This is a genomic window from Tateyamaria sp. 7Alg 36 (assembly GCF_059882455.1).
This window is the reverse complement of record NZ_CM187613.1, coordinates 283,263-340,933: the sequence shown is the minus strand read 5'-3', so window position 1 is coordinate 340,933 and position 57,671 is coordinate 283,263. Positions and strand designations below refer to the sequence as shown.

Here is a 57,671-nt window from a genome sequence, read left to right as displayed (position 1 = left end):
CGGGAAAAATGCCCGCCACGGCATAAAGGATGACCGACCCCGCCCCACCGCGCAACCGCAGGTTAGGTCAGGAATTCCACCAGAACGGGGGGTTTGGGGGCGTAAATGCGGGGTTTTGATGTGTTAGTTTGTGTCAGGTGGGGAGGTTCGGGTGTTGGTCGGGGTGACGTTTGGGGGTGTGAGGTGGGCGTCTAGGGCGGAGAGCCGACGTTCGCTGCGAGTGCGAGCCAACAAAGTCTGCGCACAGAAAGCCGAAGTTCAAAAGAGGCTAAACTCAAAAAGTGGCTTGCAACACCGCAAGACGGCGACGTGACCACTTCGGACGATTCAAGTTCCTCGTAACCGCCAAGCGTTAGCTGTCATTAATGAGGTCAAAAAGACTTCTTACCGGAATTTGGGAAATGCACCCTGAAACGGATCCAAAAACTGATTTTACGCACCTATTACTCACTCTCATGAACGCAGCGCGAACACTTAGATAACCACTACTCATCAGACTCAGAGCGCGAAATCAAATTGGAAATTTCGGCGAGTCGATATTCTAGCATTTGTACGTGTTCAGTCGCCGCTATTAGGTCTTTCATTAATCTCTTTCTATTAGCGGCCGAGGATTTCCCAAGCTTTTCCCGAGCGTAATCTCGTGCCTCCAACGCCGCCGCCACCTCCATTCTCAGCTCACGAGCCTGTTCTAATAGAACGGCCGATCGGCGGCGCCCAACCTCATTGGTCCTTTCTGTAGAAATATCGTCTCCGTACCGACCAAACTTCTCAATGTCTGCCAACGATATCATATCGCTCCGATCACCATCGGCTATATGTTTGCCATGGCGTAAAGCGTTTCTGTGGTATCTCAGGGACCTTTCGCGTTCACGATGATACAGAAACCTATCGTGTTCACCCAGGTCCTCAAACTCATTTCGCCCGCGCAGACCGGCGGCGTAGCTTGCAAGAGCATTCTCGTGCTTAGCGGTCTCAGCTGCACGAACTTCGTCAATGGCTCCATCCGATATTTTCCCGCCGATGTAGCCGCTTGCAACCGCCACGAAACTGTCAGGAGTATAAAACTTCACATGCTTGCCGGTGAACCTGTTAAACTCCGCAATCAATTCGGGCCTGGGCGAGATGGTTTTTCCACTTTTCTCCAACCACCAATCTTCTTTTCGGTCATCCGTCACAAACACGACGTGCTTATCGTCGGCTTTCGCCATTTCCAAAGTCTGACGCCACAGAACGAAGTCTCCGTAAAGCCTCCGCTTATCGTCTGGAGTCTGTGGGTCTTTCACTTTAGCGGCGTCCATATAGCCGGGCGGAACTTTGCGATTGTATCGGTCTTCACCTTCCTCAAAGAGAGCCTTCATCGTGTCTTCATCGAATTCATCTCCCGACCGATCATCAAAAATCTCGGCTAATCGGTCCAGTACATCGTCTTGCGTCATACGCTGTTCGATTGTCTGACCACTTGCATCGAGCTCCTGCTCAATTTTCGTAATCGTTTCTTCTAGCTTGTTTGCGCTATCCGCTGAGATAAAAGGGTGCCCTCGCTCAGTCGAGAACTGACGCTTGATGGATGTCAGATCACGCTTCATGTCGTCGTAAGTTTTCTTCTGGTCCGCAATAACGGTTATCCGATTTCGAAAGAACTCGACACCAGCTTGATGAGGTAGCCAAACTCGGCCTTTGATCCTTTCGAATTGAGAGAACAGTGCATCTCGCGTTGTGTCCGAATACCTGTACATATTCAGAAGGGTATTTGCGTCGAAGACGAACACACCATTGGCCCAAATCTCTTTGACCTGTTCATCGTTCAGCTTAAAATAGCCCAAAAACTTTGACTTCACGCTTCACCTCATTTTCAGTGGCTATCTATCAAGCCACCGCGATCTAATCACCAGAGGCGGCTTCTTGGCAACCGTCACCGAGGCCATGTATCGACCCAGTGAATATCTGCTCATGCTACAAGGGTGTCCAATGCTCCGCCCCAGGACGGCCTTTGGCGGCGGATCGGCGACCCAGATGGCCACATCTGAGAGATTGCATGGAAGCCCGCCTGGCCGATCAATGGGCAGGGTCATGTCGTCTTGGGAATGCGATGCCGCGCGGTCTGGTCGGAATGACTTCTACAATTTAGGCCCGCTCCTGAACGCGTGAAAGGGAAGTCCGCCGTGGTGCCGGAGGTCAGATTCGTCACGCACTGCTGGTGATAACATGCCTGACGAAGCTGCCCGGGGTCGTAAATGACCGGTTTACGAAAGCTGCATCGTGGCGATAACTATCGTGGTAAATGTCCGGAGCGGGCCGAAAAGTGGTTGAACCTTTCCTCCGCCTAAATTCTTCATGCAGAAATACAAAACCACCCGAAGCGGTCCCGCCGCTTCGGGCCTCGACCCCATCCGTACCAGACCCCGCAAAGACCCTTCCCGCAGCGCGCCCCCTCAGGCGCGGTGGGTGTGCAGGTAGTTGACCAGCGCTTGGGTGGAGCCGTCTTTGCCGGTTGCGCTGGCGGTGCCTTCGATCACGGGTTGCAGGGCGGTGGCCAGTTCCTTGCCTAGTTCCACGCCCCATTGGTCATAGGAGTTGATGCCGAGGATCACGCCTTCGACAAAGACGCGGTGTTCATAGAGCGCGATGATCTGGCCCAGCGTGAACGGGTCCAGTTTGGGGTAGATCAGCGTGGTCGAGGGGCGGTTGCCCGCAAAGACGCGGTGGGCGGCCTGACGTTCCAGCTCGGGTCCTTCGAATTTGCCTGCGGCCTTGCTGCGCGCCTCGTCCAGATCGCGGCCCTTGAGCAGCGCCTCGGACTGGGCAAAGCAGTTGGCGACCAGCAGGTCGTGGTGGTGTTTCAGGTCGTCCTCGTGCCCGTTGGCGGCGACCATGAATTCGCAGGGAATGACCGAGGTGCCTTGGTGGATCAACTGGTAGAACGCGTGCTGCCCGTTGGTACCCGGCGCGCCCCAGACCACGGGGCCGCTGTCCACGGGCAAGGGGCTGCCGTCCATGCCGACCGATTTGCCGTTCGATTCCATTTCAAGCTGTTGCAGATAGGCGGGCAACTGGCCCAGCCGCTGGTCATAGGGCAGCACAGCGCGGGTGGCGTGGCCGATGACCTGACGGTGCCAGACGCCGACCAAGGCCAGCATCAGCGGCATGTTGTCGGCCCCTTCGGCAGCTTGGAAATGGCGATCCATGTCCTGCCCACCGCGCAGGAAGGCGCGAAAACCGTCCGGCCCGATGGCCAGCATGATCGACAGGCCGATCGGCCCCCAAAGCGAATAGCGCCCGCCGACCCAATCCTCGAACCCGAAAACGCGGGACGCGGGAATACCGAATTCGGCCGTCTTTTCCGCACTTGTGGACAAGGCGCAGAACTGTTCGGCAGGGTCGCCGCCATGGTCCAGCATCCACGCCCGCGCGGTGCGCGCATTGGTCATGGTTTCGATGGTGGTGAAGGTTTTGGAGGCGACAATCACCAGCGTCGTTTTGGCGTCCAGATCACGCAGGATGTCGGCAATATGCGCGCCATCGACGTTGGACACGAAGTGGCAACGCGGGCCGTCGCGATAGGGCGACAGCGCCTGTACCGCCATCGCGGGGCCAAGGTCGGAGCCGCCGATACCGATATTGACCACATCGGTGATGGCGCTGGCGCGCACCTCGTTGGCATAGTCTGACATGCGGTCCAGCGTTGCCAAAACCTCGGGCATCACATCCTGCCCGTCGACCATGATCGCGTCGCCATCAAGGTTGCGCAGCGCAGTGTGCAGCACGGCGCGGCCTTCGGTCTCGTTGATCTTCTCGCCGTTGAACATCGCGTCGCGGCGGGCGGTGACGCCTGCCTTGTCGGCCAGGTCCAGCAACATGGCGCGGGTTTCAGCGTCGATATTCGTCTTGGAATAGTCAAAGCGCATATGCTGCGTTTGTACCGCGAAATCATCCGCACGGGCGTCGTCAAACAGGTCGAGGATTTTGCGCTGCGCGACAGCGTCGGCTTTGGATTTTAGTGCGTCCCACATGTCTCTTACTCCGCCCAGTGCACTGTCATGCCGTCCATCACCGCACGGATCGGGGCGGTTTCAGGATCAAGGTTGCGCGCCGCCATCAGGGCCTCGCGCTTCTCGCTGCCATAGATCACAAGGTGCTTGGCCATCGCGTCATCCAGCGCCGGACCGGAGAAGGAAATCCGCGGCTCCTGCCCTTCGACCGAAACCGGCACGACCAACGGCGCGTCTTCGGCCAGCATGGCGGCCAGCCCCTCGGCCCCGGGGAACAGCGAGGCGGTGTGCATATCCGCGCCCATGCCCAGCAACAGCAGCGAGATCGGCATTTTATCGGCCAGCTTGTCCGACAGGTCGGGCGCTGCCTCGGCGGGGGTCAGCCCCTCGACATGGAACGGTACGAAGTGGGCTGCCGCCGCACGGTCCACGAACAGCCGCTCCTTAAGCAGTTTGGCGTTGGAGCGGTCGTGATCCTCTGGCACCCAGCGTTCGTCCGACAGCATTACATGCACCCGCGACCAGTCGAGGTCGGCGGCACACAGGCTGTCGAAAATCGGCCCCGGAGTCGTGCCACCCGGCACAACGAAGGACACGGTGTCATGGGACAAAAGCGCGTTCTTCAACTCGCCTGCCAGAACGTCCGCCAGCCCCATGGCCAGCATTTCGCGGTCAGCATATTCCTGAATGTTCATGGGGCCACCTTGCGCCAAACTCGGGTGTCACGGGCCAGAAGCTGGACCGCATCGACAGGGCCTTCGCTGCCGCTGTCATAGGTTTTGGGGACATCGCCACGGGCGTCCCAGCCGTTGATGATCGGATCGGTCCACGCCCATGCGGCTTCGACCTCGTCACCGCGCATGAACAGGGTCTGGTTGCCACGGATCACATCCATGATCAGCCGTTCATAAGCGTCGGTCTGGTCCGCGCCATCAGGGCCCAAAGCATCGGCAAAGGACATGTCCAGCGGCACGTCGATCAGGCGCATACCGCCCGGACCGGGTTCCTTGATCGTGACGCCAAGGGTCATCCCTTCGTTCGGTTGCAAGCGGATCGACAGCACATTGCGGTGGTCCTCCTGCTCGCCAAAGATGGAGTGGTTGAGCGCTTTGAACACCACGGTGATCTCGCTACTGCGCGCCTTGAGGCGTTTGCCCGTGCGCAGGTAGAACGGTGTGCCGGCCCACCGCCAGTTGCTGACGCCCAGCTTCATTGCGATGTAGCTTTCGGTGCGCGAACGCGGGTCGTTGACCTCTTCGCGGTAGCTGGGGCCTTCGGCACCGGCATCATACTGGCCGCGCACGATCTGGTGCGGCTCGACCGGATCAAGGGCGCGGATCACTTTCAGCTTTTCATCGCGCACCGCGTCGGGGTCAAACTTGCTAGGCGGTTCCATCGCGATCAGGCACAAAAGCTGCATCAGGTGGTTTTGCACCATATCGCGCATCGCACCGGACTTGTCGTAATATTCACCCCTGCCCCCGACACCGACGGTTTCCGCAACGGTGATCTGGATGTGGTCGACATACTGGCTGTTCCAGAGCGGTTCGAACAGCATGTTGCCAAAGCGCACCGCCATCAGGTTCTGCACGGTTTCCTTGCCCAGATAGTGGTCGATCCGGTAGATCTGGCTTTCGTCGAAATAGGCCGCCAGATCGCGGTTCAGCGCCTTGGCCGAAGCAAGGTCACGACCAAAGGGTTTTTCCACCACGATGCGGCTGTCGTCATCGGTCAGGCCATGCTGGTTCAGACGTTCGGCCAGATCGCCGAACAGGCTGGGCGCGACCGAGAAGTAAAAGGCATGCACCATGTCGGGGCGGATCAGCGCGGCCAGTTCGGGCCACCCGCTTTCCCCGCGCGCATCAATCGGCACATAGTGCAGACGATCGCGGAACGCGGCCAGCTGGTCCTTGTCCTCGACCTCTTCCCCGCCGAATTCGGCAATCGCCTCGGCCACAAAATCGCGATAGCCCTCGGCATCCATATCGCTGCGCGCAGCACCGATGATCTGCGCCTCGGGCGGCATTTGACCGGCACAAAAACGCCGGAACAGGCCAGGCAGAATCTTGCGGCGGGCCAGATCGCCTGTCCCCCCGAAGATCACCAGATCGAAGGGTTCGACCGGAATGACGCGCGACACCATAATCAGTGCTCCTTAAGATGTTTGCGCAAACATACCATATTCCCTGCTGACCTCAACGCATGAAACAGGGCGGCGCGCATGGTTCTGGTTGTGTGCCTATCACAAAGGCGTCAGCCCGTCATGGGGCGGGTTTTGTTATGGTGGATATCGGCTTAGCAATAGCTCAAGTTTCACGATAATTCGGATGTGCCGCGATGAAAGACCTAGCCAATATCGGAAAATTCCAAGACCCCGATGTGACGGCCAAGGGTGAAGCGCGGGCCAAAGTGGCGCTGAGCAAGCCCGAAACCCTGTGGTTCAACACCGGCACCCTGTGCAACATCACCTGCACCAACTGCTATATCGAAAGCTCGCCCACCAACGACGCGCTGGTCTATCTGACCGCGGACGAGGTGAGCGATTACCTTGACCAGCTGGAAGCGCGCACATGGAACGTGCGTGAAATCGCGTTCACGGGCGGCGAGCCGTTCATGAACCCCGCGTGCCTTGAGATGCTGGAACGCAGCCTTGCGCGCGGATATGACGTGCTGGTCCTGACCAACGCGATGGCCCCGATGATGCGGCCCAAGATCAAGGTCGGCATTGCCGATCTGGTCGCGCGCTATGGCGACAAGCTGACCTTCCGCGTAAGCCTGGACCACCACGCCGCCGCCGTGCACGACGCCGAGCGCGGCACCGGCGCATTCGAGAAGACCATGCGCGGGATGGCATTCCTTGCCTCGGTCGCGGCGCGGATGGCCGTGGCAGGACGAATCGAAATGGCCGAGAGCGAGGCCGAAGCGCGCGCGGGCTATGCCGCCCTGTTTGCGCGCCATGGCTGGGACATCGACGCGCAGGATCCGTCCATGACCGTGCTGTTTCCAGAGATGGACGAAAACGTAGAAGTTCCTGAAATTACAACGCAATGCTGGTCGATCCTCAACAAACATCCCGAGGCGGTAATGTGCGCCTCGTCGCGGATGGTGGTGAAGCGTAAGGGGGCCGAGGCCCCTGCGGTGCTGGCCTGCACCTTGCTGCCCTATGATCCGCAGTTCGAACTGGGCGGGACGCTGGCCGAGGCCGAGGCGGAAGTATCGTTGAACCACCCCCATTGCGCCAAGTTCTGTGTACTTGGCGGCGCGTCCTGTTCTGCGTGATTGGTGGTTGAGGGGGCTCTGCCCCCGGCTGCGCCTCCCCCGGGATTTTTTTGAACAGAGAAGGATGGACCGCGCGCGATCAGTGCAGGGTGAATTCGCCCGTCACATTGCGCCATTCCCCGGATGAGAGCATTTTGCGGTGCGAAAAGCGCACGGAATGCAGCGGGCCCTCAATCTCGGCCTTCCAGAAGTCGATAAATTCGAACAGCTTGGGGTGATCGGGGGCAAGGTCGTAATCCTGCCAGATAAACGTGTTCAACACATGGGTGTAATCGGGCATCCGGTAGAAGAATTCCGCCGTGGTCAGCCCGTAGCCTTTCAGCATCAGTTCGGTCTCGCTACGCTCCGTCATTTTGCGCCTCTTTTGCTGCTTTTTCCCTATCTGACCCCGACAAAGATTAATAATCAACAAAAACAATTAATTAGCACCGATCATCCGCGGCTGCTAACAGCGGGTGCGGTCAGGCGTTGCACCTTATCTGCGGTTTCTGATAGGGTTCATCGCAACATATAGACCGACGCAAAGAACGGGCAGATCAACGTGAACGACACGCCGCAACCACCTGAAAATGATGATGAAATGACGCCAGAGCGGCCCGCATATGACGGACCGTCGGTTTCCATCGAACATGAAATGCGCACGTCCTATCTGGATTATGCGATGTCCGTCATTGTCAGCCGCGCCATTCCCGATCTGCGCGACGGGCTGAAACCTGTGCACCGGCGCATCCTTTATGCGATGCACGAAACCGGCAACACGCATGACAAATCCTACCGTAAATCGGCCCGCCCTGTGGGCGACGTGATGGGTAAATACCACCCCCACGGTGACAGCGCGATCTATGACGCGCTGGTGCGGATGGCGCAGGATTTTTCGATGTCGCTGCCTTTGCTGGACGGTCAGGGCAACTTTGGCTCGATGGACGGCGATAACGCGGCGGCCATGCGTTATACAGAAGTGCGCATGGACAAGCCTGCGGCCTTTATGCTGGCCGATATCGACAAGGAAACCGTCGATTTTCAGGACAACTATGACGGCAAGGACCGTGAACCGACGGTTCTGCCTGCGCGCTTTCCCAACATGCTGGTCAATGGCGCGGGTGGTATTGCGGTCGGTATGGCCACCAACATCCCGCCACACAACCTTGGCGAAGTCGTCGATGCCTGCCTTGCGTTGATCGAGGATCCGGACCTGACGTCGGAGCAGTTGATCGAATATGTGCCGGGCCCCGACTTCCCCACAGGCGGCATTATGCTGGGCCGCACCGGCGCGCGCAAAGCCTACCTTGAGGGGCGCGGCAGCGTCATTATCCGCTCCAAGACCCGCGTCGAGGAGGTGAGGAAAGACCGTTATGCCATTGTTATTGATGAGATTCCCTATCAGGTAAACAAGGCCACGATGATTGAGCGTATTGCGGAAGCCGCACGCGACAAGAAGATCGAAGGCATCGCCCACGTGCAGGACGAATCCGACCGCAACGGTGTGCGCGTGGTGGTCGAGCTCAAGCGTGACGCCACTGCCGAGGTGGTGCTGAACCAGCTATTCCGCTTTACCCCGATGCAGGTCTATTTCGGCTGCAACATGCTGGCGCTGAACGGTGGCCGGCCCGAGCAGTTGACCCTGCGCCGGTTCCTTACTTCTTTCATCGACTTCCGTGAGGATGTCGTGGCACGCCGCACCGCGTTCGAGTTGCGCAAGGCGCGCGAACGCAGCCACATCCTGTGCGGTCTGGCCGTTGCTGTCACCAATATCGACGAGGTGGTTGCCACGATCCGTCAGTCCGCCGATGCCGCCGAGGCGCGGTTCAAGCTGATGGAGCGCCGCTGGCCCGCCCGCGACATTCTGCAATATATCGCGCTGATCGACGATCCGACCCATACGGCCAATGACGACGGCACCTATAACCTGTCCGAAACCCAAGCCCGCGCCATTCTGGAACTGCGCTTGCAGCGCCTGACCCAGATCGGGGTCAAGGAAGTCACGGACGAGTTGGAAGAACTGGCAGGCAAGATCAAGGAATACCTCGAAATCCTTGGCTCCCGCGAGCGGATCATGGGCATCATCGCCAGTGAACTCGCCGAAACCAAAGAGCTTTTCGCCGTGCCCCGTCGCACCGAGATCGTCGACTGGTCCGGCGACATGGAAGACGAGGACCTGATCGAGCGTGAGGACATGGTCGTGACCGTGACCTCCGGCGGCTATATCAAACGCACCCCGCTGGCCGATTTCCGCAGCCAGAAGCGCGGCGGCAAAGGCGTGTCCGGCATGGCCACCAAGGAAGAGGATGTGATCACCACCCTCTTCGTGGCCAACACCCACACGCAACTGCTGTTCTTCACCACCGATGGCATGGTCTACAAGCTCAAGACATGGCGACTGCCGCAAGGGGGCCGCACGTCCAAGGGCAAGGCGATTGTGAACATCCTGCCGATCCCGACCGGCGTGTCCGTGGCGGCAATCATGCCGGTCGACCGCGCCGAGGACGAATGGGACGATCTGCAAGTCGTTTTTGCCACCTCTGCCGGTACCGTGCGGCGCAACAAGCTGTCGGATTTCACCAACGTCATGCGCAACGGCAAGATCGCGATGAAGTTCGAGGACGACCACGCCGACACGACACTGATCAACGCGCGCATCGCCTCCAACGATGACGATGTGATGCTGGTCACCAATTCGGGCCGCGCGATCCGCTTCCCTGCCACCGATGTACGCGTGTTCAACTCGCGCAACTCTGTCGGGGTGCGCGGCATCAAGCTGTCGGGCTCGGACAAGGTCGTGTCCATGTCGATCATCCGCCACTTCGATGCGACCAGCGACGAACGCTCTGCCTATCTGAAAATGCGCCGTGCGGTTGCGGGCCTTGCAGATGATGTGGACGCCTCCGATGACGAGGAAGCGAACGCAAACGCCACCATCGATCAGGCACGCTATGCCGAAATGTCCGCGGCCGAGAACCTGATCCTCACGATCACGTCCAAAGGGTCGGGCAAACTGTCCTCCAGCCACGACTACCCCGTGCGCGGGCGTGGCGGCTTGGGCGTGACGGCGATGGACAAGGCCATGCGCGGCGGCGATATCGTGGCCTCCTTCCCTGTGGAAATGGACGACCAGATCATGCTCGCGACCTCCAAAGGCCAGTCAATCCGCGTCCCCGTGGACGGGATCAGCTTCCGCTCGCGCAGCGCTGGCGGGGTCAAGGTCTTTACCACCGGCAAGTCCGAGGAAGTCGTCAGCGTCGCATGGATCGCCGACCAGTCCGAGGCGGAGAGCGAAGAAGAATAAACCCTTCTTTTCGTCAAAAATACTCCCCCCGGAGGGTCCGACATTCCAACCGGCACTGGTGCCTGCCAACCAAGCAGCACCAGACCAACCCAAAACCAAAAAGCGCGCCCCGATCAGGGCGCGCTTTTTCACATCACAAACCGTCTTTTCAGGTCACAGCCTACAGATCGTAAATCGCCCCGAACTTGGCGCGCAGATAGGACAACAGCGGCGCAGGCCCCGCCTCTTGCCCGCTGGCACGTGCAATCACCTCGCGCGGTTCATAAAGCCCGCCATGCTGCTGCAGGTTCTCTTTCAACCAGCCCGTCGCTGCCGATGTGTCGCCCTGTGCAAGCTGGTCGTCCAGATCCGGCACGGCCGCACGCAACGCTTCGTACAGACATCCGGCATAGACGTTGCCCAGACTATAGGTCGGGAAATAGCCGAACAGCCCGACTGACCAATGCACATCCTGCAAGACCCCGTGCGACGGCTTGTCCACCGCATAGCCGAAATCGGCTGCAAACCGGTCGTTCCACGCTGCTTCAAGGTCCGCCACAGCCAGATCGCCCGACATCAGCGCACGTTCCAGATCAAAGCGCAGCAGCACATGCAGGTTATACTGCACCTCGTCCGCCTCGGTCCGGATATAGCCGTTCGAAACGCGGTTCACGGCGGCAAAGAACGCATCCTCATCCGCAATACCGAAATCCCCGAACGCATCGCGCATCTGTCCGAACAGCCAGCCGGTATAGGCGCGGCTACGGCCCAACTGGTTCTCGTAGATGCGGCTCTGGCTTTCATGCACGCCCATGGACACGCCGCGCCCCAGCGGCGTCAGCAGATAGGCGCGGTCGATATTCTGCTCGTAACAGGCATGGCCCACCTCGTGGATGGTCGAGTAAAAGCAGTTGAACGGATCAACGGGATTGGTCCGCGTGGTGATCCGCACATCAAGGCCAGAGCCCGACGAGAACGGGTGCACTGCCTTGTCGATCCGCCCATGCGCGGTGTCATAGCCAAAGCTGCGCGCAAGCGTCTCGCTCAGCTTCAACTGTGCCGCTTCGTCAAATGTGCCGGTCACGTCTGCGGGGCTTGGTTTGTCCAGAATGGCGGCGCGCAACTCTGTCAGCGCGGGGCGCAAGGCACCGAACATCGCCTCAAGATCCTGCGCAGTGGTGCCAGGTTCGTAATCGGCCAGCATCGCGTCATAGACATCGCCACCATCGGCCAGTGCCGCGCCCTCTTCGCGCTTCAGCGCAATGACCTCGGCCAGCACCGGCGCAAAAGCGGCATAGTCATCCGCCGCGCGCGCCTCGGCCCATTTGCCCTGCGCGCTGGAGGTCAGCCGCGCAATGGCCGTGGCCAGTTCGGCGGGCACTTTGCTCGCGCGTTCATAGCTGCGGGTGATCTCGCGGATATGCGCCTGCCCGACGTGGTCCAGCGCCTTTGCGTCCACCTCAGCCAGCCACGCGCCCACGCGCGGATCGGTCCGGCGGGCATGTAGCACCGCCTCCATCGCGGCCATTTCCTCGGCCCGCTGGTCGGCAGCGCCACGCGGCATCACCGTTTCCTGATCCCAGCCCAAGCGTCCCGCCACCTGCCCGAGGGCCTGTGTGTCATGCTCGAACGCCATCAATTCATCATAGGCTGCCATGCGCCATTATCCCCGTATTGAAGTTGCCAGCGGATAGCCCGCCAGAAAACGGGCGCGCAGGATCAAGGCCCACAGCACAACCGCCAAGAACTGGTGCAGGATCGCCACCTGCCATGGTGCCCCATACAGCACCGTCACGACGCCCAGCACGATCTGCAGCGCCATCGCGGCCATCACCGCGTTGAACGCGAACCGCGTGTTGGGATGCGCCGATTTGCGCCCGCGCAGCCAGACCACCACCGCGAATGCGGCCAGAAGATAGCCCGACACGCGGTGCACGAATTGCACTAGGCCCGGACTTTCGAACAGGTTGCGCCACCACGGCTCAAGCATAAAGGCCGAGGCCGGCAACACCTGCCCGCCCATCAGCGGCCAATCGGTATAGCTGCGCCCCGCATCAATCCCTGCCACCAGCGCGCCCAGAAGGATTTGCAGAAAGGCAAAATGCATCAGCCCCGTGGACATCGAAAACAGCTTAGCCTCGCGCGCACGCCGCGCCTGCATCAGATCCCGCGCATCGCGCCCCATGTGATAGATGAACCATGCAATGAACCCGAGGATGACAAAGGCCAGCCCCAGATGCGTCGCCAAGCGGTAGCTGGCCACATCCACCATGCCCTCGCCACTGGTCACGCCGCTGGACACCATCCACCAGCCGATCGCCCCCTGAAGGCCACCCAACGCGCCAATCCCCAGCAAGGGCAGCGTCCAGCCTGTCGGGATCTGGCGGCGCAGCAGGAACCAGAAAAAGCCGATCGCCCAGACAAGGCCGACCACGCGGCCCAACTGCCTGTGGCCCCATTCCCACCAGTAGATCACCTTGAAATCCGACAATTCCATCCAGCTGTTCTGGATGCGGAATTCGTCGATGGCCTGATATTTGGCAAACTCGGAGGCCCAGTCCGCTGCATTCAACGGCGGGATCGCCCCCGTAAAGGGCCGCCATTCGGTGATCGACAGGCCGCTGTCGGTCAAACGGGTCAACCCGCCCACCGCGATCATCGCTACGACCAGTACAAACAGCATCCACAACCAGACGCGGATCGCGCCCCGCGCGCCACCCCGTCCCTTGTCGATCACGCCTGTCTCGATCACCTGCTTCTCTGCGGTGCCGACCTCTTCGAAAATGCTGCGGTTTTTCGCCATTCCAGCCTCATCCTGTAAGTTCACTGCGCAAGGTAGGGGCGCGCCCCGCCCGCGTCCAGCGTCAGCCGCGTGTTGCCCAGCGGACCATCTGACGCAGCATGCCGTGCAGGGTCTGCACATCGGCGCGGGTCAGCGGCATCCGGCTCCACATATTGCGCAGGTTGATCTTCATGCTCGCCGCCTTGTGCTCGGGAAAAAAGAACCCCGCCGCATCCAGACGTTCTTCAAAATGGCGGGCCAGATGCTCCACCTCGTCGCCCGTGGCCCAGTCGGTGCCCGCCATCTCGGTGCTGCGTGCTGTCACATCACCGGCGGCGCGCATCCACTCATACCCCACCAGCAATACACATTGCGCAAGGTTCAGCGACGGAAACTCGGGGTTCACAGGGACCGAGATCAGCGCATTGGCCTGCGCGATATCCTCGTTTTCCAGCCCTGCACGTTCGGGGCCGAACATCACCGCCACATGCTGGCCCGCACCGATCCGCGCCGCCGCATCACGCATCGCCTCTTCGGGGCTCAGCACCTCCTTGGTCAGATCACGCTGGCGCGCGGTGGTCGCATAGACATAGGTACAGTCTCCCAAGGCCCCCGCCAGATCGTCGTGCACGCTGGCCCCGTCCAGCACACGCCCTGCCCCGCTGGCCATCGCCACAGCCGCCGGATTGGGCCAGCCGTCGCGCGGATGCACAATCCGCATCCGGTCCACGCCAAAATTCAGCATCGCACGGGCCGCAGCCCCGATATTCTCGCCCATCTGGGGGCGCGTCAGCACAAAAGTAGGTGTCATAGGCGCATCTACCCCGTCACGGGCAAAAACCACAATCCCCTCATTGTTCTTCAAATATGCGCGCCGCAGGCATAAAAGTTTTCAATCCCCCGCCAATCCGCTAGAGAACGGCCAAAGCAAAAGGACGACCATGATGAGCGAACCCGAGCAGCCGCAACTTTACCTCCTCACGCCGCCCGTGATCGAGATGTCGACATTCCCCGACCGTCTCGCACAGGTGCTGGATGCCCATGACATCGCCTGCATCCGTCTGGCGCTGGCCACCCATGACGAGGACCGCATCGCGCGTGCCGCCGATGCCTGCCGCGCCGTGGCCCATGCCCGCGACGTGGCCTTTGTGGTGGCTGACCACACGGCCCTTGCCGAACGTCTGGGACTGGACGGCGTGCACCTGTCCAGCGCCAAGGCCTCCGTGCGCGATGCGCGCAAGGCGCTCGGGGCGGATGCGATTGTCGGCAGTTTCTGCGGTACATCGCGCCACGATGGCCTGTCCGCGGGCGAAGCGGGCGCTGATTACATCGCCTTTGGCCCCGTCAAAGCGGTTGCGGATGCCGACGGCGCAGAGGACGACCTGTTCCAGTGGTGGTCGGACGTGGTCGAAGTCCCTGTCGTTGCCGAAGGCGGGCTGAGTGTCGAGGCCATCGAACGCCTTGCCCCCGTCACCGACTTCTTTGGCATCGGCGAAGAGATCTGGGATCACGACGACCCTGTCGCTGCCCTTGCCGCGCTGACAGCGCCCTTGCGCTGATCGCAAATCGCGTGCGCCGGTAGATCACGGGCGCACGCACTCAGACCAGCCTGCCCTTACAGCAATGTGCGTTCGATCACCCAGTAGACCGCGATTAGCGCGATGATCAGCGATCCGGTCATGGACCACGCGCGGAACATCACCGGATATTCCGCCACCATCTCCTCGACCCCGTTCAGCCGCGCCATGCGCGCAGCATAACACCCCAGCCACAGCAGCGCCGCCGCCATGGCGATCACCGCCAGTTGGCCCAGCTCGACACCGACGTTGAAACCGATCAGCGCGGGGATGAACTGCCCCTCGGGCAGACCGAATTCACCCAGCACCGATGCAAAGCCCAGCCCGTGCAACAGGCCAAAGCCGAACACTACCACGGGCCGCCAGCGCGTCAGCCCGCGGGCAAAGATGTTCTCGACCGCGACATAGACGATCGAGGCCGCGATCAACGGCTCCACAATCGCCGCAGGTACTGTCACCAGCCCAAGCGCGCCAAGCGACAGTGTCACCGTATGCGCCAGTGTAAAGGCCGAGACCTGCCACAAAAGCGGCCCCAGTTGTGTGGATAGAAAGAACAGGCCCAGCACGAACAAGATGTGATCCAGCCCTTTTGGCAGGATGTGATCAAAGCCGACCGGAATATAGGCCCCGAACGCCTGCCAACCGCCGACCGCATTGCCCCCTGTCAGCGCGATCTCGCCCGAGTTTTCGCCGCCCGCGATCAGGCCGGTGAACGGCTCCTCCACCCCTTGCTGGCGCAGGACAAAATCGCCCGCCCCATCGGGCCAAGCCAGTGTGATCGACTGCGCCCCGTCCGGCAGCGCGCCCGACAGCACCAGATCGGAAATGCGCGGCAATTCGCCATCCGCCACGTCCGGCACGGTCACGTCGTCCAGCGCCAGCGCAACCGGCGCCCCGTCGGCGCGCAGCAGGCCCGCCGCGTTCCACTGCGCCACCAGATCCTGCGCCCTTGCCGCGATCTCGTCATTGGACAAGGCACGCAGGCTGTCATAGTTCCCAGCGTTTTCAGCGGCATCCGTGTCTGCCACGGTATCAAGGTCGATCCCCGAAAGCTGCGCCTCGATGTTCACGCGCATCTCGATTAGGGCGGTATCGTCGCGCACCGTGAGGTCCGCAATCGTCGGCACAACCTCATGCGCGCTGGCCATTGTCGCACTCATCAACAGCCACAGGCTTGACATCACCAGCCAATGCCGCAGCTTCACACGTAACTCAAACAAGGTTCTGACCATGACATTTTCCCGCCTTCTGTTGACTGCTTGGTGCGTTATCTTTGCAAGTGTTGCAACTGCCCATGAATTCTGGATCGAAGCGGAGACATATCAAGTGCCCCCCAGCGGGCGCATCGTGGCGGACCTGAAGAACGGGCAGAATTTCGAAGGCACTTCGCTGGCCTTCTTTCCGCGAAACTTCACACGTTTCGACGTGATCCAAGGCGACACGCTGCGCCCTGTCGAGGGCCGCTTGGGCGATCGCCCCGCATTGGCCGTGCCTGCGCCGGTGGGCGGTCTGGTGGGGATCGTGCATGAAACCACGCCGTCCTTTGTTACCTATTCCGAATGGGAAAAATTCGTCGCCTTTGCCGAGCACAAGAATTTCCCCGACATTAAGGCCCGCCATGAGGCCAACGGCTTTCCCCCCGCCCCGTTCAAGGAACGCTATACCCGCCACGCCAAGGCGCTGGTTGCGGTGGGCGAAGGGCTGGGCGCGGATCGCGCTGTGGGCATGAAGACGGAATTTGTCGCCCTCACCAACCCCTATGATCCGGCCTTTGACGGCATGATGCGTGTGCAGGTGCTGCTGGATGGCGCGCCACGGGCCGACGCGCAGGTCGAGGTGTTCGAAGAGGTACGCGAAGGCGAGGTGGCCGTCACCCTGCACCGCACAGATGCCGATGGCATCGCGGAAATCCCCGTCAAAAACGGTCACCACTACCTGTTCGACGCAGTCACCTTGCAACCCATTGCCCAAGGCGACAGCGATACGGCGGTCTGGGATACGTTCTGGGCGGCGCTGACCTTTGCGGTTCCCCAACGCTAGGCCTTGCCTCTGGCGCGTGGCGTCGGCAAGAAGGCGCATATGAACAAAACGCCTGACATCTTGTGTATTGGTTCGGTCCTTTGGGACGTAATCGGTCGTGCTGCCCTTGCCATGCGGCAGGGCTCGGACGTGCCGGGACGGATCACCCGCCTGCCGGGCGGGGTGGCGATGAATATCGCCATGACCTGCGCCCGTTTCGGCCTGACCCCCGCCCTGTTGACCGCCATCGGGCGCGATTCCGAAGGGGACGAGCTGATCGCGGCCTGTATCGCGCGCGGTATGATCACCGACACGGTGTACCGCTCGGACGACCTACCCACCGACCAGTATATGGCGGTCGAGGGCGCAAACGGCTTGATCGCGGCCATTGCCGATGCGCATTCACTGGAAAGCGCGGGCGCAAAAATCCTGCGCCCTCTGAAGGATGGCACGCTCGCCACGCCCGACGCCCCCTATCAGGGGCAGGTGGCGCTGGACGGGAACCTGACCTTCGAACTGCTGGACGAAATCGCGTCCTCGCCTCTGCTGGCGCAGGCCGATCTGCGCGTCGCCCCCGCTTCTCCGGGCAAGGCGCGGCGCTTGGGGCCGTTCCTGACGCACGGGCGCGGCACGCTGTATGTGAACCTTGAAGAGGCCGGATTGCTGTGCGGTGCGCGGTACGAGGATTCGGCCACCGCTGCCGAGGCGCTGATCGCGCGCGGTGCGGCCCGTGTGCTGGTCACCGATGGCGGCGCAAAAGCCAGCGAAGCAACCCGCGACAGCACCATCAGTGCCACGCCCCCGCAGGTTCTTGTGACCCGCGTCACCGGTGCAGGCGATACTTTCATGGCGGCCCATATTGCCGCCGAACTGCGCGGCCTGCCCCGCGAAACGGCCCTTGCCGATGCATTGCAGGCTGCTGCCACCTACGTTTCAGGACAAGGCCCAGAATGACCCTTTATACCCTCTCTCCGGCGGTGGAAGCCGCACGTGCCGCTGGCAAACCGATTGTGGCTCTGGAAAGCACGATCATCACCCATGGCATGCCTTATCCGCAGAACATCGAAGTGGCCCGCGCCGTTGAAGAGGACGTGCGCCAAGGCGGGGCCGAACCTGCGACCATGGCCGTGATCGAGGGCACGTTGCATGTGGGCCTGACCGACACACAGCTTGAGGCATTGGCGCAGACCAAGAACGTCGCCAAGCTGAGCCGTGCCGACATGGCCGCCTGCATGGCAACGGGTGGTACAGGTGCGACCACCGTGGCCGCCACCATGATCGCCGCCAATCTGGCCGGTATCAGCGTCTTTGCCACAGGCGGCATCGGCGGCGTGCACAAAGGGGCCGAAAGCAGCTTTGACATCTCGGCAGACCTGCTGGAATTGGCGCAAACCCCCGTGACTGTTGTGGCCGCTGGGGCCAAGGCGATCCTCGACATCGCCAAAACGCTTGAAGTGCTGGAAACCCAAGGCGTGCCCGTCATCGCCTATGGGCAGGACGATGTGCCTGCCTTCTGGTCGCGCAGCGCGGGCATCAAGGCACCTTTGCGCATGGACGACGCTGCCGACATCGCCGCCGCTCACGCCATGCGCGTGGCGATGGGCCTGCCCGGTGGTCAGCTGGTCGCCAACCCGATCCCAGAGGACGCCGAGATCGACCGCGACACCCTTGCCCCGATCATCGCGCAGGCAGCGCAGGATGCCGACACCCATGGCATCAGCGGTAAGGGGGTTACGCCCTATTTGCTGCAACGGATTTTCGAACTGACCGAGGGGCGCTCGCTGACGGCGAATATCGCGCTGGTGCGCAACAACGCACGTCTGGCCGCGGAAATTGCCACGCATTTGGGCAATCATCCTGCCAAAGCCTGACGCGTACAGCCAAAGCACGCCCCGCCCCATTGTAGTCGCAGGCGCGTTCACCTACTTCATCGTCATGCAACAGCCGGACACAGAATGAACACGCCCTTCGACCCAGAGAAACCGCGCCGCCCCGGACTGTTTTCACGGTTGCGTGCCTCGTTCCTGACGGGGCTTGTGGTGATCGCGCCGGTGGGTCTGACGATCTGGCTGATCTGGACGGTCATCGGGTGGATCGACGGCTTTGTCTGGCCACTGGTGCCGAATGTCTGGCAGCCGGAATCCATCGTGAATTTCTGGCTGGGCAATCCGCGCGCCGTGATCGAGGACGGGTTGCGCATTCCCAACCCCGACTGGATCAAGGTGAACGTGCGCGGCGTCGGCGTTATCGTCTTTTTGCTGTTCACCATCTTCATCGGCTGGATCGCCAAGGGCTATATCGGGCGCTCGCTGATCCGCTGGGCCGAAAGTCTGGTGGAACGCACCCCTGTCGTGCGGTCGATCTATTCCGGCATCAAACAGATTTCCGAAACCGTGTTCGCCCAGTCCGAGCGGTCCTTTGAAACGGCCTGTCTGATCGAATATCCGCGCAAGGGCATATGGGCCATCGGCTTCATCTCGACCTCGGCCAAGGGCGAGATCAGCGCGCGCGCCGGTGACGGCACCAGCCAGATGATGAGCATCTTTGTCCCGACCACGCCAAACCCGACCTCGGGCTTTTTGCTGTTCTTTCCCGCCGATGATGTGATCGAACTTGAGATGAGCGTCGAGGATGCCGCCAAGCTCGTGATCTCGGCCGGTCTGGTCTATCCCAACGGCAAAGACCCCACGGTGCCGCCACAGCCGCGCTAACCGCCGCCCCCTGTGCAATACGTTAACCGAAGTGCCCTGCGCCCCGTGCCGCAGGAAAAAACGCCCCTGCCTGCCTGTGCCCGTTCCACGAGCGTTCTGCCAAAAAAAAACGCCAGCACGAAGCTGGCGTTAAGTTATTGAGGCAGGTTTCATACAGGCAAGAAACCTATCGAGCAGTGACCTCTGTATACGCAATTGCGCCGACAGAGTCCAAGGTAAAAGTTTGATAATGCGGACAGCTTGGAGCCGCGCTATGCTTAATAAAACAAGGGTAATAAGGGATTGTTCACAAAATGGGGCGGGATTATTTCCACAAAACACGGGTCGGATTCGCTGCAATTTGCGCGATTCTCCTCGGCTTTGGCACAACCTCCGATAAAGCACTAGCAGAGCCAAGCCATGGCATAGCTATGTATGGCGAACCCCAGCTACCACCGGATTTTGTGGCCCTTCCCCATGCGAATCGGGATGCCCCCAAAGGCGGGGCGATCACACTGGCCGATACGGGCAGCTTCGATTCGCTGAACCCCTACATCCAGAAGGGTAACGTGCCGTGGCAGTTGCGTTTTCTGACCCATGAAAGCCTGATGGGCCGCAACCGGAACGAACCTTTTGCGCTCTACGGTGTGCTGGCCGAATCGATTGAGACATCCGACGACCGCTCGTGGGTGGAATTCACCTTGCGCCCCGAGGCGACGTTCTCTGATGGCAGCCCCGTCACGGTCGAGGACGTGATCTGGTCCTACGAAACGCTCGGCACCGAAGGGCATGGCCGCTATCGCAGCCTGTGGACCCAGATCGAAAAGCTGGAACAGACCGGCCCGCGGTCGGTGCGGTTCACCTTCAACACCGACAACCGCGAACTGGCCCTGTTGGCCGGTATGCGCCCGATCCTGCAAAAGGCACAGTGGGAGGGCAAGGATTTCGCCAATGCCGCGCTGGCCGACATTCCCATCGGCAGCGGCCCTTATGTGGTGTCCGATTACGAGGCGGCGCGCAGCGTCGTTCTGACGCGCAACCCCGACTACTGGGGGAAAGACCTGAATTTCATGCGCGGCACGTTCAACTTCGACCAAATCACCATCGACTTTTACGGCGACGGCGATGTGGTGTTCGAGGCGTTCAAATCCGGCGAAGTGTCCGCCGTGCGCGAGTTCAACGCGGAAAAATGGGCCTCGCAATACGACTTCCCCCGCGCCCAGTCGGGCGATGTGGTGAAATCCGAGATCAAACACCAGCAACCATCCGGCATCACCGGCTTTGTGATGAACACCCGCCGCGCGCCCTTTGACGACTGGCGTGTGCGCGAGGCGCTGATCACCGCGTTCAACTTCGAATATATCAACGACACGCTGACCGGCGGCGCGCAGCCGCGCATCACCTCCTATTTCTCGAACTCGCCCTTGGCGATGGAGGAAGGCCCCGCCAAAGGCGCCGTTGCCACTCTGCTGGCCCCGTTCAACGGCGACCTGCTGCCAGGGGTGATGGAAGGTTATACCCTGCCCACCAGCGACGGCACCTTGCGCAACCGTGCAGGCATGCGCCGCGCGCTAAAACTGCTGGAGGAAGCAGGCTGGACCATTCAGGACGGCAAGATGCGCGATGCGTCCGGCACACCGTTTTCCTTCGAAATCCTGCTGGACCAGCAGCGCAGCGAGGACCGCGCCATTGCCGATCTTTATACCCAGTCGCTGACCGCCTTGGGGATCGACGTGGCAACCGAACTGGTGGACGGCGCACAATATACCGCCCGCACCACCACCTTTGATTTCGACATGACCTATCACCGCCGCGCCATGTCGCTGAGCCCGGGGAATGAACAGAAGTTCTATTGGGGGTCCGAAGCGGCAGATATCGAAGGCACCCCGAACCTGATGGGCGCCAAGGATCCGGCGATTGATGCTATGATCACCGCCATGCTGACCGCCCGCACCGCCGAGGAAAGCCTTGCCGCCACCCGCGCCCTTGACCGCCTGCTGATCGCGGGGCGCTATGTGGTGCCGTTCTGGCAGTTCACCACAGGGCGCATCGCCCATGTGAAAGAGATGAGATACCCCGAGGTCATCCCGATCTATGGCGACGGGCCGGACTGGATGCCGCAATTCTGGTGGTACGAAGAGTAAGCGTCGCACCTGAAACACCGCGACGGGGCCGTGGACAGGCGGCCCCGTTGCGCAGATCGAAACAAAGGCCCGAACGGCTGCGTATTTGATCGTATGGCACTGAAATCCTTGGGATCACAAGCGGCCAGAAATCCACCAAACCACTGTTTTGCAACGGAAAATATCCACCCCTCCTACCCGTCCAGCAAAAAAGGTTGATCCGTCACGGATAGTTTATACTATGCCCACGGGGTGGAACAACGATGCCTACAGCCAGCGGTTGTATGCCAAACGTGTCCGGACGGGCGCGTCAGAAAAAGACCTGACGGGGGTATGTATGACTTGGAGTGACCTGACCCAGAACTGGGCGGCCAGCTATCGTGCGCTTTGTAAAGAATTCCCGAAACTCGAACCCAGTGCCATGCCGTTTCTGAAAGCCGATCAGGACCGGTTCGAAAACTACCTCGCCGCGACCCATGATATGACGTTGAAAGAGGCGCAGATTGCCTTTGACGCGTTCCTGAACCGGCAGGTCAAGGCGCGCCACACCGCCTGAGCTATCGCTGCTAAGTCAGCGACGTTACCCAGAGGATCAGCGCGTCTTCGTCGCTGACCGATACCACGTTATGACCCATGGTTGCGTCGTAATAGGCGCTGTCGCCGCGTCGCATGTCGATGGGTTCGTAAAATTCGGTGAACAGGCGGATCACGCCTGTAAGGACATACAGGAACTCCTCGCCATCATGGCGCACCCATCCGTCAAATTCATCCATCGACCGCGCCCGCACCCGTGCGCGATAGGGCAGCATCTGCTTTTTGGTCAGCGTATCGGCCAGCAATTCGTGCTCATATGTCACAGTGGCCTGCGCCGTGCCTTCGCCCGAGCGGGTCAGCGCCATGCGCCCGTTGATCTGGCCTTTTTCCGGCGGCGTGAACAGTTGCGGGACCGAGATTTCAAGCCCCACCGCCAGCTTCTTGAGCGCCTCGTAGGTGGGCGACATCTGGCCGTTCTCGATCTTTGACAGGGTCGAGCGTGCAAGCCCCGCCTGCCCTGCGGCCTGTTCCAGCGTCCAGTCGCGCGCCTTGCGCAACTCGCGCACGCGTGCCCCCAGATCAAGCGGTTCGGGCATATCCTCGACCCCCGTGGCACGGGCGATCTGGATCAGGGATTTGGGATCTTTTCCGGTCATTCCCGATCTATATGGCGCGGCAGGCAGGCTTGCAACGCCGCCGTGCGCGCCGTAGCCCTTAGCCATGCAAAGCGTGACGCATCCCGCCCCATGGCCACCCTGCCCTGCGCCGTTCAACATGGCCGCCTATGTGCTGCGCCATGCCGAGGCGCTGGCCGAAAAGGTGGCGTTGTCGGTGGTGTCGCCCGACGGGGCCGACACGATGACCTATGGCGCGCTGTTGCGCGCCGTGTGCGGCACCGGCGCGGGACTGCTGGCCGCGGGCTGCACCGCGGGTGACATCGTGTTGATGCGGCTCGGCAATACAGTCGATTTCCCGATTGCCTATCTGGGCGCGATTTCTGTGGGGCTGGTCCCTGTGCCGACTTCTGCCGCCCTGACCTCTGCCGAGGTGGGGCGCATCATTGCAGACCTCGCCCCCCGCGTAATCCTGCGCGATCCTGCCGTGGCCTCGGCGGGTGGCGCGCCGGAAATCGGGCTCGACCAGTTGCGCGCCCTGCGCAACACCCCGCACCAGCCGTGGCACGTGGGCGATCCAGAGCGGCTTGGCTATATCGTCTATACCTCTGGCACCTCGGGCGTGCCGCGCGCCGTGGCCCATGCCCACCGCGCAATCTGGGCACGGCAAATGATGCATGAAGGCTGGTACGGGCTGCGCAACACGGATGTGATCCTGCATGCGGGCGCGTTCAACTGGACCTACACGCTGGGCACCGGTCTGATGGATCCTTGGAGCGTCGGGGCAAGTGCCCTGATCCCGCAGGCTGGGACCACGCCACAGGAACTGGGCGGGCTGATGGCCACCCATGGGGCCACGATCTTTGCCGCCGCACCGGGGGTCTATCGCCAGATGCTGGCGCGCAGCACGCTGCCGCCCCTGCCCGCCTTGCGCCACGGCCTTAGCGCAGGGGAAAAGATGCCTGCCGCCACCCATCGCGCATGGTACGAGGCCACACAGCGCCCCGTGTTCGAGGCTTATGGCCTGTCGGAATGTTCGACCTTCATCTCCTCCAGCCCGACCGCGCCTTGCGCGCCTGACATGCTGGGCCGCGCACAGGCGGGGCGGCGGGTGGCGCTTATGGGGCCGGATGGCCCCGTGCCAATCGGCGAAGCGGGCGTTATCGCCGTCCACCGCAGCGATCCGGGCCTCATGCTCGGCTATTTGCACGAGCCCGATGAAACCGCGCAGAAGTTTCAGGGCGAATGGTTCCTGACCGGCGATATGGCACAGATGGATGCCGACGGTCAGATCACCTATCTGGGGCGCAACGACGACATGATGAACGCGGGCGGCTATCGTGTTTCCCCCATCGAGGTCGAGGCGGCGCTGTCCACCGCCCCCGGTATCACCGGCGTTGGTGCCGCGCAGGTCGAGGTGAAAGAGGGCGCGCATATTATCGCCGCCTTCTACACAAGTGAAACCGCACTGGACGAACAGGTGCTGCGCACCTATGTCGAACCGGTCCTTGCGCGCTATAAACAGCCGCGCGCCTACATCCGTATTGATCAGATGCCCATGGGGGCAAATGGCAAAATCCTGCGCCGTCGCCTGCCCGACCTCTGGCGCGCCCAAAACGAAAGCCTTGCGAAATGACCGACGCCATCAAGCTCGACATCATGTCCGATCCGATTTGCCCGTGGTGTTACATCGGCAAGGCCCATCTGGACCGCGCGCTGGCCGCGCATCCCGACCATCCGTTCCTGATCGAATGGCACCCGTTCCAGCTGAACCCCGATATGCCCGCCGAAGGCATGGATCGCCGCGCCTATCTTGAGGGCAAGTTCGGCGGCAAGGAAGGTGCGGTGCGCGCCTATGCGCCCGTGGTGGAACATGCCGAAAAGGCAGGGCTGAAGATCGACTTCGAAGGGATGAAGCGCACGCCCAATACGCTGGATGCGCACCGCCTGATCCACTGGGCAGGGATCGAAGGCAAGCAGACCGCCGCCGTTTCGTCCCTGTTCAAAGCCTACTTTGTCGAGGCCCGCGATATTGGCGATCACGAGGTGCTGGCCGACATCGCCGACGGGATCGAGATGGATGCCGCCGTGGTCCGCCGCCTGCTGGAATCCGATGCCGACCGCGACGATATTGCGGCCCGCGACGCGCACAGCCGCAAGATGGGCATCCAGTCGGTGCCCACATTTATCGTGGCAGGCAAACACGCCGTTCCGGGCGCACAGCCGCCCGAACTGTGGGCGAAGGTGATTGACGAATTACGCTCGGGCGTGGAATGACCCCGCGAATTCGTTAATATTTAAGCCTCTGGTCAAAAAACGCGCTGGAAACCACTCTGAATTCTTGCCTTCTGGTTGAATGTGACGCCTATTAGCGTCGAAATTCAACCGGAGCGTAGGCGATGTCCCCACCTGCAAATCAGAATGTCGGCCGTATCGAATTCATTACACTGATGGCGATGATGTTCGCGACGATCGCCTTTTCGATCGACGCGATGTTGCCCGCCCTGCCTGATGTGGCGGCGGAAATCGCGCCGTTCGGTGTGGCGCAGGCGGCGCAGGTAATGACCTTTTTCGTGATCGGCATGGGTGTCGGCACCTTCTTTACCGGTGCGCTGTCGGATGCGTTCGGGCGCAAACCCATCGTCTATTGGGGGCTCGCGGTCTATGCGCTTGGTGCCGTGCTCAGCTGGGCCGCACCGACGCTGGAACTGATGCTGGCCGCGCGTTTCCTGCAAGGTTTGGGCGCTGCGGGGCCGCGTGTGGTGTCGGCGGCAATCATCCGCGACCTGTTCAGCGGACGCGCCATGGCCAGCATCATGTCGCTGACCATGATGGTATTCCTGCTGGTGCCCGCCATCGCGCCCCTGATTGGCGCGCTGATCACCGACGCATTCGGCTGGCGCGCAATCTTTGCCGCCTTTGTGCTGTTCAGCGTGATCCTGCTGGTCTGGTTCGGCGTGCGTATTTCTGAAACCCTGCCCCGCTCGGCGCGCCGGTCGCTGAAACTGGCCGACATGGTGGATGCCGTGCGCGAGATGTTTGCCAACAAGACCGTGCGTCTGTCGATCTATGTGCAGACCCTGATGCTGATGATCATGTTCTGCGTGCTGACCATGGTGCAGCCGATCTTTGACGTCACATTTGACCGTGTGGACAGCTTTCCGCTGTGGTTTGGGGCGATTGCGTTGGCCTCGGGCGTGTCGAGCCTGCTGAACGCGGCCATTGTCGGGCGGTTCGGCATGCGCAAGCTGGTGACATGGGCGCTGATGGCGCAACTGGCGATCTCGACCGTGTTCGTGTGCTGGATCGCGGCGGACATGCCATACCTCTTTCCCTTTTACATCTTCTGGCAGTTCGGTGTGATGTTTCAGGGCGGGCTGACCGTGGCGAACCTGAACGCCATCGCGATGGAGCCGATGGGCCATATCGCGGGCATGGCGGCATCGGTCATCGGCGCAATTTCGACCGTACTGGGCGCGGCCTTTGCCACGCCGGTGGGGTTGTTGTTCGACGGCACGCCTATGGTGCTGGTGGCGACGGTGCTGCTCGCCTCGATCATCGCGTTCTTTGCGATGCTGTCCATGCGACGCGCCGAAGAAGCTCAGACCGCCTAGGCCTTTGCCTTCTTCTTTTTCTGCGCGATGACCTTCTCGGCAAGATCGCGGGCGATAGAGAACGCGCCTTTGATCTTGTCGCTGTCCTTTTTCCAGTCGCGGCGCACAACGATCTTGTTGTCCTTGACCTTGGCCAGCCCGCGCTGGTCCTGAATAAAGGTAACAAGCCCCTCGGGAGAGGCGAATTTATCGTTGTGGAACTGGATCGTGGCCCCTTTCGGCCCGCCATCCAGCTTGGCAATGCCGGCGCGTTTGCACATCGCCTTGATCCGCACGACCAGCATCAGGGTATTCACCTCTTTGGGCAGCGGACCAAAGCGGTCGATCAGTTCGGCGGCAAAACCTTCCAGTTCAACTTTGGTCGCCAAGCCACTGAGACGGCGATACAATCCCAGACGCACATCCAGATCGGGCACATAGGTTTCAGGGATCAGGACCGGCACACCAAGGTTAATCTGCGGTGCCCATTGGCCGTCATCTTCGGTCAGCCCTTCCATCTGGCCGGACTTGATCTTGGAAATCGCCTCTTCCAGCATGGACTGGTACAACTCGAAACCCACATCGCGCATCTGGCCCGACTGTTCCTCGCCCAGCAGGTTGCCCGCGCCGCGAATATCAAGGTCTTGGCTGGCAAGGGTAAAGCCCGCCCCCAAAGTGTCGAGACTGCCCAACACACGCAGCCGCTTTTCCGCCGTCGCCGTCAGTTTGGCGCGCGGCTTGGTGGTCAGATAGGCATAGGCACGGGTTTTCGACCGCCCCACACGGCCACGGATCTGGTACAACTGTGACAGGCCAAACATGTCGGCGCGGTGCACGATCATCGTGTTCGCGGTTGGAATATCCAGCCCAGATTCCACAATCGTGGTGGCCAGCAGCACATCATACTTGCCGTCGTAAAACGCGTTCATGCGGTCATCAAGCTCGCCCGCGGCCATCTGCCCGTGCGCAACCACATAGGTCAGTTCAGGCAGCTGTTCCTTCAGGAATGCCTCTATTTCAGGCAGGTCGGATACGCGCGGCACCACATAGAACGACTGCCCGCCGCGATAATGTTCGCGCAACAGCGCCTCGCGGATGGTGACGCTGTCGAACTCGGACACATAGGTGCGGATCGCCAGACGGTCGACCGGCGGCGTGCCGATGATCGACAGATCGCGCACCCCAGTCAGCGACAGTTGCAACGTGCGCGGGATCGGCGTCGCGGTCAGGGTCAGCACGTGCACATCGCTGCGCATCTGTTTGAGCCGTTCCTTATGCGTGACGCCGAATTTCTGTTCCTCGTCGATGACCAGCAGGCCAAGGTTCTGAAATTTCACACCTTTTGCGAGCAGCGCATGGGTGCCAACGACGATGTCCGCCGTCCCTTTCGCCATCTCGTCACGGGCCTTCGCGGCCTCTTTCGCGCTGACGAAACGGGACAGTTGGCGCACATTGATCGGGAAGCCACGGAACCGTTCGGCAAAGGATTTGTAGTGCTGGCGCGCCAGCAACGTGGTGGGCGCGATCACCGCCACCTGCACGCCCGACATGGCCGCCACAAAGGCCGCGCGCATCGCCACCTCGGTCTTGCCAAAGCCGACATCGCCGCAAATCAACCGGTCCATCGGCGCACCGCTGGTCAGGTCGTCGATCACCGCCCCGATGGCCGTCAACTGGTCGTCCGTCTCGTCATAGGGGAACCGCGCGCTGAACGCGTCCCACATGCCGGGGGGCGGTTCCAGCACCGGCGCTTTGCGCAGGGCGCGCTCGGCCGCGATCCGGATCAGCTTGTCCGCCATCTCGCGGATGCGTTCCTTCAGCTTGGCCTTCTTGCTTTGCCACGCGCCGCCGCCCAGACGGTCCAGCAGACCTTCCTCGTGGCCGTATTTCGACAGCAGTTCGATATTCTCGACCGGTAGATACAGCTTGGACGCTTCGGCATATTCCAGCAGCAGGCATTCATGCGCCGCCCCTGCGGCGGTCACCACCTCCATCCCGAGGTAGCGGCCGATGCCGTGATCCACATGCACCACCAGATCACCGGGCGACAAGGATTGCGTTTCGGTCAGGAAGTTCTCGGCCCGCCGCTTGCGCTTGGGCGCGCGGATCAGGCGGTCGCCCAGCACATCCTGTTCGCTGATGACGGTCAGGTGCTTGTCGTCGCCAAACGGCCCTTCGAACCCGTGTTCCAGCGCCCAGACCACCAGATGCAGCCCGTGCTTGCCGATGCGCGTGGCATCGGTGATCGGGATAACCTCGGCCAACCCTTCGTCTTCGATCAGCCCCGTCAGACGTTCCCGCGCGCCTTCGGAATAGCTGGCGACCACCACGGGGCCGCGTTCAAGCTTTACTTTAATGTGGTCCGCCAAAGCACCGAAAAGGCTGATGGATTCCTGCTGGCGCTCGGGTGCGAAATTGCGCCCGATCCGCCCGCCTGCATCCGTAACCCCAAGGCCCGTTGCCTGCGGCAGCGCACTGAATTGCAACACGCGCTTGTCCGCTACGGCGGCCTCCCACGCGGCATCGTTCAGGTACAGCCCTTCGGGCGGCGCGGGTTTATAGACGGAATCCATCTTCGAACGGTGCGCCACGGCCAGACGCCGTGTTTCGTACTGATCGGCAATCGTGTCCCACCGCGCCAGCCGCGTCGGTGTCACCTGATCGTCCAGACTGACCGTCGCCTTCGGCACATAGTCGAACAGGGTCTCAAGCTTTTCGTGGAAGAAAGCCAGCCAATGCTCGGCCCCTTGGTGTTTCCGCCCTGCGCTAATCGCCTCGTACAGCGGATCGTCAGTGCCCGCCGCGCCGAATTCCAGCCGGTAGGACTGGCGGAAACGGGTGATCGCGGCATCATCCAGAATAACCTCGGACACCGGCGCAAGCTCCACCAGATCCAACTTTTCCGTCGTCCGCTGCGTCAGCGGATCAAAGCGGCGCGCGCCGTCAAGCACGTCGCCGAACAGGTCCAGCCGCACCGGCCCCAGATCACCGGGCGGGTAGATGTCGATAATACCACCGCGCACCGCATAATCACCCGGCTCGGTCACGGTCGGGCTTTGCACAAAGCCCATGCGCACCAGAAACGCCCGCAGCGCCGCCTCGTCCACACGGCCACCCACGCGGGCGCTGAACGCCGCCTCGCGCAGCAGGTCACGCGCAGGCACGCGCTGGCTTGCCGCATTGATCGTGGTCAGAAGGACAAACTTGTCCGGCATCCCGTGGGTCAGCGCCGCCAGCGTCGCCATCCGCTGGGCCGAGATGTCGGCATTGGGCGACACACGGTCATAGGGCAGGCAATCCCAGCCCGGAAAGACCAGCACAGGCATGTCCGGCGCGAAAAAGCGCAACGCGCTTTGCATCGCCACCAGCCGCTTGTCGTCGCGCGCCACATGCACCACCGGCCCGCGTGCGGCGACCTCGTCCAGAATCAGACGGGCATCAAAGCCTTCGGGCGCACCGGAAACGGTGAAGTGATCGGTCTGGGTCATAAGCTCGCTGGGGTTGGGCAACAGAGGGCTTCAATTGGGGCAATGTGCAGATGTGTCAACCGCCGAAGGGTCCGACAGACATGTTTTGATACATCCCCCACAGGGCCGTGACAAAGATCGAGACCATGCCGATGGCCTGCACATAGGTGCGATGGCGCGACAGCCGCTTCCACAGCAGCGCGCCCTGCGCCTCTTCGGCTTGGATCAGACGCGCGGTGGACAGGTTCAGCGCCCCCACCCCCGACATCGGAAAGCCCAGCAAAAAGGCGGCTTGCGCAAATTCCACATCATAGACAAACCCCAGCAGCGCCAGCCCCGTCAGCATGAAACAGGTCAGCCCCAGCAGCCACAGCCCCGAGACATGGCCGATGAAAAGCAGCCGGTTGGTGTTGATGCGGATCAGATCGTCCAGATCGTCCGACGCCTGCCCGCCATAGCGTTTGGCCCGCGCCACCATGTCGAAAGGTACACCCAGCACCCAATGGCTTGCCGTGGACCACACCACAGCCAGCGCGATCCAGAACCAGAGGTTGGAAAAGGACCGCATGTCGATCAGTTCAAAAATGGTTTCGTGCCAATCCACGCGCTGTCCTGCCGCTCTTGTATTCAGGCATCGCCCCGATGCGTGTCGCCTCTCTTAACCTGCACCGCCCCCGTGGCCAAGACTTGGCAAGCCTAAAAATCCGTGCCACCCATGCGCGGACCACCACAGCGGAGACGTTTCATGCGCCCGACCCAAAGTTCCTTTCCCGCCACCCGCCTGCGCCGCACCCGTGCAACCCCTGCCATTCGTGGCCTCGTGCGCCAGAACACCCTCAGCGTCGAGGATTTCATCTGGCCGGTTTTCGTGCGCAGCGGCGAAGGTATCGAAGAACCCGTGCCGTCCATGCCCGGCGTGTTCCGCCGCTCGGTCGACAAGGTGGTCGAGGCCGCGCGCGAGGCTGCCGATCTGGGCATTCCGGCGATCTGCATCTTTCCGTACACAGGGCTTGAAGAACGGACCGAGGATTGTGCAGGCGCATGGGATCCGGAAAACCACGCCAACCGCGCCATCCGCGCGATCAAGGCTGCGGTGCCCGAGATCGCCGTGATGACCGATGTGGCGCTCGATACCTACAACATCAACGGGCATGACGGCTTTGTCGAAAACGGCGAGATCGTAAACGACCGCACGGTCGAGGCGCTGGTGAAAATGACCCTCGCACAGGCCGAGGCCGGTGCCGACATCATCGGCCCGTCCGACATGATGGACGGGCGCATTGGTGCCATGCGCCGTGCGTTGGAAGACGCAGGCCACCAGAACGTGATGATCCTCAGCTATGCCGCCAAATACGCCTCCGCCTTCTATGGCCCGTTCCGCGACGCGGTCGGGGCCTCCGGCGCGCTGAGGGGAGACAAGAAAACCTATCAGATGGACCCCGCCAACGCGGACGAGGCAATGCGCCTGATCGAACGCGACCTCTCCGAAGGGGCAGATATGATCATGGTCAAACCCGGTCTGCCCTATCTCGACATCTGCCGCCGCGCCCGCGACACGTTCGGCGCACCGACCTTTGCCTATCAGGTCTCGGGTGAATACAGCATGATCAAGGCCGCCGCCCAGAACGGCTGGATCGACGAAGACCGCGTGATGCTCGAAAGCCTGATGGCCTTCAAACGCGCCGGCTGCGATGGCATCCTGACCTATTTCGCCCCCGCTGCCGCCCGCCTCCTGAATGCGCGCTGATCCCCTTCTCTGTTCCCAAAAATCCCGGGGGAGTCGCGCCAGCGACGGGGGCAGCGCCCCCCGAACCGACAAATCACCCCTTTGAAACGGGCAGAAACCCGCCAAACCACCCCAAAGGCGTGACAGCCGCGCCTTATAGGCTTATAAACCTCACAAGTGCGGCCAAACCGCACAGATTTTTTCCGAGCAATACAGGCGGTTCTAAAATGACAAATCAGATTATGTCGCGACGGGTGTTCACCCTCGGCGCACTGGCTGGCACATCGGCTCTGGCGGCATGTGGCAATGGCGTGGGCAGCCGCGGCAGCGCAACCATCGACGCCCGCGTGCGCGCCACGCTGGAAGAGATGTATCGAAGCTATCCCAACACACGCCAACTGGCGCAGAAATCCAACGGGATGCTGGTGATGCCGCTGGTGACCGAGGCCGGTATCGGCTTTGGCGGGGCCTACGGGCGCGGCGCGCTGCTGGTCGACAACGTGACCGTGGATTACTACTCGGTGGTCAAAGGCTCCGGCGGTCTGCAAATCGGCGCCCAGCAATTCGCCCATGTGCTGTTCTTCATGACCGGCGCGGCCCTGACCGAATTCCGCCGCTCGCCCGGCTGGGCCGCTGGCGCGGATCTGGAATATGTGATCTCCGACAAGGGCGACAGCGTGGCCGCAGATACCACAACCACCTTGTCCCCCGTGCTCGCGGCGGTCTTTGCCCGTGCAGGCCTGCGCCTTGGCGCAACGCTCGAAGGTACGAAATACACACGCATCATTCCCTGAACCCGTTTTAGGGGCATATAAGGGGTCGGCGGGCGGGCGCATTTGCCACTTGGCAAACAGTCCCGCCCCCCGACGTTTTTCTTTCCTCGTGGCTCCGCCCGTTCGCCCCTCAAACGCTCCACAGGAGCGTTTGCCGCTGGCGCGGATCGGGGCTCACCCCATGGCGCGCAGGCGTTTGATCAGGGCTGACGTATCCCAACGTCCCCCGCCCAGCTTCTGCACATCCTTATAGAACTGGTCGACCAGCGCCGTCACAGGCAGGCTCGCGCCGTTCTCGTCCGCCGTGTCCAGACAGATGCCCAGATCCTTGCGCATCCAGTCCACCGCGAACCCGTGATCGAACTTGTCGTCCAGCATGGTCTCATAGCGGTTCGACATCTGCCACGATCCCGCTGCCCCTTGCGAGATCACCTCGACCACGGCACGCCCGTCCAGCCCCGCTTTCTCGGCAAAGTGCAACGCCTCGGACAGACCCTGAACCAGACCGGCAATGGCAATCTGGTTACACATCTTGGTCATCTGCCCCATGCCCGAGGCGCCGATCCGGCGGCACAGCTTGGAATAGGTGTTCATGATCGGCTCGGCCCGCGCATAGGCGCCTTCATCCCCGCCACACATGATCGACAGGGCGGCATTCTCGGCCCCCGCCTGCCCGCCCGAAATCGGCGCATCCACAAAACTGATCTGCGCATCATCCGCCGCGGCATAGAGTTCCGCCGTCACAGCCGCCGACACAGTGGTGTGGTCCACAAAGACCGCGCCCGTGTCCATGCCCGCAAACGCGCCGTTCTCGCCCAGACAGACCGAACGCAAATCGTCGTCATTGCCGACACAGGACATCACGAATTCGGCACCCTGCGCCGCCTCCCGCGGGGTCGCGGCCATCGCACCGCCATAGGTCTGCACCCATGCATCGGCCTTGGCCGCCGTGCGGTTATAGACAGTGACCTCATGGCCGGCTTTCTGCAGGTGACCCGCCATCGGTCCACCCATCACGCCCAAACCCAGAAATGCCAGTTTTGCCATCTTATTCTCTCCCTTTTGCCCAAGCCCGCGCTTGCGCTTCCTTCTTCGTCTTCCTAACAGTCATGGGCTAAGGGTCAACGTCAACAAAAAGAGGCTGGACGGTCTGAAATGGCAGTGGTTTTTCAATGGCTGGTGCGTCTGACAGCGGCGTTGATTGCACTTAGCGTGCTGTGCGTGGTGATGGTGTACTACCTCGCGGCGCGCTCGCTGCCGGATTATGATGCGGTCGTTCGGGTCCCCGGGATCAGCAGCACGATCGAGATCGTGCGCGACAATGCCAACGTCCCCCACATCTTTGCGGAGACCGACGCGGATGTGTTCCACGGCCTCGGCTTTGCCCACGCACAAGACCGCCTGTGGCAGATGATGATGCTGCGCCGCACCGCCCAAGGACGGCTAAGCGAACTCTTCGGCACCGCCACGCTGGAAACCGACAGCTTTATTCGCCGCCTCGATATCTACCGCCTCGCCGTGCAGTCGGTCGAGGCTCAAGACCCCGCCACCCTTGCCGCGCTGGAAGCCTATGCCGCAGGCGTGAACGCCCGTCTTGACCAGATCAACGCCGAGGCACTGGGCCGTGGCGCGCCCGAACTGTTCCTCTTCAACGCGCCGTTGGCCCCGTGGCGGCCTGCTGACAGCATCGCGATTACCAAGCTGATGGGCCTGCAACTCTCTAGCCATATGAGCGATGAAATCCTGCGCGCCAAGATGTCGCTGGCGCTGGATGACCCTGCCCGCCTTGCCGACATCCTCCCCGATGTGCCCGGTCCGGGCGTGGCAAGCCTGCCCGAATATGCCGAACTGGTTCCGGGCGTCAGCAAGAGCTTTGCCTCCAACGCGGCCCCCGTGCACCCGCTGTCCCCGTTCCGTCCCCGCGGTTTCGAAGGGGCCTCGAACGCATGGGCAGCTTCGGCGGCGCGTTCGGCCACCGGCGGCACGCTGCTGGCCAACGACCCGCATCTGGGCTTTTCCGCGCCTTCCATCTGGTATCTGGCCCGTCTGGAACTGCGCAGCGGCGGCGTGATCGGCGGCACCGTGCCCGGCATGCCCGTGGTGCTGACAGGGCGCTCGGACCGGCTCGGCTGGGGGCTCACCACCGCCTATGTGGACGATCAGGACATCCTGCTCGAAGAACTGAACCCCGACAATCCACAACAATACCGCACGCCCGACGGTTACAAAGACTTCGAAACCCGCGCATCGATCATCCAGATCGCCGATGCGGACCCCGTCACCCTGACCCTGAGGTGGAGCGATAACGGCCCGATCCTGCCCGGTCGTTTCCGCGACCTTCAGGCGATCACCCCGCCCGGTCATGTCGCCGCGCTCAGCTGGACCGTACTCAGCCCGCGCGACACGTCGATGACCGCAGGTCTGAACCTGATGCGCGCCCAATCCGTGGCCGAGGCGATCAGCGCCGCAGAAGCCTATATCGCGCCCGCCCAGAACCTGACCCTCGCCGACCGTGGCAGTATCGCGATGAAAACCATCGGCGCGGTGCCAAAACGCAACCCCGCGCACCAAAGTCAGGGGCGCATGCCCAGCCTCGGCTGGCTGCCGGAAAACCGTTGGGAAGGGCGCATGCCCTATGCCTCGAACCCCGGCTTTGTGTCTCCCGTCGGCGGCATCCTCGGCAACACCAATAACAAGACAATCGACCGCCCCTTCCCCAACCACGTGAGCTTCCTCTGGGGCGACACACAGCGGGTGCAACGCTGGCGGCGTCTGATGCAGGCGCGCGAAGTGCACACCCGCGACAGCTTCATCGAAGCACAGCTTGACACCGTCTCCTTCACCGCCCGCGCCCTCTTGCCCCTCATGGGGGCCGAACTGTGGTTCACGGGCGAAGCGGCCCCCGCAGGCACCCCAGAACGCCAGCGCCAGCGCGCCCTTGCCCTGCTGGCCGAATGGAATGGCGAGATGAACGAACACTGGCCCGAGCCGCTGATCTATGCCGCATGGCTGCGCGCCTTGCAGGACCGGCTGGCACGGGACGAACTCGGCCCCCTCGCCGACGCCTTGGGGCATGTGGAGCCCCTGTTCATCGAACGCGCCTTCCGCAATGTGGACGGCGCGGCGGTATGGTGCGACGTGCGCCAGTCCGCGCCAGTGGAAACCTGCGCCGACATGGCCCGCCTCGCACTGGACGATGCACTGGTCTGGATCAACGAGACATGGGGCACCCAGCTTGAATCCCTGCGATGGGGCGACGCGCACCAAGCCACCCATGACCACCAAGTGCTTGGTGAAATCCCCGTGCTCAAACATTTCGTCAACATCCGCCAATCCACATCTGGCGGCGACAACACGCTGCAACGCGGGCTGACCAAAGGCTCCGGCCCCGACCCGTTCAGCAGCGTGCACGGCGCAGGCTATCGCGGCGTCTACGACTTCGCCGACCCCGACAGTTCGGTCTTCGTGACCTCCACGGGGCAGTCCGGCCACTTCCTGTCGCGCCATTATGACGATCTCGCCCAACTCTGGCGGCGTGGCGAATATATCCCGATGTCGCTGGACGAGGGGCTGGCACGCGCCGCCTCTGTCGGTGTCACCCGCCTCGAACCCCTGCAATGACGTGCCCCCTGCCCATCATTGTTCCTCAAATATGCACGGACCCACGCCCCAACATGCCGATCCGCTGATATGACAACACTCCTGTTCCACAAGCCCTTCGGCGTGCTGTCCCAGTTCACCGACAAAGGCACCGAAGGCTCCCCGCGCCCGACCCTGTCGGCCTATATCGACGTGCCAAATGTCTATCCCGCAGGACGTCTGGACCGCGACAGCGAGGGACTGATGGTCCTGACCAGCGATGGCGCATTACAGGCCCGCATTGCCGACCCCAAGTTCAAGGCCGCCAAAACCTATTGGGCACAGGTCGAGGGTACGATCACCCCCGATGCGATCAAGGCCCTCAGCACCGGCGTCACCCTGAAAGACGGCCCCACCCGCCCCGCCAAGGCGCGCGCCATCCCCGAACCCGACGGCATGTGGCAACGCGACCCGCCGATCCGCGTGCGCAAATCCGTTCCCGACAGCTGGCTGGAACTGACCATCAAGGAAGGGCGCAACCGGCAAGTACGGCGCATGACAGCCCACGTCGGCTTCCCCACCCTCCGCCTGATCCGCGTCGGCATCGGCGCATGGAGCCTCGACGGGCTTAAACCCGGCCAGTGGCGCGAGGTGTGACGGGTTTGGCGCATCCCCTTTTCGCGTGTAGGATCTGAGGCAAACCGCCTAGGGTCACGACATGAAACGTATTGCCTTCCTTATCCTGTGCCTCGGCTGCAGCATCGCCGGATTTCTGGCTAAAACGGCGGTCGAGACCGAGGCCATAGCCGCCTTCCTGCGCACCTATGGCCCGTGGATCGCCGTGGCGGGGCTTGGCATGTTGGTCACGATCGGGCTGGCGCTGCTGGGGGCCTATCTCTACCTCCGCCACCGGATGCGCAAACTGCTAGGCGCCGAAGGGCGGATGAGCGAGGCGGAAATAGCCGCCGGACTGGTGGATCTTGTGACCACGCCTCAAGGCATCACCAACCCCACCCCCGAAGACCGCCAGCGCGCAGCGCTTGTGAATGCGGGCGCATGGTTGATGCGGCGGCAATCGATGCAGTTCTACTTCAACGTGATGGTCACCGTCATGGGCGGGCTGATCGGCACGGCAACGCTGTTCCTGCTCTATGAACAGAACCAGAAGCTTGAGGCGCAAAACACCCGTATCGCCCTGCAAACCGACGCCAACATTGCGCAAAGCATCCTGCTGGAAGGCACGCGGCGGGCGGCGCTTGCGTCGGACATGTTGCGCATCATCGACGACATCCGCACCGAGGCGGCGACCAACGCGCCCCCCTGCGGCAGCAGCCTGTTTTTTAATTGCACCGAAACGGACCCTGTGACGGGTCGGCACTTTCACAACCTGTCAGACCATCTGCTCCCGCAGGTGCAGGCCTTTGCCCAGAACAATGCGCCCTATCAGGTGGCAATCTTCAACACGTCCGACATTGATTTTGACGTCGCCTTGCGCGCGCAACTCACGCTCAAGAACCTGAGCCCCGAGCGTGGCCAGTTGACCCACGCATTGGTGCAAAGCACGGTTCTGCCGCGCGACATGAACCTGTCCTATGCGCAACTTGGCGGCGCGCAGTTTCCGCAGGCCACATTGTTCTTTGCCCGCCTGTCTTACGCGGATATGGAAGGAATCAACCTCAACGGGGCTAACCTGATCAATGCCACGCTGATTGGCGCGAATATGCAAGGGGCTGCGCTGAACGGGACCGTTCTGGCGGCGGCTAGACTGGAAGGCGCGAACCTGACGCGGGCCAATCTGGTGAATGCCGACCTTGATTCCGCTGACCTGCGCGGTGCCATTCTGGATGGCGCGCATATTTCGGGCGCGAAGTTCCGCAACGCCTTTGTAACGGGAATGTCGGTCAAGGATACATGGGCATGGTCGGACCGCCTGCCCGAAGATTTGCCGGACGGAATCACGATAACCACCTGCACATTCGGGACTGGCGGGCGCATCCAGTTTCGTGAAGTGCGCCCCGACGATTGCTAGGGTCCGCCGCGCAGGCAGACTCTAGAGCCCCTCGTAACGCGCCTTCTGAATAGCACTCCAGCGAACGGTGAGCGTAAAGCCGTTTTCGTCCTGCACTTCGTTCTCGATCACGTCCTGTTCGAACAGCCAGGCGCGTTTGCGCCCTTCGGCGAAGGGCAGCACCAGCGTCTCTTCCGTGACCGTCGCCTGCAACGTTTGCGCCACATGATCCAGCAGCGGCGTGATGCCTTCGCCGGTCAGGGCCGAGATTGCGAACACGTCGTCTTCTCGCGCCGCACGGGCGCGCATGGCGTCGGCGGCGTCGTCGTCCAGTGCGTCCAGCTTGTTCCACACCTCGATCTGTTTGCGGTCCTCGCCCACGCCCAAATCGGCCATGATGCTGGCCACGTCCTCGGCCTGCGCTTCGGTTTCGGGGTGCGAGATGTCGCGCACATGCACGATGATATCGGCGGCCAACACTTCTTCCAAAGTGGCGCGGAAGGCGGCAACCAGTTCGGTCGGCAGGTCCGAGATAAAGCCCACCGTGTCCGACAGGATCACCTCGGGGCCGTCCTCAAGCTCGACCCGCCGCATGGTGGGATCAAGCGTGGCGAACAGCATGTCCTTGGCCATCACATCGGCACCGGTCAGGCGGTTGAACAGCGTCGATTTGCCCGCGTTGGTATAACCCACCAGCGCGACAATCGGGTACGGCACCTTGGCGCGCGCGGCGCGGTGCAGGGTGCGGGTCTTTACGACCTTTTCCAACTGGCGGCGCAGGCGCACCAGTTGCGTGTCGATGGCGCGGCGGTCGGCCTCGATCTGGGTTTCCCCCGGACCGCCGACAAATCCCAGACCGCCCCGCTGGCGTTCAAGGTGGGTCCATGCGCGCACCAGACGCGTGCGCTGATAGCTGAGCGCGGCCATTTCAACCTGCAACACACCCTCGCGGGTGGCGGCACGATCGGAGAAAATTTCAAGGATCAGGCCGGTCCGGTCCAGCAATTTGACCTTCCACGCCTTTTCAAGGTTGCGCTGCTGCACGGGCGTGACGGGGCCATCCACCAGAACCAGTTCAACCTCGGCCTCTTTGAGGCGTTGTGCCAGTTCCTCGATCTTGCCCGAGCCAAAGAGCAGCCCCGCCTGCGGGCGCGGCAGGCGCACGATTTCGGACCCGACCACGTCGAGTTCCGGCAAGGCATGCGCCAGCGATACGGCCTCGGCCAGTGCTAGGTCAGGCGCGCGACGGTCCGGATCGGACTTGATTTCTGGATGTATCACCCATGCGCGGGTGACGTTTGGAGCAGTTTCACTCAAGAGGCGTCTTCGCCCTCGTACAAGCTGATCGGCTGACTCGGCATGATGGTCGAGATCGCGTGCTTGTACACCAACTGGCTTTGTCCATCGCGGCGCAGCAGCACACAGAAGTTGTCAAACCACGTGATAACGCCTTGCAATTTAACGCCATTGATCAGGAAAATCGTCACGGGCACTTTGGTTTTGCGCACGTGGTTCAGGAATGCATCCTGCAAATTCTGTCTGTCCGAAGCCATTTCCGGTTGCCCTTTTATTCTTGCTTGGCCTGCGGATCAGACCGTCCCTCGGATCGGAGTATGTCTTGGCGAATACGAAGATTCCACCCCAAAAAACAGTCCGTTATCGCGCAAGTTCAAACTGCTGCCTAACCGCGCCACAAATCGGGCGTCAGAAGGGCGATAATGGCCAGCATTTCAAGCCGTCCCAGCACCATGGCGGCGATAAAGATGCACTTGCCCGTGCTGCCAAGGTCCGCCAGCGCAATCGGCGCGCTTGCCGCCACATCCAGCAGTGGGCCCGTGGTGCTGAGCCCCGCAACCGCCATCACCACGGCCGTTTCAAATGACACGCCCGTCGCCGCCAGCAGCACCGTGACCAGCGCGAGCGTCAGGGCAAACAGCATGAAGAAGACCCAAGCGATGAACGCCCCGCCCTTTTGCAGACGCCGCCCCATCACACTGCCCCGCCCGACAGAGGACGGGTGGACCAGTCGCTCCATCTCGCGCAGGCCGTTGCGATAAAGCGCAAAGACACGCAGCAGTTTCACCCCGCCCGCAGTGGTCGCCACGCCGCCGCCGATCAGCGCGAGGCCCATCAGCAACAGCCCCGGTGTGGCAAGGCCGGACCATGCCTGCGCCTGCCCCCAATCCGCCGAGGTGAAACCGGTGGTCGTCAGAAAGGACAGGACCGTAAACGCGCCACCCCACAAGGCGCGCCACGCGCCGATCAGATCGTTGCCCGCGTTGACGTCCACCGCGCCGATAAAATGGCGCAGAAACAGAAATCCGGGCACCACCAGCACCAGCGCCAGCCCGATGCGGAACTCGGGATCGTGCCGCAAGCCGCCTGTGTCGGATGTGACCGTGTCGGTCGAAAAGGTCAGCCGCGACAGGGCAAACAGCATGAACAGCAGCATTACCGCCTCGCCCCCGATGCCGGACCCTGCCCCGTCCATCCCCCCGACCGGAGAGATACCGGACGTCGCCATAACCGACATCGCATGGCACAGCGCGACCAGCCCCGTATCGCCACTGACCGCCAGCAAAATCCACAACAGCAGGGTCAGCCCGAAATAAATCGGCACCAGTACTGCGCCCACCTTGGTGATGCGCACGCGCACTTCGGGTGCGGCCATGCTGGTGTCGCGTGTCGCGGTCCGCCCCGGTGCGGCGCGGGCCGTCACCTCGAACCCGCCAAGGTTCAGCGGCGCAAGGATGGCCGAGGCCGCAATCCACATCAACAGACCGCCCAACCAGCCCACGATGGCGCGCCACAGATGCAGCGGTTCGTTCAGCCGTGTAGGATCGTCAAACATGGTCGCGCCTGTGGTGGTGATGGCGCTGACCATCTCGACATAGGAGTTCAGGAAAGACGTAGTACCGACCCCTTCGTGAAAAGGCACAGCCAGCATCGCAGGCAGGAAGATAAAGGCGCAAAGCAGCGACATGACCGGCCCCAACGTGCCATGGCGCGGATCGCGCCCTGCATGGGCCAAACCGATCATCGCAAAGACGCTGAGACCCAAAATGGCACTGTAAAGAAACGCGCGCGCGGTATCGAGTTCGCGCACTACCGCGCCATATACCGCAGGCACCAGCATCGCCGCCGAGAACATGCCAACAAGCAGCAGGAACAGCGGCAAGCGCATGACCGCGGCCCCGAAACTGATGGGTTTGCGGGCGGGAATCTGCATCAGAAAAAGTCGATCGAGACCTGCATCAGGCGCTCGACCTCGGGCACGTCCTTGGCCAGCGCGAACAGGGCGATGACATCGCCATCGTCAATGCGCGTGTTGCCCACGGGCCGGATGACCTTGTCGCCCTTGCGGACCGCCCCGACCAGAACACCTTCGGGAAATTCGATTTCGTTGATCTTCTTGCCAGCCATGGGCGAAGTCGACAGCACCTCGGCCTCGATCACCTCGGCATCTGCATCGCCGATGGAATAGACCGCGCGCACGCGGCCATGGCGGATGTGGCGCAGGATCGACGACACCGTGGTCGAACGCGGGTTGATATAGGCGTCAATGCCCAGCGGCCCCATCATCGGCACCAGTGTCGGGTCGTTGATCAGCGCGATGGCATAGGGGCAGCCTTCGGCCTTGGCGCGCACGGCGGCCAGCATGTTCGTCTTGTCGTCGTCCGTCACCGCCAGCATTGCATCGGCCCGCGCCACGCCCGCCTCGGTCAGCAGGGCAACATCCAGACCGTCACCATGCAGCACGATGGTCCGCTCCAGCGCCTCGGCGGCGCGTTCGGCGCAGCGGCGGTTGCGTTCGATCATCTTGGTGCGCACGCGTGTGGTGCGTTTTTCCAACGCGCGCGCGACGGCAAGGCCCACATTGCCCCCGCCCACGACCACAAGACGCTCCTGTTTCGAAATCGTCTTGCCGAATACCTCCATCGTGCGCGGCACGTCATCGACATGCGAGAACACATAGGTCTCGTCCCCCGGCAACAACTGGTCATCCGCCGCGGGAGCGAAGAGCGTCCCTTCGCGGCGCACGCCGACCACGACGGCCCGCAGGGTCGAAAACAGGTCGGTCAACTGGCGCAGCGGTGTGTTCACCACAGGACAGTCATCGTCCAGCGCGATGCCCAGCAATTGCGCCTGACCATCAATAAACATCTCGGTGTCGAAGGCCGCAGGCGCGCTAAGCCGTTGCAGCGCCGCTGCCGCGACCTCGCGTTCGGGGCTGATCACCACGTCAATCGGCATGTGGTCGCGCCGGTAAAGGTCGGAATAGATCGCCGTCAGGTAGGCTTGGGACCGCAGCCGCGCAATCTTGCGGTTGATGCCAAAGACCGAATGCGCCACCTGACAGGTGACCATGTTCACTTCGTCGCTATGGGTGGCGGCGATGATCATGTCAGCATCGCGCGCACCCGCACGGTCCAGCACATCGGGGTAGCTGGCAAAGCCCGCAACCCCCTGCACGTCCAGCGTATCGGTGGCGCGCCGCACAAGGTCGGGATCGTTGTCCACCACGGTGACATCGTTGCGCTCGCCCGACAGATGGCGCGCGATTTGCCAACCGACCTGTCCCGCTCCGCAGATAATGACCTTCATGCATTGCCCCGTTTGTGCACGCCGCAGTGCGGCCTATATCGCCCGTTTGCATGACAGACAGGGCGCACGCGGTCAACGACCCTTGCAGTACGCGCCCGCGCCGTCACGCGCCCCGCATCATTGATTGTCAAACCTCAAGGGATCGGTGAAACTGCGGGCATGCACAGAATGATCGCCTGCCTATGCCTGATAAGCCTGACCGGCTGCATGCCGGTCTCGACCTATTATGCCGAGGGCGTCACCCAATCCCGACTGGCCCGCGACACCACCGCCTGCGATGTGCAGGCGCTGCGCGATGCGCCCGTGGCCAACCAGACACGCCAGCACCCGCCACGTTATGTGCCGCGCCGCGTCTGTGACCCGAAGGGGAACTGCTATGACCGTGGGGGCCACTGGGTTCAGGGGGCCATCTATACGGTGGATGTGAATGCCGAACTGCGCGCCCGCGTCAAAGGGTTGTGCATGGCGGATCGCGGCTATCGCCCTGTGCAGTTGCCCGCCTGCCCCCAAGGGGTGGCCAAGGCCGCACCGGCAGGGCCTTCGCCCGTGCTGCCCGCGCTGACAGGCAATAGCTGCGCAATCCGCACAAATGACGGTCTGCGCATCGTGAACAAAGGGTAAGGACTGGGCCGCGCCCTGCCCTTGCGGGATCAGCTTGCCTCTGCGTCGGCATCCTCGTCCAGATGCGCCACGCGCCCCCCCGCTTTTGAGGTCGTCACAACGCCCAGAGATTTCAGCTTGCGGTGCAGGGCCGACCGTTCCATCCCGACAAAATTGGCCGTCCGGCTGATATTTCCGCCAAAGCGGTTGATCTGGGTCAGCAGATATTCCCGTTCGAACGCCTCGCGCGCCTCGCGCAGCGGCAGGGTGGCAAGCGCGCCGGACAGAACCACGCGGCCCTCGTCACTACCTGCGGGTTCTTCGGATCCGGGCAATTCGCGCGCCTCAATCGGGCCGGTACCATCGCCAAGGATCAGCACCCGTTCCACCATGTTCTTGAGCTGCCGCACATTCCCCGGCCAGACCATCGTCTGCAACAGCGCGGCGGCGTCCTCACTCAGCTCGCGCTTGGTAAGGCCTTGGGCGGCGTTGAAATCCTCGATGAAATGCGCGGCAAGCACGGGGATATCCTCGCGCCGTTCCTCAAGGCTCGGCACCGCGATCGGCACCACGTTCAGACGGTGATAAAGTTCCTCGCGGAAGGTGCCCGCCTCGATCGCCTGTTCAAGGTTGCGGTTGGTCGAGGAAATCACCCGCAGATCGACGCGCACCTTGTCGGTGCCGCCGACACGCTGGAACTGTTGGTCCACCAGCACGCGCAGGATCTTGGTCTGGGTGCCGATGGGCATATCCGCGACCTCGTCGAAATAGATCACACCGCTATGGGCCTGTTCCAACAAACCGGGTTCGACGCCGCGATCCGCCGCCTCGCGCCCGAACAGGACTTCTTCCATGTTCTCTGGCGCAACCCCAGCACAGTTGACGGTGACAAAGGGCGCGTCGGCACGGTTGGAATTGGCATGAATATAACGCGCCGCGACCTCTTTGCCGCAGCCCGCAGGGCCGGTCAGCATCACGCGCCCGTTGGATTTCGTCACCTTGTCCAGTTGCGAGATCAGGCCGCGAAAGCTGGCCGAAGTGCCGACCATCTTGGATTGCGCGGCTTCGGGGCGGCGCAGGCTTTGGTTTTCGCGGCGCAGGCGCGAGGTTTCCATCGCACGCCGGATCACCACCAGCAACTGGTCGATGTTAAAGGGCTTTTCGATAAAGTCATACGCCCCCTGCCGGATCGCGGCGACGGCGATTTCGATATTCCCATGGCCCGAGATGATGACCACCGGCACATCGGGATTGTCGCGCTTTACCGTCTTCAGAATGTCGATCCCGTCCATCCGGCTGTCCTTGAGCCAGATGTCGAGGATCATCAGCGCGGGCGCTTCGGCATTGATCGAGGCCATCGCCTCGTCCGAGTTGCCCGCCAGCCGTGTCGCGTATCCCTCGTCTTCCAGAATGTCCGAGATCAGTTCCCGAATATCACGCTCATCATCCACGATCAGAATATCGCTCATACCGCTTGCTCCTGCTCAAAAGGGACCGAGGCGTTGACGGGCAGTGTAATCACCGCCATCGCGCCGGAATGGGTTTGGCCCTCAAACGGGGCCGCATCGTCGAGGGTCAAAGTGCCCCCATGTTCTTCTATGATCTTTTTGACAATGGGCAGGCCAAGGCCGGTGCCTTCGTCGCGTGTTGTCACGTAGGGTTCGAACAGGCGCGCGCGGTCTTCGGGCAGACCGATGCCATTGTCCGAAATGGTGATCACCGCACCTGTGGGGCCGGTTTCCATCCGCACCTCGATCCGGCGCTGGTGGCCTTCGGGTGCTTGGCCCTTTTGGTACAGGGTTTCAATGGCTTCGCCTGCGTTCTTGACCAGATTGGTCAGCGCCTGCGAGATCATCGTCGCATCCACATCCGCCATCACAGTCATGTCCGGCAGATCGGCCTTGATCTGCACATCGGGCTGGCCGGATTGCTGTAACACCACCGCATCACGCACCAGCGCGACCAGATCATGGCTTTGCCGGTCGGGTTCGGGCATGCGCGCGAATTTGGAAAACTCGTCCACGATCCGGCGCAGGTCGCCCGTCTGGCGCACGATCACGTCGGTCATCTGTTCAAGGCTGGGTCGGTCGTCGCCTAGTTTGGGGCCGAATTTCCGTTTGATACGCTCCGCACTCAGCTGGATCGGAGTCAGCGGGTTCTTGATCTCGTGCGCGATGCGGCGGGCAACGTCGCCCCATGCCGCCATCCGCTGTGCACTGACCAGATCGGTCACGTCGTCAAAGGCCACAACATAGCCTTCAAGCCGCCCGTCCTCGCGCCGCCGCTTGGCCATCCGCACAAGCAGGTTCTCAAGCCGCCCGCCGCGCGTCACCTTTACCTCTTCCTGCGCGACCTCTAACGGGCTGGCGCGCAGCAATGCGAACATGGCCGAAAATTCGGGGATCGCCACGGCCAAAGGCACCGAATCCCGATCTTCCTGCCAGTCCAGCAGGCGCACACCGGCGCGGTTCACAAAGGTCACCTTGCCCTTGGCATCAACCCCGACCACGCCCGAGGTGACAGAGCCAAGCACCGAGTCAAACAGCCGCCCGCGTCGTTCGATCTGTTGGGTATTGTCCAGCAACGTCGTGCGCTGCGCCTTTAGCTGCTTGGTCATCTGGTTGAAGTAGCGGCTGAGCATCGCAATCTCGTCGTTGCCCGCTTCCTCGCGCACCTGCACGTCAAGATCGCCCGCGCCGACCCGCTGCGCCGCACCGGTCAAACGGCCCACAGGGCCGGACAGGCGTTCGGCGAACCACAGGCCCAGCCAGATCGCCGCCAAGATCAAGATCACCGCAAAGCCAAGATAGAGCAGCCCGAATTCGAACAGCACGCGGCCCCGTTCGCTCTCCAATTGCTGGTACAGACGCACCGTTTCCTGCGTTTCATCCAGCAGCGACAGGATTTCGCCATCTACATCGCGGCTGACATACAAAAGGCGGTCCACATAGCTTGCCAACGGCACAAGGGCGCGGAATTCGTTATTGGGCCAATCCTCGATCACGATGCCGCCGGAATCGATGGCCTCGGCAATTTTGTCGGCACTTGGGCGTTCGAAATCGAACAAGTAAGATCGGTTGCCACGGGCGCGCAACGCGCCGGTGCCGTCGATCAGATAGGCCTCGCGCAGACCGCGCTGGACCTGCACCTGCCCTTCGGTCAGTACCTCGCGGTCGCCCACCACCTGCGCACCGCGCACCGTGTCGATATAGCGGGCGAGCGCACGCGCATCGACAATCAGGTCTTCGCGCTGTTCGGATTCGTAGGCTTGCGCCGCCGCCAGCGATGCACCGACCACGCGGCTGACACGGTCCGAAAACCACCCCTCAAGGCCGATATTCACCGTCAGGCCCGCAAAGATCGCCACCGTCACCGTCGGGATCAGCGCCAGTAGCGCGAACACCCCCGTCAGACGCAGGTGCAGACGCGATCCGGCGGATTTGGCGCGGCGTGCCACAATCAGACGTCCGATCTGGGACAGGACCAGCCCCGCCACCACCAGCACGTAGACAAGGTCGGTCAGCAGGATCAGGCGCAGGGACAGCGCGCTGGACCCCTGATCCAGCGGCCCCATGACAAGGAAAGTCAGCAGCGCAAGAACCGGCCCCAACACGACCAGACCCAATGTCGCCGCATTGCGCAAGCGTTTGCGACGGCGCGAATGCCCCAACGCCAGCCACCAGTTGGTGCGTGTCCCCAATGCCACGTGGCATAACCTCGATGATGTGGCACAAAGTGCCTATACCGCTAAATCCGGTGATCCTCTGCATCGGTGCGACGCAGATGCCACGGGTTGTGTGGCAGTATTACATCAATTTGCGGCGGCGTGTCACCTCTATATCGAGTTCGGTTATTTTCTTGCGCAGCGTATTGCGGTTGATGCCCAGCAGGTCGGCGCATTTGGCCTGATTTCCACCCGTTGCATCCAGTGCAATCTCGATCAAGGGTATCTCAACCTCGCGCAGGATACGCTGGTACAGCCCCTCTGGCGGCAGCATGTTGCCGTGCAGATCGAAGTAGCGTTTGAGGTGACGTGCCACGCTCGCGCCCAGCTTTTCGGTGTCGCCCGCGCTGCGGATCGGTTCCAGTTCGGGCTGGCTGCCCAACACCTGTTCCACTTCGGCGGCAGTGATCTCCATCGCGCGGCTGGTCAGGCCCAAGCGGCGTACCGCGTTCTCAAGCTGGCGCACGTTGCCCGGCCAGCTATAGGTGCGGAAAATCTCGGCAGCGTCATCGGACAGCACGCGCGGCGCCTGCCCCGACTTTTCCCCGCGCAGCAGGAAATGTTCGGCCAGCAGCGGGATGTCGTCCACCCGTTCACGCAAGGCAGGCACGTTCAGCGTCGCGCCCGACAGGCGATAATACAAATCCTTGCGCACCTTGCCCGCCTCCATCGCCGCCGTAAGGTCGGTCTGGCTGGTGGCAAGGAAACGGGCCGCATATTCGCCTGGTGTGTCCATCATCCGCACGATGCGGGCCTGCAATTCTTCGGGAATGTCGCCGATTTCGTCGATCAGCAAGGTGCCGCCCTTGACCCGCGCCATCACCCGCGCCGGTCCTTCGAGGTCTTGCAGATCCGCCGCCGTGGCCGTCACAAACGGCAGCGACCGGCGGTCGGAAAAGTCGTGAATCGCCTTGGCAATCAGGGACTTGCCGGTACCGCTTTCACCCCAGATCAGCACTGGCAGATCGGTATTCATGACCCGCGCAACCACACGATACAGCGACTGCATCACTGCCGTGCGCCCCACCAAAGGCAACTCGTCGGGACGCTCATCCTCGGTCTGGCGAGCGGGGCTGTGCGCCTTGAGTTGCAGCGCCTTGGCCGTCCGCTTCATCAGGTCCGGCAGATCGAACGGTTTGGGCAGGTAATCATAGGCCTCGGCCTCGGCGGCCTGAATCGCCGTCATGATGGTATTCTGCGCCGAGATCACGATCACCGGCAGGCCGGGGCGGTCGGCGCTGATCTTTGGCAGCATTTCCAGACCATTGCCATCGGGCATCATCACATCCGAGATGACCACGTCGCCTTTGCCCTCGGCCACCCACCGCATCAGCGTGGTCAGCGAGGATGTCGCGTGCACCTTGCATCCTGCCCGTGTCAGGGCCTGGGTCAGGACCGTGCGGATTGTGCGGTCGTCATCTGCGACAAGTACGGTGCCGTCCATGTGCTATTCCTTTTGTGGATCGTCGAGAGGTTTGGGGGCGCGGGGCAAGGACAGGCGGAACACCGTCCGCCCCGGAACGGACGTGACGGAAATCCAGCCGTTGTGGTCCGAAATGATCTTGGAGACGAGCGCGAGGCCCAGTCCGGTGCCGTTTTCCTTGCCCGATACGAAGGGGTCGAAAATGTCCGCCGCGATGTTTTCAGGCAGGCCGGGGCCGTCGTCGATAATCTCGATCTGGAGCGGCAGCGACTGGCCCGACCCGTCTGCACGGCGCAGGCGGAACGAATGTTCGAAATAGCTGTGCAGACGGATGTTGCCGCTTTCCCCAGCCGCTTCTGACGCGTTCTTGAGAAGGTTCAACACCACCTGCAACAGCTGGTCGGGATCGCCATAGGCCACCGGCAACGAGGGATCGTAATCCTCGACAATGGTCATATGCGCGCCAAAGCCCAGCAGCGCCGAGCGCCGTGCGCGGTCCAGCACGTCATGGATATTGACGGGGCGCAGATCGGGCGGCGACAGGTTGCCGAACTGTTCGACCTGCTCAAGCAGTTTCACGATGCGGCGGGATTCGCCCACGATCAGGTCCGTGAGTTCCAGATCGTCCTGCGACAGGTTCATCGACAACAGTTGCGCCGCACCGGTGATGCCCGCCAGCGGGTTCTTGATCTCGTGGGCCAGCATCTCGGCCATGCCGATGGCGGATTTGGCGGCGGACTTCACCGAATGGCTTTGCGTCATGCGCCCTGCCAGTTCGCGGGGCGAGATCATGAGCAGCATGTGATCTTCGGCCCCGACCAAGGGGGCCACCTGCAAGGCACATTGCAGCGGCGCGCGGAACCCGTTGCCCACATCCACGTCATTCACAAACAGCGGCGTGCCGTTCTTGCGGGCGCGGGCAAGGCTGTCTTCCAGCGGGGCGTCCACGGCCAACTGGTCCCACAGCGGCAGGCCGCACATGGTTTTGGCCGACGCGTTAAAGAAGCCTTCGGCAGCCGAGTTGATGTCCACGATCCGGTCATCCGGCCCGATCACAATGGCAGGCACCGGCAGCGAGGCCCAAAGATCGCCGTGTTCGCTCATGCCGCGGCCTCCGCATCATCGGGGCTCAGCGCGGCGGGCAGCAGTTTCATCACCTGTTCGGGGCTTTTCGCGGTCAGGACCGCACGGCGCGCGGCAGGCGCGGTGCCCGCCGTGTCCATGAACCAGCCCAGATGCTTGCGCGCCACGCGCAGCCCCAGAACATCCCCGTAAAATTCCAGCATATCCATGTAGTGGCCCATCACCATCTCGACGAAATCCTGCCCCTCGGGCACATCGGGGGCGGGCGTGCCGTAAAGGGCATGCGCCACCTGCGCCAACACCCAAGGCCGCCCCTGCGCACCGCGCCCGATCATCACGCCATCCGCTTGCGACAGCTTCAGCGCCTGTGCCGCGCTTTCGGCATCCACAATGTCGCCATTGGCGATCACCGGAATATCCACCGCCTCTTTCACCGCGCGGATCGCCGCCCAATCCGCCTGCCCCTTATAGAACTGGCAGCGCGTGCGCCCGTGAATGACGATCTGGCGAATGCCTGCGTTCTCGGCCCGTGCGGCGATTTCGGGCGCGTTCATCATCGCGTCATCCCATCCCAGCCGCGTCTTGAGCGTCACGGGGATGTCCACGGCCCGCACGACAGCCTCGATCAGCGTCAGCGCATGATCGGGGTCGCGCATCAGCGCCGAACCGGAATAGCCCTGTGTGACCTTTTTGGCCGGACAGCCCATGTTGATGTCGATCACCTGCGCACCCTGCCCTGCGACCATCTTGGCGGCTTCGGCCATCGGCGCGGCCTCGCGGCCCGCCAGCTGCACGGCGGTGCCTTGCGCGCCCAAACCCAGTTCGGCCTTTTCACGGCTACCGGGGCGGGCGTTCAGCATGTCATGGCTTGCCACCATTTCAGACACGACCATGCCCGCGCCAAAACGCGCCACAAGATTGCGGAACGGCAAGTCGGTGATGCCAGCCATCGGGGCGAGCATCACGGGCGGTGTCATATCAAGTGGGCCATTGGCCATGAGGGGTGCTTAATCCTTGTGCGATGCTCTTGGGCTACCCCAGTGGAGGGGCTTTCTCAATGCGCCGAAAGCCATTCAATGCCGCGCGTTAGCGCATATGCCCAAAAAATAGGCATTCTCGCAGGGCATGGACAGGGCTTTGCCAATTGCCTAGAGGTTCGCCCATGTTTTCAGGGTCCATGACATGAGCACCACCGCAGCCGTCATCGTTGCCGCAGGACGCGGCCTGCGCGCAGGGGGCGATATGCCCAAACAGTGGCAGATGCTGGCGGGCCAACCCGTGCTGGCGCACACGGTTGCGGCCTTTCAATCCCATCCCGAAGTCGACCAGATCGTATTGGTGCTGCACGCCGACGACCTGCACCGTGCCGAGGCACTGGTGGGGCACGATATCACGCTGGTGACAGGGGGCGCGGACCGCGCCGCCTCGGTCCGGCAAGGGCTGGACGCGGTACACGATGCCGACACGGTGCTGATCCATGACGTGGCGCGGCCACTGGTGACCGCGCGCCTGATCTCTGCCGTGATCGCAGCACTTGATACCGACGCCGGTGCCGCCCCTGCTTTGGCCGTCACGGACGCGCTCTGGACAGGGGCCGAGGGCCACGTCACCGGCACGCAGGACCGCACCGGCCTGTACCGCGCCCAGACCCCGCAAGGGTTCCATCTGGACGCGATCGGCGCCGCCCATGCCGCCCATCAGGGCGGCGCTGCCGATGATGTGGAAGTGGCGCGTGCGCACGGCCTTGATGTTGCAATTGTGGCCGGCGACGAAGACAATCTGAAAATCACACTGCCCGAGGATTTTGCACGGGCCGAACGGATCATGCGGCAACGCGAAGGACAATAGCGATGGATATCAGGCTGGGAAACGGGTTCGACGTGCACGCCTTTACCGACGGGTCGCACGTGACCTTGTGCGGGGTGGATGTGCCGCACGATCAGGGGCTCAAGGGCCATTCCGACGCCGATGTGGGCATGCATGCGGTGACGGACGCCATTTATGGCGCGCTGGCGCGTGGTGATATCGGCCAGCATTTCCCGCCCTCCGACCCGCAGTGGAAGGGGGCGCCAAGCCATATCTTCCTGACCCATGCGGTCAAACTGGCGCGCGAGATGGGTTTTGCCATAACCAACATCGACTGCACGCTGATCTGCGAATTTCCCAAGGTCGGCCCCCATGCCAGCGCCATGCGCGCCCGCATGGCCGAGATCACGGGGCTGGACCCCGACCGCGTGTCGATCAAGGCGACCACGTCCGAACGGCTCGGCTTTACCGGACGCGGCGAAGGCATCGCGAGCATCGCCACCGCCGCGCTGGTGCGGACATGATCGCGCGTCTGATCGGAACGGTCTGCGGCGTGGGCCATTTGCGCCCCGCACCGGGCACATGGGGATCGGCGGTCGCCCTGCCCCTCGCGTGGGTGTTGCATTCGTTGGGTGGCTTTCCCCTGTTCGCTATCGCCACCCTCGCCGTCTTTGCCGCAGGCTGGTGGGCGACGGCTGAAATGACCCGCGGCCAGACCGATCACGACCCGTCCGAGATTGTCGTGGACGAGGTGGCAGGCCAGTGGATCGCCCTCGCCCCGCTCAGCTTTGCCGCATGGGAACGCGGGCTCGACATCATCGCCCTCTGGCCCGGATGGGTGGCGGCATTTGTGCTGTTCCGCCTGTTCGATATCTGGAAGCCTTGGCTGGTGTGTTGGGCCGACCGGCGCGGTGATGCGCTAGGCGTGATGCTGGATGATGTGATCGCGGGCGTATTTGCCGCCATTGGCGTTCTGGCACTGGCCGCCTTTGCGCACGGGGTTCTGATGGCATGACCCTCGCCGCAGAAGTCCTTGAGGCCGCAAAGAAATCCGGCACCCTGATCGCCACTGCCGAAAGCTGCACAGGCGGTATGGTCGCCGCTGCCCTCACGGATATTGCCGGATCGTCCGCCGTGTTCGAACGCGGCTTTGTCACCTACACCAACCGCGCCAAGGTCGAGATGTTGGGCGTGTCCCAAGCTACCCTCGACGCCCACGGCGCGGTAAGCGAGGAAGTGGCCCAACAGATGGCGGCAGGTGCGCGGGCCCATGCGCCGGTCAACCTAAGCGTCGCTATCACCGGCATCGCAGGGCCAGGCGGGTCCGAATTCAAACCCGAAGGGCGCGTGTGCTTTGCCGTGGCAGACGCACATGAAACGCGCAGCGAAACCGTCGAATTCGGCGCATTGGGCCGCGACAAGGTCCGCACCGCCGCCCGCGATCACGCGCTCGTTATGCTGCTGGATCGCCTGCGCAATACCGATTCCACAAGCGCGTAAATATTAACCAACGCCCGCTGTATTTCGCCCATTTTCGCGCCACTTTGCGTTTTGCCCAACGATACAGCGTCCAAATCCCCGCTTGCCTCTTTTTTTTGCACGTCGCCTGCCTCACAGCCGCCGGAACCAAAAACTCGGAGGGGATTATGAACGGAGCCGATACAGCCTGGATCATCGTGGCAACCGCACTGGTGCTGATGATGACATTGCCGGGCCTTGCACTTTTTTACGGCGGGCTTGTGCGCGCACGCAACGTGCTCAGCGTCTTCATGCATTGCTATGCCATTGCCTGTTTGATGAGCATCCTGTGGTTCGCCGTAGGGTATTCCATCGCCTTTGGCGGCGGTGACAGCGGCTATTGGGGCGGTCTGGACAAACTGTTCCTGAATGGCGTCACAGCGGACAGTCTGGCAGGCACCTTGCCCGAAATCCTGTTCTTTGCCTTCCAGATGACATTCGCCATCATCACGCCTGCGCTGATCGTGGGTGCCTACGTGGAACGGATCGGCTTTGGCTTCGTGTTGTTGTTCTCGGGCCTGTGGATGCTTTTGTGCTATGCGCCTGTGGTGCACTGGATCTGGGGCGGCGGCATGCTGTCCGATGGCGGCATCTTTGGCGACACCGGCGTGCGCGACTTTGCAGGCGGGATCGTGGTGCACGAAACGGCGGGCCTTGCCGCGCTGGTGCTGGCGATCTTCCTTGGCCAGCGCAAGAACCACACAACACCGCCGCATAATCCCGGCATGGTGATGATGGGCGCGGCTCTGCTCTGGGTCGGCTGGTTCGGCTTTAATGGCGGCTCGCAACTGGCCGCCGATGGTGGCGCTGCCATGGCGCTGACCGTCACGCATATCTCGGCCGCTGCCGCCTCGCTCACATGGGCGCTGTGGGAACGGATCAAGTTCGGCAAGTCCAGCCTCGTCGGCCTAGTCACCGGCACCATCGCCGGTCTGGCCTCCATCACCCCTGCCTCGGGCTTTGTCGGTCCGGTCGAGGCGCTGATCATCGGCTGTGTCGCGGGCGTCCTGTGCCAAGAGGCAGTGACCGTGATCCGCAACCTGTGCAAGATCGACGACACGCTGGACGTCTTTGCCGTGCACGGGGTAGGCGGCATCTTCGGCACGCTCATGATCGCGCTGTTCGGCGCAGGCACTTGGGCCGCACAACTGGGCGCACTGGCCATCGTGGGCATCTACACGGTGGTGATCTCGGTCGCGCTGGTATTCCTCGTGCGCCTCGTCACACCACTGCGCGTCGATGAAGAGGTCGAACAAACCGGCCTTGACCTCGCCGTCCACGGCGAACGCGCCTACGACATCACCAGCTGAACGCTGCACCCTGTCACCACAACCGAAGCCCGTGCGCCTACCAGCGCGCGGGCTTTTCTACATAGAACACCTCACCCCAATGGAGCGAGCCGCCCCCCTTCTCTGTTCCAAAAAAATCCCCCCCGGAGGGCCGATCAGCCCCCCGCCGCAGCCCTAACCGTAAAGCGCCGCCGCCCGACGCTCGAACGCACGCACGATGCGCTGCATCGCCTCGTTGAACACCACCCCGATGATGCCCTGCAAAATCGCGTTCTTGAACTCGAAATCCACAAAGAACTGCACTTCGCACCCGCCCTCGGCAGGGGAAAACGCCCAGTTCGACTTCATGTAGCGGAACGGCCCGTCCAGATATTCGGTGTCGATCTTGTGTGCCTTGGGCCACAGCACCACGCGACTGCCGAACCGTTCGCGGAACACTTTGAAGCTGATCACCAGATCGGCCTCCATCACCTCTGACTCGCCCTTTGGCGTCACACTGCGCACCCGCGCCGCCGAACACCAAGGCAGGAATTCGGGATAAGACGGCACATCTGCCACCAGCGCGTACATCTGTTCGGGCGAATAAGGCAGGAAGCGGGTTTCGGAATGTGTGGGCATCGGGTTAGACAGGGCCTCGCGTGACAGGTTTCCCACAGGGATGTGTCGCGAACGGGATGTGAAATCAAGGGGATCACCATGTCACAGCGGCCATATGTCATAGACCGGATGATTTCCGCCAAGGCGATCGCAGCGCGGATCGAAACGCTTTGCGGTGAAATTCAGGCCGAATTTTCCGGCACCAACAAACTGGTCGTGGTCGGCCTGTTGCGCGGCTCTTTCGTCTTTATTGCCGATCTGGTGCGCGAACTGGACCTCCCGATCGAGGTCGACTTCCTCGAAGCGTCCTCTTACGGCGACGGCATGGAAAGCAGCCGCGAGGTGCGTATCCTCAAAGATCTGCGCGGCGCTATCGAAGGGCGCGATGTGCTGGTGGTCGAGGATATTATCGACACAGGCCACACCATGCACCACGTCATCCGCCTGCTGACAGGTCGCGGTCCTGCCAAGCTGCGCACCATCGCGCTGCTCGACAAACCCACCCGCCGCGAGGTGGATGTACGCGCCGACTGGACGGGGTTTGAAATTCCGGACGAATTTGTCGTCGGCTATGGCATCGACTTTGCCCAACGCAACCGTAACCTGCCCTATATCGGCAAGGTCCGGTTCACCGACGCGGGCTGATGTCTAAATTGTGATATCTGGGGCTGCGGGATGATGCTACGCTTTGTCGCACCGGAGTTTTCAGGAGTTTCAGTTCATGCGCCTTACAGGTCTCGTTCTTTCCAGCCTCACCGCCGCCACCCTCGCCGCAACAGCTTTTGCGGACGGGCACAGCGCGGCCCTTTCGGCCTCGGTCGATGCGCGCCATGCGCAGATGGGTCTGCTCGGCTATCACACCGGAATCTTGGGCAGCATGGCCAAGGGTGAAACGGAATATGACGCGGCAACCGCCTCGGCGGCAGCGGAAAACCTGTCGGCAGCGGCATCGATGGAACGTTTGGTGCTCTGGCTTGAAGGGTCCGAACAGGGCGCGGTCGAAGGGTCGCGTGCCAAGGCCGAAATCTGGCTGGACACCGACGGGTTCGAGGAAAAAGCCATGGCGCTAGAAACCGCAGCCGAGGCTTTGGTCGCAGCGGCGGGCACGGATCTCGACAGTCTGCGTACCGCAATGGGCGATGTGGGCAAGGCCTGCGGCGATTGCCACAAAGCCTATCGCGGGCCAAAGAACTAAACCCCCATGCGGCGTATCCTGAGGATAGGCGCGGCGCTGGTCATCCCCGCCGCCGCGCTGTTTTGGTACCTGACCCAACCTGCCCCGCTGATCGACGGTATTGGCGGCACCCATACGCCTGATCCGGCGGCGGGCGCGCTTGTCTTTGCCGCTGCTGGCTGCGCGTCCTGCCATGTGGCACCAGACGCCGCAGGTGACGACCTGCCCGTCCTGTCGGGGGGCAAACCGTTCGCCAGCGATTTCGGCACGTTCTACGCCCCCAACATCTCGCCCGACCCGACCCACGGCATCGGCGGTTGGGAGGTCGCGGAATTCGCCCGCGCCGTTACGAAAGGCGTGTCGCCCAACGGTCAACACGACTATCCCGCTTTCCCCTACGCCGCCTACCAGCACATGACGCAAACCGACCTGCTGGACCTGCACGCCTATATGCAAACGCTGCCGCCCAGCGATCAGGCAAGCCGCGCCCATGATGTCGGCTTTCCTTTCAACATCCGCCGCGGCCTCGGCCTGTGGAAACTGGCCTTCGTGCGGCAGGACTACGCGCAACCCGCCGAAGATGCGGTGATGGAACGCGGCCGCTACCTTGTCGAAGGGCTGGCGCATTGCGCTGAATGCCACACGCCGCGCAATGCGCTCGGTGGTTTGCAGCGCGACAGATGGATGGCAGGCGCACCGAACCCGTCGGGCAAGGGGCAAATCCCCAATATTACCCCCGCCGAACTGGACTGGAGCGACGCGGACCTCGTGGAATATTTCACCTCGGGCTTCACCCCCGAATATGACACGGCGGGCGGCTCCATGGCCGAAGTGGTCGAAAACCTCGCGCAATTGCCAGTCGAGGACCGCGAGGCGATCGCCGCCTACATCAAGGCACTGCCTGCTGTTCCAAGCCCTTAGGCGCGGCTCAACTTCGCCATGCGCGCGGCCTGCAAACGGGCAAAATCGTCGCCCGCATGATAGGACGACCGCGTCAGCGGCGTGGCCGACACCATGAGGAACCCCTTGCCATAGGCCGCCTTCTCATAAGAGGCGAACTCGTCGGGATGCACAAAACGGTCGACGCGGTGGTGCTTGGGGGTGGGCTGCAAATATTGGCCGATGGTCAGGAAATCGATATCGGCGGCGCGCATGTCTTCCATCACCTGAATGACCGCCTGACGGTCCTCGCCCAAGCCGACCATGATGCCGGATTTGGTGAACATGGTCGGGTCCAGCTCTTTCACCCGCTGCAACAGGCGCAGACTGTGGAAATAGCGCGCACCGGGGCGCACCTCGGGATACAGGCCCGGCACGGTCTCAAGGTTGTGGTTGAACACGTCGGGGCGCGCCTCAACCACCACTTCCAGAACCGACGGATCACAGCGGATAAAGTCCGGCGTCAGGATTTCAATCGTGGTGTTCGGGCTACGGTGACGGATGGCGCGGATCGTCTGGGCAAAATGCTCTGCCCCGCCATCGCTCACATCATCGCGGTCCACTGAGGTCACAACCACATGGTTCAGCCCCAGCTTTTCGACCGCATGGGCCACCCGCCCCGGTTCGAACGCATCCAGATCCTCGGGCGGTTTGCCGGTGGCGATGTTGCAGAAGGTACAGGCGCGGGTACAAACCTCGCCCATGATCATCATCGTCGCATGGCCCTGCGACCAGCATTCACCGACATTGGGGCAACCGGCCTCTTCGCACACTGTGACCAGCTTGTTCTCGCGCATGATTCGCGCCGTCTCGTTATAGCCGTCACCACCCGGTGCCTTGACCCGAATCCAGTCCGGTTTCTTCGGCTGGGGGCTGTCCGGACGACGCGCCTTTTCGG

General features: G+C 62.2%; 50 protein-coding genes (1 of these 50 only partly in view). 26 read left to right on the top strand and 24 right to left on the bottom strand.

Translation table 11 applies throughout. The annotated features are described in order from the left end of the window. Positions 1-485 precede the first annotated feature (485 nt). The 4 genes from AC6GQJ_RS01615 to zwf all read right to left on the bottom strand — a co-directional run bounded on the left by AC6GQJ_RS01615 (position 486) and on the right by zwf (position 6,132). Positions 486-1,838 carry a PIN-like domain-containing protein gene (locus AC6GQJ_RS01615; protein ID WP_500771115.1) on the bottom strand — a complete coding sequence of 451 codons (1,353 nt, stop codon included), beginning with the start codon at positions 1,836-1,838 and terminating at the stop codon, positions 486-488. 594 nt (positions 1,839-2,432) lie between these two features. After that, complete coding sequence (pgi, locus tag AC6GQJ_RS01610) at positions 2,433-4,010, bottom strand: glucose-6-phosphate isomerase (protein WP_500771113.1); 1,578 nt, start codon at positions 4,008-4,010, stop codon at positions 2,433-2,435. 5 nt (positions 4,011-4,015) lie between these two features. Further along, entirely contained in the window at positions 4,016-4,684 is a 669-nt protein-coding gene (pgl, locus tag AC6GQJ_RS01605) for a 6-phosphogluconolactonase (RefSeq protein ID WP_500771111.1), read from the bottom strand. Then, positions 4,681-6,132, bottom strand: coding sequence for a glucose-6-phosphate dehydrogenase (gene zwf / locus AC6GQJ_RS01600; protein ID WP_500771109.1), 1,452 nt, complete (start codon positions 6,130-6,132; stop codon positions 4,681-4,683). Before zwf ends, pgl begins: the two co-directional genes overlap by 4 nt. A gap of 194 nt (positions 6,133-6,326) precedes the next feature. Here zwf and AC6GQJ_RS01595 point away from each other — a divergent pair, with 194 nt between their 5' ends. After that, a complete protein-coding gene (locus tag AC6GQJ_RS01595; RefSeq protein ID WP_500771107.1) occupies positions 6,327-7,268 on the top strand; it encodes a radical SAM protein in 942 nt (313 codons plus the stop codon). A 79-nt stretch (positions 7,269-7,347) separates the two neighbouring features. On the opposite strand, the gene AC6GQJ_RS01590 is transcribed toward AC6GQJ_RS01595, so the two are convergent. Further along, positions 7,348-7,620, bottom strand: coding sequence for an usg protein (locus AC6GQJ_RS01590; protein WP_500771105.1), 273 nt, complete (start codon positions 7,618-7,620; stop codon positions 7,348-7,350). A gap of 189 nt (positions 7,621-7,809) precedes the next feature. On the opposite strand from AC6GQJ_RS01590, the gene gyrA reads away from it, so the two are divergent. Then, positions 7,810-10,551 carry a DNA gyrase subunit A gene (gyrA, locus tag AC6GQJ_RS01585; protein WP_500771103.1) on the top strand — a complete coding sequence of 914 codons (2,742 nt, stop codon included), beginning with the start codon at positions 7,810-7,812 and terminating at the stop codon, positions 10,549-10,551. Between the two features lie 160 nt (positions 10,552-10,711). On the opposite strand, the gene AC6GQJ_RS01580 is transcribed toward gyrA, so the two are convergent. From AC6GQJ_RS01580 to AC6GQJ_RS01570, 3 genes are all read right to left on the bottom strand, one after another. Then, positions 10,712-12,187: a carboxypeptidase M32 gene (locus tag AC6GQJ_RS01580; RefSeq protein WP_500771101.1), complete on the bottom strand. Its 1,476-nt coding sequence runs from the start codon at positions 12,185-12,187 to the stop codon at positions 10,712-10,714. Between the two features lie 6 nt (positions 12,188-12,193). Next, positions 12,194-13,333 (bottom strand): heme A synthase, encoded by a 1,140-nt coding sequence (gene ctaA / locus AC6GQJ_RS01575; protein WP_500771099.1) that lies wholly within the window; start codon positions 13,331-13,333, stop codon positions 12,194-12,196. Between the two features lie 61 nt (positions 13,334-13,394). After that, positions 13,395-14,123, bottom strand: a complete 729-nt coding sequence (locus AC6GQJ_RS01570) for an RNA methyltransferase (protein WP_500771097.1) — start codon at positions 14,121-14,123, stop codon at positions 13,395-13,397. 133 nt (positions 14,124-14,256) lie between these two features. Between AC6GQJ_RS01570 and AC6GQJ_RS01565 the strand changes: the two genes are divergently transcribed. Further along, positions 14,257-14,871: a thiamine phosphate synthase gene (locus tag AC6GQJ_RS01565; protein WP_500771095.1), complete on the top strand. Its 615-nt coding sequence runs from the start codon at positions 14,257-14,259 to the stop codon at positions 14,869-14,871. Between the two features lie 56 nt (positions 14,872-14,927). Here the strand turns inward: AC6GQJ_RS01565 and AC6GQJ_RS01560 are convergent, their stop codons facing one another. After that, the gene (locus AC6GQJ_RS01560) at positions 14,928-16,121 is read right to left on the bottom strand and encodes a HupE/UreJ family protein (protein ID WP_500771093.1); all 1,194 of its coding nucleotides are present in this window, start codon (positions 16,119-16,121) and stop codon (positions 14,928-14,930) included. Here AC6GQJ_RS01560 and AC6GQJ_RS01555 point away from each other — a divergent pair. The 6 genes from AC6GQJ_RS01555 to AC6GQJ_RS01530 all read left to right on the top strand — a co-directional run bounded on the left by AC6GQJ_RS01555 (position 16,120) and on the right by AC6GQJ_RS01530 (position 22,277). After that, the gene (locus AC6GQJ_RS01555; RefSeq protein ID WP_500771091.1) at positions 16,120-16,929 is read left to right on the top strand and encodes a DUF4198 domain-containing protein; all 810 of its coding nucleotides are present in this window, start codon (positions 16,120-16,122) and stop codon (positions 16,927-16,929) included. The two genes, AC6GQJ_RS01560 and AC6GQJ_RS01555, sit on opposite strands and share 2 nt — an antisense overlap. A gap of 39 nt (positions 16,930-16,968) precedes the next feature. After that, positions 16,969-17,862, top strand: coding sequence for a PfkB family carbohydrate kinase (locus tag AC6GQJ_RS01550; RefSeq protein WP_500771089.1), 894 nt, complete (start codon positions 16,969-16,971; stop codon positions 17,860-17,862). Then, the gene (locus AC6GQJ_RS01545) at positions 17,859-18,779 is read left to right on the top strand and encodes a pseudouridine-5'-phosphate glycosidase (protein ID WP_500771087.1); all 921 of its coding nucleotides are present in this window, start codon (positions 17,859-17,861) and stop codon (positions 18,777-18,779) included. Before AC6GQJ_RS01550 ends, AC6GQJ_RS01545 begins: the two co-directional genes overlap by 4 nt. An 84-nt stretch (positions 18,780-18,863) precedes the next feature. After that, a complete protein-coding gene (locus AC6GQJ_RS01540; RefSeq protein WP_500771085.1) occupies positions 18,864-19,619 on the top strand; it encodes a DUF502 domain-containing protein in 756 nt (251 codons plus the stop codon). A gap of 293 nt (positions 19,620-19,912) precedes the next feature. Next, entirely contained in the window at positions 19,913-21,742 is a 1,830-nt protein-coding gene (locus tag AC6GQJ_RS01535; protein ID WP_500771083.1) for an extracellular solute-binding protein, read from the top strand. A gap of 316 nt (positions 21,743-22,058) precedes the next feature. Then, a complete protein-coding gene (locus AC6GQJ_RS01530; RefSeq protein WP_500771081.1) occupies positions 22,059-22,277 on the top strand; it encodes a hypothetical protein in 219 nt (72 codons plus the stop codon). Positions 22,278-22,287: 10 nt separating this feature from the next. Here the strand turns inward: AC6GQJ_RS01530 and AC6GQJ_RS01525 are convergent, their stop codons facing one another. Beyond that, complete coding sequence (locus tag AC6GQJ_RS01525) at positions 22,288-22,911, bottom strand: helix-turn-helix domain-containing protein (protein ID WP_500771079.1); 624 nt, start codon at positions 22,909-22,911, stop codon at positions 22,288-22,290. A 64-nt stretch (positions 22,912-22,975) separates the two neighbouring features. On the opposite strand from AC6GQJ_RS01525, the gene AC6GQJ_RS01520 reads away from it, so the two are divergent. The 3 genes from AC6GQJ_RS01520 to AC6GQJ_RS01510 all read left to right on the top strand — a co-directional run bounded on the left by AC6GQJ_RS01520 (position 22,976) and on the right by AC6GQJ_RS01510 (position 26,483). Then, positions 22,976-24,505: a class I adenylate-forming enzyme family protein gene (locus AC6GQJ_RS01520; protein WP_500771077.1), complete on the top strand. Its 1,530-nt coding sequence runs from the start codon at positions 22,976-22,978 to the stop codon at positions 24,503-24,505. Continuing rightward, positions 24,502-25,146 carry a DsbA family oxidoreductase gene (locus AC6GQJ_RS01515; protein WP_500771075.1) on the top strand — a complete coding sequence of 215 codons (645 nt, stop codon included), beginning with the start codon at positions 24,502-24,504 and terminating at the stop codon, positions 25,144-25,146. Before AC6GQJ_RS01520 ends, AC6GQJ_RS01515 begins: the two co-directional genes overlap by 4 nt. Positions 25,147-25,268: 122 nt before the next feature. Next, positions 25,269-26,483 carry a multidrug effflux MFS transporter gene (locus tag AC6GQJ_RS01510; RefSeq protein WP_500771073.1) on the top strand — a complete coding sequence of 405 codons (1,215 nt, stop codon included), beginning with the start codon at positions 25,269-25,271 and terminating at the stop codon, positions 26,481-26,483. Here the strand turns inward: AC6GQJ_RS01510 and mfd are convergent. Together mfd and AC6GQJ_RS01500 are read right to left on the bottom strand one after the other, a co-directional pair. Next, the gene (gene mfd, locus AC6GQJ_RS01505) at positions 26,480-29,950 is read right to left on the bottom strand and encodes a transcription-repair coupling factor (protein ID WP_500773998.1); all 3,471 of its coding nucleotides are present in this window, start codon (positions 29,948-29,950) and stop codon (positions 26,480-26,482) included. The two genes, AC6GQJ_RS01510 and mfd, sit on opposite strands and share 4 nt — an antisense overlap. A 55-nt stretch (positions 29,951-30,005) precedes the next feature. Then, positions 30,006-30,533 (bottom strand): component of SufBCD complex, encoded by a 528-nt coding sequence (locus tag AC6GQJ_RS01500; RefSeq protein ID WP_500771071.1) that lies wholly within the window; start codon positions 30,531-30,533, stop codon positions 30,006-30,008. Between the two features lie 141 nt (positions 30,534-30,674). Here AC6GQJ_RS01500 and hemB point away from each other — a divergent pair, with 141 nt between their 5' ends. Beyond that, positions 30,675-31,676 (top strand): porphobilinogen synthase, encoded by a 1,002-nt coding sequence (gene hemB, locus AC6GQJ_RS01495; protein ID WP_500771069.1) that lies wholly within the window; start codon positions 30,675-30,677, stop codon positions 31,674-31,676. Between the two features lie 206 nt (positions 31,677-31,882). Continuing rightward, positions 31,883-32,449, top strand: coding sequence for a lipid-binding SYLF domain-containing protein (locus tag AC6GQJ_RS01490; RefSeq protein WP_500771067.1), 567 nt, complete (start codon positions 31,883-31,885; stop codon positions 32,447-32,449). 153 nt (positions 32,450-32,602) lie between these two features. Here AC6GQJ_RS01490 and AC6GQJ_RS01485 read toward each other — a convergent pair whose 3' ends face one another. Then, positions 32,603-33,475, bottom strand: a complete 873-nt coding sequence (locus tag AC6GQJ_RS01485) for an NAD(P)-dependent oxidoreductase (protein ID WP_500771065.1) — start codon at positions 33,473-33,475, stop codon at positions 32,603-32,605. 108 nt (positions 33,476-33,583) lie between these two features. On the opposite strand from AC6GQJ_RS01485, the gene AC6GQJ_RS01480 reads away from it, so the two are divergent. The 3 genes from AC6GQJ_RS01480 to AC6GQJ_RS01470 all read left to right on the top strand — a co-directional run bounded on the left by AC6GQJ_RS01480 (position 33,584) and on the right by AC6GQJ_RS01470 (position 38,036). Continuing rightward, positions 33,584-36,049: a penicillin acylase family protein gene (locus AC6GQJ_RS01480; protein ID WP_500771063.1), complete on the top strand. Its 2,466-nt coding sequence runs from the start codon at positions 33,584-33,586 to the stop codon at positions 36,047-36,049. 69 nt (positions 36,050-36,118) lie between these two features. After that, complete coding sequence (locus AC6GQJ_RS01475) at positions 36,119-36,664, top strand: rRNA large subunit pseudouridine synthase E (RefSeq protein ID WP_500771061.1); 546 nt, start codon at positions 36,119-36,121, stop codon at positions 36,662-36,664. A gap of 61 nt (positions 36,665-36,725) precedes the next feature. Further along, positions 36,726-38,036, top strand: coding sequence for a pentapeptide repeat-containing protein (locus AC6GQJ_RS01470; RefSeq protein WP_500771059.1), 1,311 nt, complete (start codon positions 36,726-36,728; stop codon positions 38,034-38,036). A gap of 21 nt (positions 38,037-38,057) precedes the next feature. Here AC6GQJ_RS01470 and hflX read toward each other — a convergent pair whose 3' ends face one another. The 4 genes from hflX to trkA all read right to left on the bottom strand — a co-directional run bounded on the left by hflX (position 38,058) and on the right by trkA (position 42,620). After that, positions 38,058-39,332 carry a GTPase HflX gene (hflX, locus tag AC6GQJ_RS01465; RefSeq protein WP_500771057.1) on the bottom strand — a complete coding sequence of 425 codons (1,275 nt, stop codon included), beginning with the start codon at positions 39,330-39,332 and terminating at the stop codon, positions 38,058-38,060. Continuing rightward, the gene (gene hfq / locus AC6GQJ_RS01460) at positions 39,329-39,568 is read right to left on the bottom strand and encodes an RNA chaperone Hfq (RefSeq protein ID WP_007119530.1); all 240 of its coding nucleotides are present in this window, start codon (positions 39,566-39,568) and stop codon (positions 39,329-39,331) included. The genes hflX and hfq overlap by 4 nt, the downstream gene beginning before the upstream one ends. 128 nt (positions 39,569-39,696) lie before the next feature. After that, a complete protein-coding gene (locus tag AC6GQJ_RS01455; protein WP_500771054.1) occupies positions 39,697-41,244 on the bottom strand; it encodes a TrkH family potassium uptake protein in 1,548 nt (515 codons plus the stop codon). After that, complete coding sequence (gene trkA, locus AC6GQJ_RS01450; RefSeq protein WP_500771052.1) at positions 41,244-42,620, bottom strand: Trk system potassium transporter TrkA; 1,377 nt, start codon at positions 42,618-42,620, stop codon at positions 41,244-41,246. The genes AC6GQJ_RS01455 and trkA overlap by 1 nt, the downstream gene beginning before the upstream one ends. A gap of 159 nt (positions 42,621-42,779) precedes the next feature. Here trkA and AC6GQJ_RS01445 point away from each other — a divergent pair, with 159 nt between their 5' ends. After that, positions 42,780-43,241, top strand: a complete 462-nt coding sequence (locus tag AC6GQJ_RS01445; protein ID WP_500771050.1) for a hypothetical protein — start codon at positions 42,780-42,782, stop codon at positions 43,239-43,241. Positions 43,242-43,270: 29 nt separating this feature from the next. On the opposite strand, the gene ntrX is transcribed toward AC6GQJ_RS01445, so the two are convergent. The 5 genes from ntrX to dusB all read right to left on the bottom strand — a co-directional run bounded on the left by ntrX (position 43,271) and on the right by dusB (position 50,448). Next, positions 43,271-44,689, bottom strand: coding sequence for a nitrogen assimilation response regulator NtrX (gene ntrX / locus AC6GQJ_RS01440; protein ID WP_500771048.1), 1,419 nt, complete (start codon positions 44,687-44,689; stop codon positions 43,271-43,273). Continuing rightward, positions 44,686-46,926 (bottom strand): sensor histidine kinase NtrY-like, encoded by a 2,241-nt coding sequence (locus AC6GQJ_RS01435; RefSeq protein ID WP_500771046.1) that lies wholly within the window; start codon positions 46,924-46,926, stop codon positions 44,686-44,688. Before AC6GQJ_RS01435 ends, ntrX begins: the two co-directional genes overlap by 4 nt. 100 nt (positions 46,927-47,026) lie before the next feature. Continuing rightward, a complete protein-coding gene (locus AC6GQJ_RS01430; RefSeq protein ID WP_500771044.1) occupies positions 47,027-48,388 on the bottom strand; it encodes a response regulator in 1,362 nt (453 codons plus the stop codon). A gap of 3 nt (positions 48,389-48,391) precedes the next feature. Beyond that, on the bottom strand, positions 48,392-49,471 hold the full coding sequence (locus AC6GQJ_RS01425) for a two-component system sensor histidine kinase NtrB (RefSeq protein ID WP_500771042.1): 1,080 nt from the start codon (positions 49,469-49,471) through the stop codon (positions 48,392-48,394). Next, on the bottom strand, positions 49,468-50,448 hold the full coding sequence (dusB, locus tag AC6GQJ_RS01420; protein WP_500771040.1) for a tRNA dihydrouridine synthase DusB: 981 nt from the start codon (positions 50,446-50,448) through the stop codon (positions 49,468-49,470). Before dusB ends, AC6GQJ_RS01425 begins: the two co-directional genes overlap by 4 nt. A gap of 184 nt (positions 50,449-50,632) precedes the next feature. Here dusB and ispD point away from each other — a divergent pair, with 184 nt between their 5' ends. The 5 genes from ispD to AC6GQJ_RS01395 all read left to right on the top strand — a co-directional run bounded on the left by ispD (position 50,633) and on the right by AC6GQJ_RS01395 (position 54,084). Beyond that, entirely contained in the window at positions 50,633-51,298 is a 666-nt protein-coding gene (gene ispD / locus AC6GQJ_RS01415) for a 2-C-methyl-D-erythritol 4-phosphate cytidylyltransferase (RefSeq protein WP_500771038.1), read from the top strand. Between the two features lie 2 nt (positions 51,299-51,300). Then, the gene (ispF, locus tag AC6GQJ_RS01410) at positions 51,301-51,780 is read left to right on the top strand and encodes a 2-C-methyl-D-erythritol 2,4-cyclodiphosphate synthase (protein ID WP_500771036.1); all 480 of its coding nucleotides are present in this window, start codon (positions 51,301-51,303) and stop codon (positions 51,778-51,780) included. After that, on the top strand, positions 51,777-52,271 hold the full coding sequence (locus AC6GQJ_RS01405; protein WP_500771034.1) for a phosphatidylglycerophosphatase A family protein: 495 nt from the start codon (positions 51,777-51,779) through the stop codon (positions 52,269-52,271). Before ispF ends, AC6GQJ_RS01405 begins: the two co-directional genes overlap by 4 nt. Continuing rightward, positions 52,268-52,756, top strand: coding sequence for a CinA family protein (locus tag AC6GQJ_RS01400; RefSeq protein WP_500771032.1), 489 nt, complete (start codon positions 52,268-52,270; stop codon positions 52,754-52,756). The genes AC6GQJ_RS01405 and AC6GQJ_RS01400 overlap by 4 nt, the downstream gene beginning before the upstream one ends. Before the next feature lie 146 nt (positions 52,757-52,902). Beyond that, positions 52,903-54,084 (top strand): ammonium transporter, encoded by a 1,182-nt coding sequence (locus AC6GQJ_RS01395; RefSeq protein ID WP_500771030.1) that lies wholly within the window; start codon positions 52,903-52,905, stop codon positions 54,082-54,084. A 153-nt stretch (positions 54,085-54,237) separates the two neighbouring features. On the opposite strand, the gene AC6GQJ_RS01390 is transcribed toward AC6GQJ_RS01395, so the two are convergent. Next, entirely contained in the window at positions 54,238-54,681 is a 444-nt protein-coding gene (locus tag AC6GQJ_RS01390) for a type II toxin-antitoxin system RatA family toxin (RefSeq protein ID WP_500771028.1), read from the bottom strand. A 78-nt stretch (positions 54,682-54,759) separates the two neighbouring features. Between AC6GQJ_RS01390 and hpt the strand changes: the two genes are divergently transcribed. The 3 genes from hpt (at position 54,760) to AC6GQJ_RS01375 (ending at position 56,755) form a co-directional block, all read left to right on the top strand. Further along, a complete protein-coding gene (hpt, locus tag AC6GQJ_RS01385; RefSeq protein ID WP_500771026.1) occupies positions 54,760-55,305 on the top strand; it encodes a hypoxanthine phosphoribosyltransferase in 546 nt (181 codons plus the stop codon). A 76-nt stretch (positions 55,306-55,381) separates the two neighbouring features. Next, positions 55,382-55,855 (top strand): c-type cytochrome, encoded by a 474-nt coding sequence (locus AC6GQJ_RS01380; RefSeq protein ID WP_500771024.1) that lies wholly within the window; start codon positions 55,382-55,384, stop codon positions 55,853-55,855. 6 nt (positions 55,856-55,861) lie between these two features. Continuing rightward, entirely contained in the window at positions 55,862-56,755 is an 894-nt protein-coding gene (locus tag AC6GQJ_RS01375) for a c-type cytochrome (RefSeq protein WP_500771022.1), read from the top strand. Here the strand turns inward: AC6GQJ_RS01375 and lipA are convergent. Next, on the bottom strand, positions 56,752-57,671 hold the 3' portion of the coding sequence (gene lipA / locus AC6GQJ_RS01370; RefSeq protein WP_500771020.1) for a lipoyl synthase. The gene runs 34 nt beyond the window's last position; only the last 920 of its 954 coding nucleotides appear in the window; its start codon lies beyond the right edge, outside the window; its stop codon occupies positions 56,752-56,754. The two genes, AC6GQJ_RS01375 and lipA, sit on opposite strands and share 4 nt — an antisense overlap.

Coding starts and splice junctions, on each gene's coding strand:
- pgi (WP_500771113.1), bottom strand. CDS start 4,010: ATGTGGGACGCACTAAAATCCAAAGCCGACGCTGTCGCGCAGCGCAAA.
- pgl (WP_500771111.1), bottom strand. CDS start 4,684: ATGAACATTCAGGAATATGCTGACCGCGAAATGCTGGCCATGGGGCTG.
- zwf (WP_500771109.1), bottom strand. CDS start 6,132: ATGGTGTCGCGCGTCATTCCGGTCGAACCCTTCGATCTGGTGATCTTC.
- AC6GQJ_RS01595 (WP_500771107.1), top strand. CDS start 6,327: ATGAAAGACCTAGCCAATATCGGAAAATTCCAAGACCCCGATGTGACG.
- AC6GQJ_RS01590 (WP_500771105.1), bottom strand. CDS start 7,620: ATGACGGAGCGTAGCGAGACCGAACTGATGCTGAAAGGCTACGGGCTG.
- AC6GQJ_RS01580 (WP_500771101.1), bottom strand. CDS start 12,187: ATGGCAGCCTATGATGAATTGATGGCGTTCGAGCATGACACACAGGCC.
- ctaA (WP_500771099.1), bottom strand. CDS start 13,333: ATGGCGAAAAACCGCAGCATTTTCGAAGAGGTCGGCACCGCAGAGAAG.
- AC6GQJ_RS01570 (WP_500771097.1), bottom strand. CDS start 14,123: ATGACACCTACTTTTGTGCTGACGCGCCCCCAGATGGGCGAGAATATC.
- AC6GQJ_RS01565 (WP_500771095.1), top strand. CDS start 14,257: ATGAGCGAACCCGAGCAGCCGCAACTTTACCTCCTCACGCCGCCCGTG.
- AC6GQJ_RS01555 (WP_500771091.1), top strand. CDS start 16,120: ATGACATTTTCCCGCCTTCTGTTGACTGCTTGGTGCGTTATCTTTGCA.
- AC6GQJ_RS01560 (WP_500771093.1), bottom strand. CDS start 16,121: ATGGTCAGAACCTTGTTTGAGTTACGTGTGAAGCTGCGGCATTGGCTG.
- AC6GQJ_RS01550 (WP_500771089.1), top strand. CDS start 16,969: ATGAACAAAACGCCTGACATCTTGTGTATTGGTTCGGTCCTTTGGGAC.
- AC6GQJ_RS01545 (WP_500771087.1), top strand. CDS start 17,859: ATGACCCTTTATACCCTCTCTCCGGCGGTGGAAGCCGCACGTGCCGCT.
- AC6GQJ_RS01540 (WP_500771085.1), top strand. CDS start 18,864: ATGAACACGCCCTTCGACCCAGAGAAACCGCGCCGCCCCGGACTGTTT.
- AC6GQJ_RS01535 (WP_500771083.1), top strand. CDS start 19,913: ATGGGGCGGGATTATTTCCACAAAACACGGGTCGGATTCGCTGCAATT.
- AC6GQJ_RS01530 (WP_500771081.1), top strand. CDS start 22,059: ATGACTTGGAGTGACCTGACCCAGAACTGGGCGGCCAGCTATCGTGCG.
- AC6GQJ_RS01525 (WP_500771079.1), bottom strand. CDS start 22,911: ATGACCGGAAAAGATCCCAAATCCCTGATCCAGATCGCCCGTGCCACG.
- AC6GQJ_RS01520 (WP_500771077.1), top strand. CDS start 22,976: ATGCAAAGCGTGACGCATCCCGCCCCATGGCCACCCTGCCCTGCGCCG.
- AC6GQJ_RS01515 (WP_500771075.1), top strand. CDS start 24,502: ATGACCGACGCCATCAAGCTCGACATCATGTCCGATCCGATTTGCCCG.
- AC6GQJ_RS01510 (WP_500771073.1), top strand. CDS start 25,269: ATGTCCCCACCTGCAAATCAGAATGTCGGCCGTATCGAATTCATTACA.
- mfd (WP_500773998.1), bottom strand. CDS start 29,950: ATGACCCAGACCGATCACTTCACCGTTTCCGGTGCGCCCGAAGGCTTT.
- hemB (WP_500771069.1), top strand. CDS start 30,675: ATGCGCCCGACCCAAAGTTCCTTTCCCGCCACCCGCCTGCGCCGCACC.
- AC6GQJ_RS01490 (WP_500771067.1), top strand. CDS start 31,883: ATGACAAATCAGATTATGTCGCGACGGGTGTTCACCCTCGGCGCACTG.
- AC6GQJ_RS01485 (WP_500771065.1), bottom strand. CDS start 33,475: ATGGCAAAACTGGCATTTCTGGGTTTGGGCGTGATGGGTGGACCGATG.
- AC6GQJ_RS01480 (WP_500771063.1), top strand. CDS start 33,584: ATGGCAGTGGTTTTTCAATGGCTGGTGCGTCTGACAGCGGCGTTGATT.
- AC6GQJ_RS01475 (WP_500771061.1), top strand. CDS start 36,119: ATGACAACACTCCTGTTCCACAAGCCCTTCGGCGTGCTGTCCCAGTTC.
- AC6GQJ_RS01470 (WP_500771059.1), top strand. CDS start 36,726: ATGAAACGTATTGCCTTCCTTATCCTGTGCCTCGGCTGCAGCATCGCC.
- hfq (WP_007119530.1), bottom strand. CDS start 39,568: ATGGCTTCGGACAGACAGAATTTGCAGGATGCATTCCTGAACCACGTG.
- AC6GQJ_RS01455 (WP_500771054.1), bottom strand. CDS start 41,244: ATGCAGATTCCCGCCCGCAAACCCATCAGTTTCGGGGCCGCGGTCATG.
- trkA (WP_500771052.1), bottom strand. CDS start 42,620: ATGAAGGTCATTATCTGCGGAGCGGGACAGGTCGGTTGGCAAATCGCG.
- AC6GQJ_RS01445 (WP_500771050.1), top strand. CDS start 42,780: ATGCACAGAATGATCGCCTGCCTATGCCTGATAAGCCTGACCGGCTGC.
- ntrX (WP_500771048.1), bottom strand. CDS start 44,689: ATGAGCGATATTCTGATCGTGGATGATGAGCGTGATATTCGGGAACTG.
- AC6GQJ_RS01430 (WP_500771044.1), bottom strand. CDS start 48,388: ATGGACGGCACCGTACTTGTCGCAGATGACGACCGCACAATCCGCACG.
- AC6GQJ_RS01425 (WP_500771042.1), bottom strand. CDS start 49,471: ATGAGCGAACACGGCGATCTTTGGGCCTCGCTGCCGGTGCCTGCCATT.
- dusB (WP_500771040.1), bottom strand. CDS start 50,448: ATGGCCAATGGCCCACTTGATATGACACCGCCCGTGATGCTCGCCCCG.
- ispD (WP_500771038.1), top strand. CDS start 50,633: ATGAGCACCACCGCAGCCGTCATCGTTGCCGCAGGACGCGGCCTGCGC.
- ispF (WP_500771036.1), top strand. CDS start 51,301: ATGGATATCAGGCTGGGAAACGGGTTCGACGTGCACGCCTTTACCGAC.
- AC6GQJ_RS01405 (WP_500771034.1), top strand. CDS start 51,777: ATGATCGCGCGTCTGATCGGAACGGTCTGCGGCGTGGGCCATTTGCGC.
- AC6GQJ_RS01400 (WP_500771032.1), top strand. CDS start 52,268: ATGACCCTCGCCGCAGAAGTCCTTGAGGCCGCAAAGAAATCCGGCACC.
- AC6GQJ_RS01395 (WP_500771030.1), top strand. CDS start 52,903: ATGAACGGAGCCGATACAGCCTGGATCATCGTGGCAACCGCACTGGTG.
- AC6GQJ_RS01390 (WP_500771028.1), bottom strand. CDS start 54,681: ATGCCCACACATTCCGAAACCCGCTTCCTGCCTTATTCGCCCGAACAG.
- hpt (WP_500771026.1), top strand. CDS start 54,760: ATGTCACAGCGGCCATATGTCATAGACCGGATGATTTCCGCCAAGGCG.
- AC6GQJ_RS01380 (WP_500771024.1), top strand. CDS start 55,382: ATGCGCCTTACAGGTCTCGTTCTTTCCAGCCTCACCGCCGCCACCCTC.
- AC6GQJ_RS01375 (WP_500771022.1), top strand. CDS start 55,862: ATGCGGCGTATCCTGAGGATAGGCGCGGCGCTGGTCATCCCCGCCGCC.